This window comes from Asanoa sp. NPDC049475, from assembly GCF_040676915.1.
Lineage (GTDB): Bacteria > Actinomycetota > Actinomycetes > Mycobacteriales > Micromonosporaceae > Asanoa.
This window is the reverse complement of the sequence record NZ_JBFAPY010000005.1, coordinates 735,206-787,749: the sequence shown is the minus strand read 5'-3', so window position 1 is coordinate 787,749 and position 52,544 is coordinate 735,206. Positions and strand designations below refer to the sequence as shown.

Here is a 52,544-nt window from a genome sequence, read left to right as displayed (position 1 = left end):
CTCGACGAGCCGATGAAGGTCGTGCTGCCGGCGGCGCATCAGTTGGCCGGGAGCGGCGGACCCGTGGCGATCGGCGACCTGCGGTCGGCCGTCTGGACCGCGTCCGCCGAGGGCACCGGCCACCACGCCATGGTGGTGGGCACCTGCCGGTCCCTCGGCGGCTACGAGCCCGACCTGCGACACCGCTCCAGCGACGCCGACGTCCAGCTCGAGATCGTCCGCGCGGGGGCGGCGGTCGCCCTGATGCCGGTGCTGGCCCTCCCGGACGGCGACCCGTCGGTCGCCGTCCGGGACGTCGCCGAGGTGACGCTCCGGCGCCGGCTGTTCGCCGTCACCCGCGACACACCGCCGGCCCCCGCGCTGACGGCGCTCCTGGCGGCCGTGACCGACCAGGTGCGCAGGACGTGAACGCGTCCGTCAGGAGCGGCGGGCCAGTGCCTCCTGGCGCCGCACCTCCGCGATCTGGGCGGCCGCCTTGTCGAGGTCGGCCTGGCTGACCGCGACCTTGCCGAACGCGCGCACAGCCTGGTAGTAGGTCCAGGCCAGCCCGTCGCAGATCGGCTTCAGCGCGGCGTTGTAGCGCGCGCAGGACCGCTTGAGGTCCGCGTAGAAGGCACTGTCCAGACGCGACTTGGCCGCGCTGAACTGGCCCATGGCCTTGTAGTTGCGGTAACCGAAGTCGTGGCGGTAGCAGGAGAGCTCGAACGCGAACCCGAAGGGGTTGTCTGGGCTCGTCGAGCAGTAGTCGGTGGACCAGTCGAAGTTGTAGGCCAGCCACGGCCCGCGGTCGAGGCGGGCCGCGTTCCAGGCGTTGTAGCTGCTGGCACTGGTCTGGGTGAAGCTCGACAGGGTGGCGAGCTTCTCGGCGTTGGTGACGGCGGCGGCGGGGGATGCGATGCCGACGACCATCACGGCGGCAAGGGTGGCCGCGGAGATGAGGGTGAGCAACCGACGAGGCATACCGCCAATGGTGCGGTCGTACCCTCAGGAATGTAAATAAATGAATGTTGAAGATCGCGTCAGCGGCTGTAGAACTCGACCACGAGCTGCTCGTCGCACAGAACCGGGATCTCGGCCCGCTCAGGCAGCCGGACCAGCGTCGTGCGCAGGTCCGCGATCGCGGTCGACAGGTACGGCGCGGTGCGGGCACCGACGTGCGCGCCGGCCGCGGCGACCTGGAACGGGGTTCGATGGTCTGGAACGGCCGCACCCGGTACGACGGCCGGTCCACCTTGCGCCCGTCGACGGCGATGTGCCCGTGCGCCACGGCCTGACGCGCCTGGTAGATGGTGTGCGCGAACCCGGCCCGCAGGACCAGTGAGTCGAGCCGGCACTCCAGCGCGACGACCAGCCGTTCGCCGGTCTTGCCGGTGCCCCGGTGCGCCTCGGTGAACGCCCGGCGCAGCTGCACCTCGCTGACGTTGTACTGGTGGCGCAGCCGCTGCTTCTCCAGCAGCCGGACCTTGTAGTCGGTCTCCTTGCGGCGCGCGACGGCCCGCGGTGGACCCGGGCCGTTCCCGGTGCGACACGCACTCGACCGCGCCGGCTCACCGCTGCTCCTCGCCGCCGTCGGTGACCCCGTGGACAAGGCCCTGACCTCGTGCGACGACTACGACGTGGCCACGGTGCTGGCCATCACCGCACCCGACGGCGGTCAGCTCTGGATCTCCGGCTGGTCGACCAGGCTGCGCGAGCCGCTGCTGCGCGGCGCGGTGCTCGACTTCGCCGCGCACAACCCGCTGCCCGACCTGCTCGACGTCGGGCACGGACACACCCTGCACCGGATGGACGTCGCCGAGGTCCGCTTCGAGCACCCGGACGGCCTCATGATCGAGATCGACCCCGACGACTACGCCGCCGGCTGACCCGGAGCGATCGGCCTCGGTCGTTGCTCGTGCCGGTGCTCGGTGAGGAAGAGGACCCCGGACACGACCATCGGGCGCCGCACCGGGGACCAGCGCTCCCCCACGTATTCGATGCGCTCCTCGCTGACCACGCGCCCGCTGCACCAGTCGAGGGTCATCAGGAGCCCGCGGGTCGGCTCGAAGCCGGCCGGCCAATGCGCGGGCACGACGAACAGTGCCGGCCGCGAGCGTTGCGTCAGCTGGTGCGGTGCCTGCTGCCGTGCGGTCATCGCCGCTCCTCGGATGCATCCTCGTCGACTGGATCCTGATCCGCTTGTGTCGGGTGAAGGCCGCGACGTCACATGCCTGGCAGGGAAATTAGGTAACGGTTCGGTCGCGAAGGGACGGCCACTGTGGACCGAGCGACGACGTCTCCTCAGTTGGCGCTAATTTCTCTGCCGGGTGTGACAACTCGGAGGGGGTGGACACAACGGCGGTGACGGGCTCGACGAGCGATGACGAGAGGTTCGAAGCGATGTATCGGCTGCACTACGACGACGTCGGGCGCTACGTCCGCCGCCGTGCGGCCGACCTGGACTGTGACCACATCGTCGGCCAGGTGATGACGATCGCCTGGCAGGGCCGCGCCAACGTGCCCGCCGACAACCCCCTGCCCTGGCTCTACCGCACGGCCCGCAACGTGCTCGCCAACGAGTTCCGGCGGCGCAAGCGGGAGCGCAACGACCCGTACGACCCGGCCAGCGACCCGCTCGCCACCCTGCCGGACCACGACGACCGCACCGGCGGGCTGGTCGACCGGATGGCCCTGCGGCAGGCGCTGGCCGAGCTCGGCGACCGCGACCGGGAGATCCTGGAGCTGATCGCCTGGGAGGGGCTGACGGTCCCCGAGGTCGCTGCGGTGCTCGGCCTCGGCCGCACCGCCGTCAGCAACCGGGTCGCCCGGCTGCGCAAGCTGTGGGATCCCCAGCCCAACCGGACGCACCAGCTCGTCACGCTCCTCGGCCGGAGGTCCCGTCGATGAACGACGCCGACCGGCTACGGGAGATCTTCGGTCCCACCGACCCCGTCGCCGACGACGGTTACGTGCCCGACCTCGACCGGCGCGAGCGAACGCTGCGGGCGATCCTCGCCAGCACGCCGGCCCCCGCCCCGCCGCGCCGGGCCTTCGCGGGCCGGTCGGCCGCCGCGCAGCCGCGCCGGGTCCTCGCGGGCCGAGCGGTCGCCGCACCGCCGCGCCGGGCCTTCGCGGGCTGGGCGGTCGCCGCGGCGGCCGTCGCCGTCATCGGAGTCGTCGTGGCCGTCGCGCTCCCCCAGACCGCGTCGAGCGCGTGGGCGACACCGGCACCCCTGACCGGCACAACGGTGGCGCCCCAACCGGGCGCTCCCCGGCTGCTGGCGCTGGCCGCCACCCTCGCCGGCCAGCCTCCGGCCGCGGCGCCGATCCACGACCACCTGCTGATCCGCAGCTGGTCACTCAACAGCGACATCGCGGGCACGACGGTCACCTGCGTCGTCATCCCCACCGAGACCGAGGTCCGGCGCGCGCCGGACAACTCCGGCAGCCGCACGGTCGCCTACCTCCCGCCCGAGTCGCCCACGAAGGCGCAGCTCGACGAGTGGCACGACGAGGGATCACCCGGGGCCGACCAGACCCGCACCACCGAGGAATACGCCGCCGGTCAGTTCGTCGCCGTGTGGCCGGACCGGCCCCCGACCGACCCCGGCCGGCTCCGCGCCTGGCTGTCCGCGACCCGGCAGGGCACCGACCCGGCCACGACGGTCGTCGGCGGCATCACCGACCTGCTCCAGGAACGCACCCTGACCGCCGCCGAGCGCGCCGCGACGCTGACCCTCCTGGCCGGTCTGCCCGGGCTGCGCTACACGGGCACGCTCACCGACCGCGCCGGCCGCACGGGCGACGCGTACACGGTCGTCGTCGACGGCTCCGGCCTGCCGGTCACCCACACGTTCGTCGTCGACCCCGGTGGCGGACGCATCCTCGCGCAGGAACGCGTCCTGGCCACCGAGGTCGGACGACTCGACATCACGGCGCCGGCGGTGATCGGCTACGACACCTATCTCTAGCCCCAGACGGCGTACGCCTGGTCGTTGTAGGAGCCCATCGACAACGCGTACGAGCGGGCGCCGCAGTTGTAGACGGACGTGAGGTTGTAGAGGCTCAGGTGGCCCGCGTCGCTGGCGCCCTGGTTGTTGCGCCACGACGAGGTCGACCGGTTGAAACCCCAGTCGGCCAGGTAGTGCCAGTACTCGTCACTGAACTGCAGCCGCCGGCCGCCGCCGTTGGTGTTCTCGTAGAGGCACAGCCATCCGGACCCGCACGACGGCACCGCCGCCGCGACGACCGCGCCCTCCGCCTGGGCGGTCCGGGCGACGAGCGGGTCCGCCGCACGCTGGTAGCCCAACAGCTTGTCCGCCTCGGCGTGCGAGGCGAAGCACCGCGTGTCCGCCGCCGCGAACACCAGGCAGGTCTGTGCGCCCTGCCAGCCCTTGCCCAGGTCGATGACGCGCCCCTCGAACACCGCCGACCCGGGCGCACCAGCGGGTGCCGCGGCCACCGCCGGCACACCCGTCATCACCACCGCCGCCACCACGAGCACGGCAACCGCCCGGAAGAGTCCCTTCATGTCCGACCTCCTGCATAGCCCCCGTGCGGGCAGGGAAATACCCGCAGTGACATCGAGACTACGGAATGTTTACATCCCTCGAATCGGCCGGTCGGTGATCTGACCTTCGTCCCTACCGGGCGAACGCGTGGACGATCGCGGCGACCAACGCGGTGCGCGCGACCGTCGCGTCGACGTCAATGTGCTCGTCACCGGCGTGCGCGCCGGCTCCGACCGCGCCGAGACCGTCGAGCAGCGGCACACCGAGCGCGGCCAGGAAGTTGGCGTCGCTGCCGCCGCCAACAGCACATTCGGACAAGTCCTCGCCGAGCCCGACGGCGAGGGCGCGGGCCAGGTCGACCATCGCCGCGATCCCCGGGGTACGTGTCATCGGCGGCCGGTTCCACCCGCCGTCGACCGTGACCATCAGCCGGGGGTCGGCGGGCCGCAGCCCGCTCAGCGCGGCGTCGACCCGCCGCGCCTCGGCCGGCTCGGCGACGCGCACGTCGACGGTGGCCCAGGCGTGGCCGGCGATCACGTTGCCACGTGTACCGCCGGAGATGGTCCCGACGTTGACGCTCGTGCCCCGCCCGAGGTCCTGCACCGCGCGCAGTTCGAGCACGATCCGGGCGAGCTCGTCGATCGCGCTGATCCCCTTCTCGGGGTCGAGACCCGCGTGCGCCTCCACGCCGGTTACGTCGATCCGGAAGATGCCGATGCCCTTGCGGGCGGTCTTCAGCGCGCCGCCGACCCCGGGCTCCAGCACCAGCGCGGCGGTGACACCGTCGGCCGACGCCTCGACCGCCGGCCGCGAGGCGGGGCTGCCCAGCTCCTCGTCGCCGTTGAGCACGAAGCGCAGCGGCGGCCGGGGCAGCCCGGCGGCGTCCAGCGCGCGCACCGCCCACAGCGCCTGCATCAGGCCCGCCTTCATGTCGAAGACGCCGGGGCCACGCGCGATCCGGCCCTCGACCACGAACGGCCGGTTGGCGAGCGTGCCGGCGTCCCAGACGGTGTCGTAGTGGCACAGCACCAGCAGCCGGCGAGGCCCGACGCCCGCGAAGTCGGCGACCAGGGTGTCGCCGTGGGTCGGGGAAGGCACCCGCCGGATCGCCTCGGGCGGCCCGAGCGCCTCGGTGAGCCGGCCGGTGAGCCAGTCCAGGCCGGCGTCCAGGTGCGGCTTGCTGTCGCTGGGCGTCTCGCGCGACACGTAGTCACGGAGCTCGGCGAGGAGGTCTTCGCGATGGGCGAGCAGCCACCGCCGGACGGCCGACAGGTCGAGGGCGGGGGCGAGGGTCGGGCTGGGGATGTCCACGGTCACATCCTGCTATGCGCGCACCCAGGGGCCGATCGGGTCCCGGCCCGGGCGGAAGCCGTGCGCCGACGCGGCGTCGGCGGCCGCCCGGAACTGGCGGGCCAGCGTGTCCGGCTGGTGCGCGTCGCTGCCGAAGGTCACCGCTCGCCCACCGACCGCCCGCCACCACTCCAGCAACTCGGGGTGGAAGGTGCTGCGCGTGTTGACCTCCAGGATCCGCCCACTGCGGCGCACGGCGGTGAGGGCCGCGCGGAACTCCGGCTCGTACGCGGTGATCTCGCGCGGCCCGGCCGAGGCCGGCCAGTAGCGCAGCGGGTAGTCGAGGTGGGTGACCACCTCGAAGTCGGTGCCGGTGTCGGCCATCCGCGCCACCTCGGCCAGGTAGCCGCGGACCATGTCGTCGACCGACAGGCCCGGATACTCGTAGCCGACGGCCAGGAACAGGTCGTCGTCCGTCGCGCGGGCGTGGACGGAGCCGAGCACCCGGTCGAAGCCGCCGGCGAGCAGCGCCCGCAGCTCGTCGCCGTGCCAGTGCGGCTCGCTGAACTCCACACCGGACAGCACCCGCAGCGTCGGAAACCGTTCGCGCGCCTCGCCGATCGCCTCCCGGTAGCCGGCGACGTCGAACGGGGCGGCGAGCACCACCCGGCCGTCGGGCATGGTCCACGGGGTCAGGTCGACGTGCTCGGTGAAGGCGACCGCGGGCAGGCCGAGCTCGACCGCCCGCGCACACGTGCGCAGCATGTCCCCGCCTGGTGCGTCCCACGAGAACAGGCTGTGCACGTGCCCGTCCGCGGGAAGCGCCACGCCCTTACCCTAGCGCCGCGAGATCCGTTTGGCCCCGGGCTCGTGGGGCATGTGCCGGGCATGAACCTGACCTTGCTGTCCGGTGCGACCGCCGGCGCCGCGGCCGGTGCGGCCGGTTGCGCCGCGCTCGACGCGACCACCTATCTCGACATGGCCGTGCGGGGCCGACCGTCCAGCAACGTGCCGGCCGAAACCGCCGAAGCGTTCGTCAAGCACCTGCCTTTGGACGTACCGGGGCAGAACTCTCGCCGGCAGAACCGCTTCAACGGGCTCGGCGGCCTCTCCGGTGTCCTCACGGGCGTGTCGGTCGGTGCCGCGTTCGGCCTCCTCCACGGGTACGGCTGGCGGCCCGCGCTGCCGGTCGGCGCGGTCGCGGTCGGGCTCGGCGCGATGGCGGTGAGCGACGGCACCCTGGCCGGGCTGCGAGTCTCGGACCCGCGCACCTGGTCGGTCACCGACTGGCTCAGCGACCTGATTCCCCACCTGGTGTACGGCACGGTCACCTACGCCACACTGGTCGCGCTCGAGGACAGGTGATGAGGTCCAAGGTCGTCACCGACTCCGACGTCGTGACCTACGTGATGGTGTGCGATCCGGGCGAGGACGCGGTGGCGGCGCTGCACGAGCTGGCCGACCGGGAGCGCCTGGAAGCCGCGTCGATCACCGGCCTCGGCGGGTTCGAGCACGCCACCGTCGGCTGGTTCGACCGCGCCGTCAACGACTTTCGGCGCAACGAGGTCGACGAGCCGGCCGAGGTGCTCTCGCTGATCGGCAACGTCGCCGAAGGTCCGGACGGCCCGAGCCTGAACGTGCACGTCGTGCTCGGCCTGGCCGACGGCACCACCCGCGGTGGCCACCTCCTGGCGGCCACGGTCTTCCCCACGCTGGAGGCGGTGGTCACCGAGACACCGGCCGAACTGCGGCGGGTGATGCGGCCAGGCCAGCCGGTGCCCTTGATCGATCTCGACCAGTCGGACTAGTTCGGGCCGAGGGTCAGGTAGGCGAAGCCCATCAGGCCGCGGTGGCCGCGCAGCCAGATGTCGCGTTGGGTGTCGGCCTGCGCGCGTACGGCCGCCGCCTCCGGATGGTCGGGGTTGGCGATCAGCCACTCCTCGCGGTCGGCGGCCAGCAGCGACTCGAACTCGTCCCACTCGTCGCGCGTGGCGGTCTCGACGCGCAGCGGCCGGAAGCCCGCCGCGATCGCCTGGTCGACGAGCCCGGCCAGGTCGGTGCAGTCGTCGGCGGTCATGCCCGGCCACATCCGGGCGAGCCGTTCGGCGGGCGGCGGGTGCTCCCAGAACTCGGCCGCGAACAGCACCCGCCCACCGGGGTTGATCAGCGAGCGCAGGGCCCTCAGCGCCTCGGCGACGGTGCCGAGCGCCTGGTAGGCGCCGACGCTGACGAGCAGGTCGGCGGTGTCGCGGTGGTCGGCAGCCGGGCCGTCGACGAACGTGACGCGCCCGTCCAGGCCACGGGCCTCCGCGTTGGCCCGGCCCCGGTGAAGGTCCGGCTCGTGCGTGTCCAGACCGATGCCCGTGGCACCCGGGCAGGCGGCGACGACCCGCAGCAGCAGCTCTCCCCAGCCGCAGCCGAAGTCGACCACTGTGGACGGTGCGCGGGCGGAGAGGTCGGCCACGAGGCGGTCGGCCCGCGCCGTGGACAGCGGCGCCATGAACGTGAGGCGTGCACCGTTGCCCGCCGCCGGCGGTGAGGTCATGCCGCAAATTAGCAGCCCCCACCGACGGGCAGCCATCGATTAATTCGCGTAGGGTGGCCAGCAGGATCGAGATGTTCCGATCAATCGATGGGGGGTTCCGGAACTTCACAACGCTGTGCGAGATCCTCGCCGCTTGTCGGCGCGCTGGCCCCTTGGCACGGGCCCCGATGGTGTGCGCGCCGCCCGGCCAGTCCGGTCTCGCCCTTCGTCGGCCACATGGCACCAGCCGGCGAACGCCTGTCACCCATGACCGGCCGTGCGTCCTGCGCGCCTTCGTGTCGGCGACGAACGACACGCGACGCTGACCCGGTCCGGGTGTGCTCTGCCAACCCAGACACAGGAGGCGTCAGTTGCGCAAGAAGCTTGCCCTGGTCGTCGCGCCGCTCCTCGCGGTAGCCGGCGGCGGCATATCGCTGTCACCGGCCGCGGCCGCACCACCCGGTGGGCCACCCGCCGACAGCAACTTCCAGAAAGTGACCCTCAACGACTTCCCCGGCGAGCCCGTCAGCCTCGCCGTGCTGCCCGACAACCGGGTGCTGCACACCGCCCGCACCGGTGAGGTGCGGATCCACGACCCACGCTCGGGGCGCAACATCCTGGCCGCCGACGTGCCCGTCTACGAACACGACGAGGAAGGCCTGCAGGGCGTCGCGATCGACCCCGACTTCGCCCGCAACAAGTGGGTCTATCTCTACTACTCGCCGGTGCTCGACACGCCGACCGACGACCCGGCGACGCCGGACGTCAACGAGGGCGACGCGCCGTTCGAAGGCACGGCGGCCGACTTCGCGCCGTTCAAGGGCCACCTCCAGCTTTCCCGGTTCAAGCTGGAGGGCAACACGCTCAACCTGCGCAGCGAGCAGAAGATCATCCAGGTGAACACCGACCGCGGCATCTGCTGCCACGTCGGTGGACAGATCGATTTCGACAGCAAGGGCAACCTCTACCTGTCGACCGGTGACGACAGCAACCCGTTCTTCTCGGACGGCTACGTGCCGATCGACGAGCGGGCCAACCGCAACCCGGCCTTCGACGCGCAGCGCACGTCGGCCAACACCAACGACCTGCGCGGCAAGGTGCTGCGGATCCGGGTCAAGAACGGCGGCGGTTACACCGTTCCGTCCGGCAACCTGTTCAAGCCGGGCACGGCCAAGACCCGCCCCGAGATCTACGCGATGGGCCTGCGCAACCCGTTCCGGTTCGCCGTCGACAAGCGGACCGACGACGTGTACGTGGGCGACTACTCACCGGACGCCGGTGAGCCCGACCCGGCCCGTGGCCCCGCGGGGCAGGGCCGCTGGCTCCGGATCGACAAGCCGGCCAACTACGGCTGGCCGTACTGCGCGACCGACGAACTGCCCTATGTGGACTACGATTTCGCCACGGGCACCTCGGGAGCGCCGTTCAACTGCCGGCGGCCGGTCAACGAGTCGCCGCACAACACCGGCCTGACCCGGCTGCCCGCCGTCGAGAGGCCCGAGGTGGCCTACTCGTACGGGCCGTCGGCGGAGTTCCCGGAGCTCGGCGAGGGTGGCATCGGCCCGATGGGCGGCCCGGCATACGAGTACGACCGGCGCAGCGACTCGCGGACCAAGTGGCCGGCCTACTACGACGGCGTGCCGCTGTTCTACGAGTGGACGCGCGACTACATCAAGGAGTTCCGCCTCGACCGGCACGGCAACGTCGCCGACATCCGGCCGGTGCTCGGCTCCCTCGTGGTCGACAACCCGATGGACATGGAGTTCGGCCCCGACGGCGCGCTCTACGTCCTCGAATACGGTGACGGCTACTTCGCCGAGAACCCGGACGCGCAACTGTCCAGGTTCGACTTCGTGCGGGGCAACCGCACGCCGGTTCCGGTGATCAGCGGCCAACCACTGGCCGGTGACGCGCCGCTGACGGTCCAGTTCTCCAGTGCCGGCACCACCGACGCCGACGGCGACGCGCTGCGCTACGCGTGGGACTTCGACGCCGACGGCACGGTGGACTCGCGGGCCGCGAACCCGACGTACACGTTCGCGGAGAACGGCAGCTACCGGGTCACGCTGAAGGTCACCGACAGCACGGGTCGATCGGCGTCGGCCGAGCTTCCCTTCGTCGTCGGCCCCCGTCCGCCGACGGTCACGATCGTCGCGCCGGAGGAGGGTCAGCCGTTCGAGTTCGGTGACACGGTTCCCTTCGAGGTGACCGTGGTCGACAACGAGCCGACGGACTGCTCGCGGGTCACCGTGAACTACATCCTCGGCCACGACGAGCACGGCCACCCGATCACCTCGGCGACCGGCTGCTCGGGCAGCATCTCCACCTCCGCACCCGGTCACGGACCCGGCGACGACCTGTCCGGCGTGTTCGTGGCGACCTACACCGACGCCGACGGTCAGGTCGGCACCGACCAGGTAGTCCTTTTCCCGGGGACGACACCGTAACGGAGCATCGTGGCGGGTGGTGCGGATAGGGCAGACTGCCTCGCGTGGCAGAGTCCTTCCGCACCACCCTCGCCCAACTTCTCAAGGCGCGCTTCCCGATCATCGCGGTCGAGTCGCACGAGGAGCTGCGGGTGCTGTTCGAGGTGCGCGCGGTCGCCGGCGACGCCGGCGCCGTGCGCACCCCACGCGCGGTGTGGACCTGGTCGCTGACCGACGGGCTGCGCCGCGACGACGGCGAGGAACAGGCCCGCACGAAGGACCCCGCCGACGCCCTCGACGCGCTGCTGCGGCTGCAGCAGCCGATCGTCGCGGTCTTCCGCGACCTGCACCCGGTGCTCGGCGGGGCCGGCCAGCCGGGCGACCCGGGCGTGATCCGCCGCCTGCGCGACCTGGCTACGGCGTTCCGCGCCGGCGCGATCCCGCGCAGTCTCGTGCTCGTCTCCCCGGTCAACCGGGTGCCGGTCGAGCTCGAGAAAGACGTCACGGTCGTCGACTTCCCGCTGCCGTCCGAGACCGAGATCCGCGCCGTGCTGGAGGGGATGCTGCGGGCCAACGCGGCCTCGCCCCGGCTCCGGATCGACCTCGACGACAGCGGACGCGAACGGTTCGCCAAGGCCGCGCTCGGCCTGACCCTGCACGAGGCGGAGAACGCGTTCGCCCGCGCGATGGTCAACGACGGCGTCATCAGCGTCGCCGACCTGCCCGTGATCCTGGAGGAGAAGCGGCAGACGGTACGCAAGGCCGGGCTCCTCGAGTTCGTCGAGACCGGTAGCCGGCTGTCCGACATCGGCGGCCTGGAGAACCTGAAGCGCTGGCTCGGCCGTCGCGAGGGCGCGTGGCTCGCGGACGCCGCCGACTACGGGCTGCCGGCACCGCGCGGCGTGCTGATCACCGGCGTCCCCGGCTGCGGCAAGTCGCTGACCGCGAAGGCCGTCGCGGCCGCGTGGGGCATCCCGTTGCTCCGCCTCGACATCGGTCGGGTCTTCTCCGGTCTGGTCGGGTCGAGCGAGCACAACATGCGGGGCGCCATCCGCACCGCCGAGGCGGTCGCACCGTGCGTCCTCTGGATCGACGAGATCGAGAAGGGCTTCGCCGCCACCGGCGCCAACGACTCCGGCACCTCGTCGCGGGTGTTCGGCTCGTTCCTGACCTGGCTGCAGGAGAAGAGCCGGCCGGTGTTCGTGATCGCCACCGCCAACGAGATCGAGAGCCTGCCGCCCGAGCTCCTCCGCAAGGGCCGGTTCGACGAGGTGTTCTTCGTCGACCTGCCGACCCGCGCGGAACGCGGGTCGATCTGGCAGGTCCACCTCGCCCGCTGGTTGCGCAACCCGCGGGTGGGTGGCGCGCTCAGCCCTGACGCCGCGGTGCTCGCCGAGCTCACCGCCCTGAGCGAGGGCTACTCCGGCGCCGAGATCGAGCAGGCCCTGGTCGCGGCGGTCTACGACGCCTTCGCCGAACGGCGCCCGCTGCGCCAGGACGACGTGGTGCGGGCGCTGGTCAACATGGTTCCGCTCAGCCGCACCCAGGCCGAGCGGATCGCCGCCGTGCGCGCGTGGGCCGACGCCCGCGCGGTCGCCGCGACCGCAGCCGAGGACTGGGACCTCGACGCGCCGCTGGCAGCGCCCCGGCCGCGACCGGACGGTGGTGACCCGCAGCGTCCCCACGGCGGCCGGCCCGTTGAGTTCTAATGAGCGGTCTCGAAGAACCTTGGAGTGTGCCTTGAGCGTGTCGTTGTTGCTCATTCCGGCGGCCTTGGCCGCCGCTGCGGCTATCCAGGCCAGCGCCACAGGCCAATCCGCCGCCGGCGGTGGCCAGGTCTGCACCGTGTCGACCCGGATGCGCGACAGCGCGCTGCTGTCCGCCGCCCTGCGGGAGGCCGGCGCCGTCGTCACCTCCGGCACCGACCAGGTCGACGCGGTGTGGCAGGGCGTCACCGCCCGATTCACCCGCGACACCGAGGGCATCTGGTCCGCGCATTTCACCGGCGACGTCGACGAGACCCGCGCGGTCGAGATCGTCCGCCGCCTCGACGTGGCGTATGGCCGGCAGGTCCAGGCGGCGGTCCTCGACCGCCTGCGCACCCAGGCGCCGGCCGCGGGTCTGCGCCTGGAGTCCGAGACCGTCGGGGCCGACGCGGCCGTCCGGCTGGTCTTCGCGGTCGAGCGGGAGGTGCGGGCATGAAGATCACGGTGCTGGTGGCCCCCGACGGCACGGTCACCGCCGAGACCCAGGGCATCCACGGTCCCGCGTGCCTCGACTACATCGCGGTGCTGGAGGACCTGCTCGACGCGACCACCGTGTCGAGCGCCCACACCGCCGACTTCACCCAGGCCCGCGCCACGGCCCCGACCACGGAGACGGTGCACGATGTCGACCGCCTTTGATCCTGGCCCGGCCCGCAAGTTCTCGTGGCGCCTGCTGCAAAGCCTCTGGCTGCTGGTGCCGGTGCTCGGCTTCGGCTGTCTCGGCGCCAGCGCCCTGATCTACCTCGGCATCCGGATGAGACGCAAGTCCCTGTGGATCTCGGGCATCGCCTACCTGGTGCCCTCGATCGCGCTGTTCGTCGTGATCGGCGAGTCCGAGCAGGACACCGCCCTCAGCAACTGGGCGGTCGGTCTGTGGCTGCTGACCTGGCTGGTGGTCGTCCTGCACGCCGCGTCCGTCAACTCGTCGTGGCTGCGCTTCAAGGCCACCTACGTCCCCTGGCACGCCACCCCGCTGGCTGCGCCGCCCGGCTACCCGGCCGCACCCGGCTACCCGCCGGCACCGCCGAGCTATCCACCCGCCTATCCGGCGGCGCAGACCGCGTACCCGGCGGCGCGGCCCGCGTTTCCCGCGGCGCCGCCCGCTCAGCCTGGCCCGCCTACCTCGGCGGAGCCGATCGACGTCAACTCCGCCACCGTCGCGCAACTGGCGACCCTCCCCCACTTCGACCACGCGCGAGCCCTGCGCGCGGTCGCCGAGCGGGAGCGCCGCGGCGGCTTCACGGACGTCTACGCGTTCAGCGACGCCCTCGGGCTGCAACCGCACGAGTACGTCCGGATCCTGCCGCTGGTCCGCGCCCTCCCCGTCGCCACGCCGCCTCCGCCGCAGCCGTACCCACCAGGGCCGGGCGGCCACGCGGGGCGCATCCTCGATGTCTGAGCCGGCGGTCGCCGTCGCCCGCTACCTCGGCACCACCACCGCCGAGGGCCCGGGCGTGCGCACCGCCGTCTGGGTCCAGGGCTGCTCCATCCGCTGCGCCGGCTGCTTCAACCCGCACCTGTTCCCGGCCGAGGGCGGCGTCGACTGGTCCCCGAAGGCACTGGCTGACCGGATCCTCGCCGAGCCGTCCACCGGCCTGACCCTGCTCGGCGGCGAGCCGTTCGACCAGGCCGAAGCGCTCGCCGCGGTGGCTCGCCGCGTCCGCGCCGGCGGCCGCTCGGTGCTGGCCTTCTCCGGCTACACCCACGCGGCCCTGCGCCGGGCGGCGGCGGCCGGCCGGCCCGGGGTCGCCGACCTGCTCGCGGCCACCGACCTGCTGATCGCCGGGCCGTTCCTGCGCGACCGGATCGACCACGAGCGACCCTGGGCCGGCTCGACCAACCAGGAGTTCGTGGTCCTCGACGACCGGTTCCCCGACCTGGCCGACTGGCGCACGGGCGCGACCGACCGCGTCCAGATCGACGTCGACCCGTCCGGCACCGTCGCGGTCAACGGCTGGCTGGACACCGAGCGCCTCGACGCGCTGCTGGCCGCGTTGGATTAACTCTGGACTTATATAAGTAGCGACTGTCACAATGTGGCGGGCAAACCGCCCGCGCCCGTCACAGAGAGGACAGCCGCATGATCGACATCGCCAACCACCTCAAGGCGATCCACCGCGAGGTCGGGGTCGGCCCGGCCGAGGCCGGCGGCGAAGAGGTCTCCGTGGTGCTCCGCCGGACGTACGCGGCGCCGGTCGAGGACGTCTGGGACGCGCTGACCGATCCCGACCGCATCAAGCGCTGGTTCTACCCGCTCACCGGTGACCTGCGCGAAGGCGGCACCTTCCAGCTCGAGGGCAACGCCGGCGGCGAGATCCGGCGCTGCGAGCCACCGCACCGGCTGACCGTCACGTTCGGCGGCCCGACCAGCGTGGTCACCCTGCGCCTGTCCGCCGGCACCGGCGACGACACGGAGCTCGAGCTCACCCACACCGTGCCGATCGAGATGGCCGGCAGCGGCGCGGGCGCGCTGTTCGTCGGTCCCGGCTGGGACGGCGCGCTGCTCGGGCTCGCACTGCACCTGGCCGGCGAGGTCTTCGACGACCCGATCGCGTACGCGGGCTCGCCCGAGGTCCGGGAGTTCTCCCGTGGCTCGGTCGACGCCTGGGAGGCCGTCGTGGCGTCGTCGGGCACCGCCACGGCCGACGAGACCGCCGCGGGCCGGCAGATGGCGCTGGCCCAGTTCGCCCCCGAGGAGGCCTAGCCCGGGTCTACGGTCGAGGGATGACCGATCGACCTCCGCTCCCGCCGTTCGACCGGGCCTCGGCGCTGGTCAAGGTGCAGGCCGCCGAGGACGCCTGGAACACCCGGGACCCGGAGAAGGTCTCGATGGCGTACACGACGGACTCGGTCTGGCGGAACCGTGACACGTTCGTCGTCGGGCGTCCGGCGATCGTCGAGTTCCTGCGCGACAAGTGGTCCCGCGAGCTCGACTACGCGCTGCGCAAGAACCTGTGGGCGTTCACCGACGACCGGATCGCGGTCCGCTTCCAGTACGAGTCGCACGACGGCACGGGCCAGTGGTGGCGCAGCTACGGCAACGAGCTGTGGGAGTTCGACGAGCACGGGCTGATGCGCCGCCGCGAGGCCAGCATCAACGACGTGCGGATCGACGAGTCGGAGCGCCGGATCCTCGGCCCCCGGCCCAAGGAGTCGAACGAGCCGGACCTGCCGACGCATTGACCTCAAGTGCGCTTGAGGTCGCAGACTCCACCTCATGCGTGCCGCTGCCTTCGACTCGCCCGGTGGTCCCGACGTGCTCCGCGTGTTCGAGCTGCCCGACCCGGTGCCGGCGCCGGGTCAGGTGCTCGTCCGCGTCCGCGCGGCCGGAGTCCAGCCCTACGACTGCGCGGTCCGGGCCGGCTGGCTCCCGGTCGGCGTACCGCCCACGCTTCCGCGCATCCCCGGCAACGAGTTCGCCGGCGTGGTCGCGGCGCTCGGTCTGGGCGTCTCCGGGGTCGACGTCGGCGCCGAGGTGCTCGGCTTCGGTCAGCTCGGCGCGTACGCGGAGCTGCTGGCGGTGCCGGCCGACCAGATCGTCGCGAAGCCGGCCGCGATGCCGTGGGAGGTAGCGGGCGGCTTCTCGGCCGGCGCACAGACGGCGCACATTGCGCTCGCGGAGCTGGCGCCGGCGCCCGGCGAGACGCTGCTCGTGCACGGCGCGGCCGGGGCGGTCGGCACGGTAGCGGTGCAGCTCGCGGCGGCGGCCGGCGCCACGGTGATCGCCACCGCCCGCCCGGAGAACCACGACTACCTCCGAGGCCTGGGCGCGATCCCGGTCGCGTACGGCGACGGTCTGGCCGACCGGGTGCGCGCGGCGGCGTCGAACGGGGTCGACGCCGCGTTGGACGGGGCCGGTGGCTCCGCCCTCGAGGTCTCGCTCGACCTGGTGGCCGACCGCAAGCGGATCCTGACCCTGGTCGACCACGGCCGCGCCGCCGACCTGGGCATCCGGGTCACTCCCCCGCTGCGCTCGGCGGCACGGCTGGTCGAGCTGGTGGGGGCCGGCCTGCGCATCCACGTCCGCCGGACCTACCCGCTGGCCTCCGCCGCCGACGCGCACCGCGAGGTGGAGACCGGCCACGGGAGAGGGAAAGTCGTCATCACGGTCTAGCCTCGGTGGATGATCGGACGCTTGCACCACACGATCCTCGACTGCCCCGATCCGCACGCGGTGGCGCGGTTCTACAGTGCGCTGCTCGGCCTGCCGATCACGTACCAGGACGAGGACTTCGCGGTTGTCGCCGTCTCGGACCGGACCTCGGGCATCGCGTTCCAACGCTCGCCGGAGAACCCGCCGCCGACCTGGCCGGACCCCGCCGTGCCACAGCAGATCCACTTCGACGTGATGGTCGACGACCCGGCCGCCGCCGGCGAGGCGGTGCTCGCCCTGGGCGCCCGCAAGCTCGCCGGCGACGGCGTCTACGCCGACCCCGCCGGCCACCCGTTCTGCCTGATCCCGCTGCCGAGCTGGGCCGATCCGGTGTGTGCTGAAATCGGATGATGCAGCAGCTCGACGAGCTCCGGACCTTGCTGGCCCGGCACGCACGGCCCGACTGGACGACGGCGATCGACGGAGTGCTGATCTCGAAGGTCGAACGGTCACTCCCGCCCTCGCCGTCGATGTCCGGCACGGTCCTCGCGGTCATCGCGCAGGGTGCGAAACGGCTGTCGCTCGGCGACCGGGTGTACGAGTACCACGCCGGCCAGTACCTGGTCGCGTCGGTCGACCTGCCCGTCACCGGCCACTTCGTCGACGCCAGCCCCGGGCGGCCGGCGCTGGGGTTCGGGCTGGTGCTGCGCCCCGACGACATCGCCGAGCTGCTGCTGGGCGCCGGGCCGGGCGAGGTGCCGGCGGCGGCACCGCCCGGCATCGCGGTCAGCGACGCGCCCGGCGAGCTGCTCGACGCGGTGCTGCGGCTGGTCCGGCTCCTCGAGACGCCGCGCGACCGGCCGGTGCTCGCCCCGCTGGTGATCCGCGAGATCCTCTGGCGGCTGGTCACCGGCGAGCAGGGCGGGCTGGTTCGCCAGCTCGGCCTGCCCGACAGCGGGCTGCGGCACGTGGAGCGGGCCGTGCGCTGGATCCGCGACAACTACGCGGAGCCGTTCCGGGTCGAGGACGTGGCGCGACTGGCCGGCATGAGCGTCTCCGCCTTCCACCGCAATTTCCAGACCGTCACCGCGATGAGCCCGATCCAGTTCCAGAAGCGGATCCGGCTGCACCAGGCGCGGCTGCTGCTGGCCACCGACCCCGGCGACATCGCCGGCGTCGGCGCGCGGGTCGGCTACGACAGCCCGTCCCAGTTCAGCCGGGAGTATCGGCGCGCGTTCGGCGCACCGCCCAGCCGGGACGCCGGCCGCCTGGAGGCCGCCCTGCCGTAGAAGAGCAGGATCAGGCAAGAGCCCGCCTCGATCGGTCTACGCCGCCCGCCAGGGCGGAAGTGGAATGGGGGCATGGCACTCGACAGCTACGTCACCCTCGGCCGATCCGGCCTCCGCGTCAGCCCGTTCGCGCTCGGCGCGATGACCTTCGGCAGCGACCCCGGCGGGGCCGGCTGCGACGTCGCGGAGTCGGAGAAGATCCTCGCGACCTACCTGGAGCGCGGCGGCAACTTCGTCGACACCGCCAACTTCTACACCAACGGCCACTCGGAGAAGATCCTCGGCGACTATCTCGCCGCCAGGCCCGGGACGCGCGACCACGTCGTCCTCGCGTCGAAGTTCTTCTTCAACATGTTCCCCGGCGATCCGAACGGCGGCGGGGCCGGGCGTGGCTCGATCGTCGCCCAGCTCCACGAGTCGCTGCGCCGGCTGCAAACCGACCACCTCGACATGTACTGGATGCACAACTGGGACCGCCACACCCCGATCGACGAGACCATGCGTACGCTCGACGACCTGGTCCGCGCGGGCAAGATCCGCTACCTGGGCTTCTCGAACACGCCGGCCTGGGTCACCGCGCAGGCGCAGACGATGGCGCAGCTGCGGGGCTGGACGCCGCTGGTCGCGCTCCAGGTCGAGTACTCGCTGCTGGCCCGCACCGTCGAGGGCGAGATCGCCCCGCTGGCCCGCGACCAGGGCATGTCGCTGGTGCCGTGGAGCCCGCTGCGCAACGGTTTCCTGTCCGGCAAGTACCGGCGCGGCGGCCAGGTCACCGACTCGGCCCGGCAGGCGTACGTCGGTGGGCCGAGTGACGCCGACTACGACGTGATCGAAGCGGTCGCCGCGATCGCAGAGGAGCTCGGCACGACCGCGGCCGCGGTGTCGCTGGCGTGGCTGCGCGCCCGTGCGGGCACCGTCGTCCCGATCATCGGCGCCCGCAAGGTGAGCCACCTGGAGGACAACCTCGCGGGCCTGACGGTGCGCCTCACCGACGAGCACCTTCGCACGCTGGACACGGTGTCCACACCGGACCTGGACTACCCGGCACCCATGCACGGCACACAGCAGGCAATGCTCCAGTTCGCGGGCTCCACCGTGGACGGTCGGGAGTCCGAGGTCTACCCGCCGCTGCTGCAGAGCGACGTCCGCTACTGACGGCGGGTGACCACGCCGTGCTCGTACGCCCAGACCACCACCTGGACCCGGTCGCGCAGGCCGAGCTTGGTGAGGATCCGTCCGACATGCGTCTTCACGGTGGCCTCGGCCAGCCGGAACCGGGCCGCGATCTCGGCGTTGGAACTGCCCCGCGCCACCTCCAGCAGCACCTCCCGCTCCCGCTCGGTGAGCCGGTCCAGCCGGCCACCGGCGGGGGCGGTGGGATCGGGCAGGAGGCGCGCGTACGCGTCGATCAGCCGGCGGGTGACCGGTGGCGCGACGACGGCGTCACCGGCCGCCACCGAGCGGATCGCGGACAGCAGGTCGGCCGGCGGCGCGTCCTTGAGCAGGAAACCGCTGGCGCCGGCCCGCAGCGCGGCGTAGACGTACTCGTCGAGGTCGAACGTCGTCAGCACCAGGACCCTCGACGGCAGCCCCGCCGCGACGATCCGCCTCGTCGCCGCGATCCCGTCCTCGACCGGCATCCGCACGTCCATCACGACGACGTCGGGCCGCAGCGCCGCCGTCATCGCCACCGCCTGGGCGCCGGTGCCGGCCTCGCCCACGACCGCGAGGTCGGCCTGGCTCTCCAACACCATCCGGAAGCCGGCGCGCACCAGGGCCTGGTCGTCGGCGAGCAGCACGGTGGTGCTCACGCGGCCAGCTGCCGTCCGAAGTGGAGGGTGGCGTGGACCCGCCAGCCGGCGCCTTCCCGTGGACCGGCGTCGACCGTGCCCCGGTAGGGCGCTGTCCGCTCGGCCATCCCCGCGAGCCCGTGCCGCTCGGCCGGTGCCGGCGGCGTCGCGGTCCGGCCCGCACCGTCGTCGACGACCTCGATCTCGACTCCGTCGGCGGCGTAGCGCAGGAGCAGATCGGCCCGCGCACCCGGGCCGGCGTGCTTGATCACGTTGGTCAGCGCCTCCTGGGTGATCCGGTAGACGGCCAGCCCGGCACCCGGACCCCAGTCGCCGGGCCGGCCCTCCGACCGGAGGTCCACCACGACGCCGGCCGCCCGCACCTGGCCCACCAGCTCGTCGAGGTCGGCCAGGCCGGGCTGCGGCGACCGCTCCCCCGGGCCGCCGTTGCGGAGCAGGCCGACCAGCCGGCGCATCTCGTCGAGGGCCTGGCGGCCGGTCGCCGACACCTGCCGCATCGCCGTGCCCACGCGCTCCGACTCGGCGGCGTAGCTCGCCCCGTCGGCCAGCGCGACCATGACGGCCAGGTTGTGCGCCACGATGTCGTGCATCTCGCGGGCGATCCGGACCCGCTCGTCGGCCACCGCCAACCTGGCCTCGCGGTCCCGCTCCCGCTCCAGCCGCGCGGCCCGCTCCTCGACGGCGGCCAGATAGGCCTGGCGGGTGCGGGCGTTGGCGCCGAGCAGGACGGTCGCGGCGACCACCGCCGCCGCACCGATGGTGGCCGGCCACGGCACGGTGCCGCTGACACCCCACGCGACGAGCCCACCCGCCGCCAGCGCCAGCGGCGCCGCGAGGTGCCAGGTCGGGCTCAGCCGCGCGACCGTGTAGAGGCCCAGCAACGGCGTGATCACGTCGGCGGGCGAGTTGGCACCGGCCGCCTCGGCTGCCAGCGCGAGGGCGATCACCGCCCACAGCGTGCCGGCCGGCCAGCGACGCCGGAGCAGCAACGGGAGCGGGACGACCGCGAGGGCGACCCACTGCTCCGGCGCGGCCGGTCCGGTGACGGTCGCCCGGCCGGCCAGCACGACCGCGGACAGCACGACCGCCGCGACGACGAGCGCGACGTCACCGAGCGTCCGCTTCATGCCAACGAGGGTACGGTTCACGCGTCCCGCCGGCGCAACACGAAGGCGGCCGCGGCCAGGAGCACGACCACCCAACCCGCCAGCACCAGCGCGGCCTGGCCCGGGGCCAGCAGCTCGAAGGGGCCGCCGTCGGCGCTGACCGCGTACATCGCCTGGCTGGCGGCGACGGGGACGAACCGCAGCACGTCATGGGCGACGTCGTCCGGCAGCGCGGCCGGCAGGATCGCCGGCAGCACGAGAAGGGTCGTCACGAACAGCGCGATGGCCAGCGCCGTGTGCCGCAGCAGCGTGCCGACGGCCAAGCCGACCAGCCCCATGGCCAGGGGTGCGGCGGCGGCGCCGGCCGTCGCCCGCAGCACGCCGGGGTCGGCCAGGGTGATCGGGTCGCCGTCCGCGAACGCCTGGTTGACCAGCAAAGCCGCGACGCAGGTGACGGCCAGCACCGGCAGGGTCGCCACGGTCAGGGCGGCCGCCTTGGCCCACAGCACCGGCAGCCGGCGGGGCACCGCGGCGAACGTGGACCGGACCAGCCCGGAGCTGAACTCGCCGGTCATCAGCAGAACGCCGAAGACCCCGAGCACCAGTGAGAACAGGTCGATCGGGAGGAACGCGCCGGCCACGGTCGGCGCGTCGCCGGCCCGGGCCTGGTTCCAGCCGATGAGGCCGCCGAACGCGACCGTCAGCACCGCCGTCGTGCCCAGCACCACCCAGGTGGAGCGCAGGGACAGCAGCTTCGTCCACTCGGCACGGACCACGCCGCGCGCCGTCAACCCGGTCATGCCCGCTCCCTCGACGTGAGCTCCATGTAGGCCTGCTCCAGCGAGGCCCGGTGTGGGGTCAGCTCGTGCAGCACCAGTCCCTGTCCGGCCGCGGCCGCGCCGATCGCGTCGACGCCCAGCCCGGTGACCAGCAGACCGCCGCGGTCGTCCTCGACCGTGGCACCGCGACCGGTCAGCAGGGTGCGCAGCGCGTCGGGGCGCGGTCCGCGGACGAACACCCGCTCGCGGTCGAGCAGCGTGTCCAGCGAGGTGTCGGCCAGCAGCCGTCCCTGGTCGATGACCACCAGGTGATCGGCGGTGACCGCCATCTCGCTCATCAGGTGGCTCGACACCAGGACCGTGCGGCCCTCGGAGGCCAGTTGCCTGAGCAGCGTCCTGATCCACAGCACGCCGTCGGGGTCGAGCCCGTTGACCGGCTCGTCCAGCACCACCACCGCCGGGTCGCCGAGCAGCGCGGCCGCGATGCCGAGCCGCTGCGACATGCCCAGGGAGAAGCCGCCGACCCGGCGCCGTGCGACGTCCGCCAATCCCACCTCCGCCAGCAGCCGGTCGGCCCGGGCCGGCCGGATGCCGTGGGTCTGCCCGAGGGCGACCAGATGGTCGCGGGCCGTCCGGCCCGGGTGCGCCGCGCGGGCGTCGAGCAGAGCGCCGACGGCGTGCAACGGTGCGCGGTGCTCACGGTAGGGACGGCCGGCGACCGTCGCCCGGCCCGCGGTCGGCCGGTCGAGGGCCAGGATCATCCGCATCGTCGTCGACTTCCCGGCGCCGTTGGGCCCGAGGAAGCCGGTGACCTGGCCGGGCCGCACCGTGAACGAGAGGTCGTCGACGGCGCGGGTCCGACCGTACACCTTGGTCAGTCCAGTCACTTCGATCACGGTTCTGACGCTAGGGACAGGCGCGGCTGGCCGCGACGGCCTCGGGTAGCACCGGTCGCAGCCCGGCATGCGACCTGAGGATGACCTACAGCAAGGCGGCCGCGAGGGCCTCGATGTTCGCGGTCACCTCCGGCCGCGTTCCCGCCGCCTCCACCATGAGGAGCTGATGGTGTACGCCGGTGGCGGCGGCCGAGGCCGCGAGCCGGTCCCGGACCTCCGCCGCGGCCCCCACGGCACCGACCTGGACGAGATGCTCGGTGTACGCGGCGAGGTCGCGGTGCGCGGGCGGCGAGCCGTCCAGCCGCACGTAGTCGCGGGTGCCGGCCAGCAGCGCGGGCAGCCGGGTGCGCACCAGCGCGGCGGCGTCCGGGCCGGCCTGGGCGAGGTGCGCACTGGCGTGCGGCGCGAGGGCCGGGTCGTGCCCGTGCGCGGCCGCCACCCGGCGGTAGTGGACCAGCAGGTCGGCGTGCTCCGCGTCGGTGGCGTGCATGCCGAGCAGGAGCGGGAGCCCGCGCGCGGCGGCCAGCTCCACCGTGGATGGTGACGTCGCCGCCACCCACACCGGCAGCGGCCGGCGGGGCCGGGGCACGACGGCGACCGGGCGGAACCGGAAGAGCGCGCCGTCGGCGCCGACCCGCGCAGCGCCGGAGAGCCACGCCAGCAACAGGTCGAGCGACTCCGGGAAGCCTTCGGTGAAGCGCTCCAGGCCCGTGCCGAAGACCTCGAGGTCGACCCAGGGGCCGCCGCGGGCGACGCCGAGCGCGAACCGGCCGCCGGACACCTCGTCGAGCAGCACCGCCTCCTCCGCGAGCGCGACCGGATGCCGGTTCGAGAGCACGCAGGCGGCCGTGCCCACGCTGATCCGGGAGGTCGCGCCCAGCAGGTTGGCGGCCAACGCGACCGCGGACGGGCACGTCCCGTACGAGATGAAGTGGTGCTCGGCCAGCCAGACGCCGGCGAACCCGAGCCGCTCGGCGGCCAGCCCGTAGCTGACCGCCGAGGCCAGGGTCTCCGCGTGGCTGGTGCCGGGCACCCGCCCCGCGAGCAGGAAGAGGTGGGTCCGCGGCTCAGCAGTCACGCAGCTCGGGCGACTGGTTGAGGAGCTGGCCGCGAGCCGAGGTGAACCGTCGGTAGGCCTCGCCGCCGACCGCCGACGGGCGGAACGCGGCGACCCGGTGGCAGTTCTGGAACGCCAGCTTGACGCCGAAGTGCTGCTCCAGGCCGCTGCGGATGGCGTCGCTGGCCAGCGCGCGCAGCAGTTGCCCACGTTCCTGTTCGGACGGTGGCGGGACGACGTTGTCGGCGAAGTCGGCGTCGCTGCGTGCCAGGTCGCCGACCATCCGACTGACCAGCTCCCAGGCATAAGGCAGGGAAGAGCGGACGCACGCGACGAAGTCGGCGGCCGCCACCTCACCGCGTTCGGCTTCGGCGAGCAGGGTGGGCGAGACGGTGAGCGACACAACGATCTCCCTTCGGACGGTATCCGCCCGAATACTATTAGTGATCGTCGTCGATTTCTAGAGACCCGTCGCCACGGCCGCGCCGATGCACAGCAGGGCGCAGCCGGTCACGATCTGGAGGCGGTGGTGCACCACCGGGCGGGCGACCAGGGTGCGGCCGCGCTGGACGGCCCAGGTGAAGACGACGTACCAGGCGCCGGTGACCAGCGCCCACAGAACGCCGAGGCCGATGCTGGAGAGCAGCACCGGGCCGTCGTCGGTGAGGAACTGCGGCAGCAGCGAGATGGCGAAGACGCCGGCCTTCGGGTTGCCGAGGTTGGTCGCGAGGCCCGCCGCGTACGCCCGGCCGTAGCCATCGCGAGTCGGCTCCGTTGTCGTGGCCGGCTTCCGCAGCCCCAGCAATGTGCTCACGCCGAGACCCGCCAGCAGGACGCCGCCGACGATCCGGAGGGCGGCGTACGCGTGCGGGTTGGCCAACAGCACCGCCGAGAGTCCGGCCGCGGCGGCGGTCGTCCAGATCAGCAGGCCGGTGCAGGTGCCGCCGATGCTGGCCCACGCGCGCCGGGGACCGCCCTCGAGCGTCTGCCGCAGCATCAGGGCCTGCCCGGCGCCGGGCAGCATCGCGAGAAGCCAGGTCGTGACGACGAAGACGGGCACGTGGGTCGGCATGTGCCCAGGATCGCCGACCCCCGAAGCCCCAGAGAAGTAAACCTTCAACGGCTCGGTTGTAAGTTGCGTTAATGCTGTTGGAGCCCGGCCAGCTACGTCTGCTCGCCCTCATCGACCGGCACGGCTCGCTGTCGGCGGCCGCCGCCGCGCTCGGCCTCACCGCCGCCGCCGTGACCCAGCAGGTCGCCCGGGTCGAGCGGACCTGCGGGGCGCCACTGGTGCGGCGCGGCCCCCGGGGTGCGTCGCTGACCTCGGCCGGCGCGCTGCTGGCCGCCCACGGACGGGTGGTCGACGAGCAGACCCGGCAGGCCGGCGCCGGCCTGGCCGCGCTCCTCGGCGAGCTCTCCCAGCGGCTGCGGATCGGCACGTTCCAGGCCGCCGCGCTGCGCCTGCTGCCGCCGGCGTTGACCGCGTTGCGGCACCGGCACGCCGAGGCCGACCTGTCGGTCGTCGACATCGCCTCGGAGCAGGGCGCGCCGGCCGTGGCGGCCGGCGACCTCGACCTGGCGGTGATCGCCGCCTGGGACGAGCCGCCCACCGCCCCCGAGCACGTCCGGCTGCACCCGCTGCTGACCGACCCGATGGTCGTCGTGCTGCCCGACGACCACCCGCTGGCCGCCGGCACCGGCCCGCTGCATCTCGAGCGGCTGCGCGACGAGGCCTGGGTCACGATCATCGCCGGGCACGCGGCCCGGGCACAGTTCGACCGCGTCACGGCGGCCGCCGGCTTCACACCGAGGGTACGGTTCCAGACGGCCTCGTACGACGTCGCCCAGGCTCTGGTCGGCACCGGCATCGGCGTCGCGCTGGTGTCTCGGCTGGCCCTGGGTGCCGCGCCGGGCACCGTGCACCGCGAGCTGGCGCAGCGCGGCCTGCACCGGCGGCTCTACGCCGCGACGCTGGCCGACACCTCACTCACGCCGTTGGTCGACGCCTTCCTGCACCTCCTGCACGACGTGGCGCGGGACCTTCAGGTCGCCGCCTACGATCCGACGAACTGCTGACCGCCGTCGATGTCATAGGTGGCGCCGGTCAGCGCCGTGTTGGCCATGAGGTGCACGGCGAGCGCGGCGACGTCCTCCGGGCCGACCACGCGGCCGATCGGCAGGGTCGCCCGCAGCTCGGCCCGGCGCGCGTCGATCTGGTCGCCGAGCAGCGTGGCCGACAGCGGGGTGTCGACGAACCCGGCCGCGACGAGGTTGGCCCGGACGGGCGCGATCTCCAACGCGAGCGCGGCGACGAACGGCGGCAACGCCGCGGTGGCGGCGGACGCGATGCCGAGCTCACGGCTGATCCGCCGCCCACCGGTGCCGCCCATGAACGTCAACGAGCCACCCGGCCGCATCCGGGGCACGGCGTTGCGCGCGACCTCGAGAGCGACGAGCACGTGGTCGCTGAGCGCCCGGCTGATGTCGGCGGGCGCCATGTCCAGCATCGGGCCGTAGCGCGGACCACCGGCCGTGACCAGCACGTGGTCGATCGGGTCAGGCAGCTCGTCGAAGAACGCGGCGACGGCCGCCGGGTCGGTGGCGTCGAAGGCCGCGGTGCGGTGAACGCCGAGCTCGCCGGCGGCCTGCTCCAGCCGGCCGGGGTCACGGCCGGCGATGACCACCTCGGCACCCTCGGCGAGCGCCCGCCGAGCGGTCTCCAGCCCGATCCCCGCACTCCCCCCGATCACGACAACGGTCTGACCGTCGAGTTCCGCCATACCGTAATTCTTGCGTCATAGCGCCTCCACGACCTCGGACTCGCGCGGAATGCCTTCCGTGACCTCGACCGGTCTCGCGCCGCGCCGGCGCCATGCCCGGTAGGAGCGGAAGGCGATGGGCAGGCCGCGGGCGACGTACGCGTCGGGACCGTCCATCACCTGGATGTGCACGTGCGGCTGGGTGGAGTTGCCCGAGTTGCCACAGGCGCCGAGCTCGTCGCCGACCGCGACCACGTCGTCGACCCGGACCCGCAGCGAGCCCTTGCGCAGGTGGGCCAGCAGCACGTGGAAGCCGTCGGCCTCGAGCACCACGTGATTGCCGGCGATCCCGCCCGCGCCGGCCCGCGCCCGCCGCGCCTGGGTCAGCAGGTAGGGCACCTTCGCGACCAGCGACCGCCGCGCGACCTCGTCGGAGCGGCCGTCGAAGACCGCGACCACCCGGCCGGCCGCCGGTGCCAGGACGGGCTGGTCGAACGCGAAGAACCGCTCCACCGGCTCGGTGCCGACCAGCGCACGCCAGTCGCGAACGTGAGCCGTGCGGCGGTTACGGACGGCGATGAAGTCCATCGCGTACGTCGTGGCGAACAGGTCGCTGCCGTGGCTCGGCACGCGCCGTGCCGGGCTGTTGCGGGCCAGCCAGGTGCCTCGGAAGGGCAACGTGAGCACGGCCATGATCCGTCATCCTACCGGCCCACGGCCGGTAACATCTGGCGTGAATCGGACCCTGTTGGAGGAAGCATGTCGCTCCGCGAGCGCGCCGCCTGGAAGGCTCTCGCCGCACACCACGCCGAGATCGGCGGGAAGCATCTGCGAGAGCTCTTCGCGGAGGACCCGTCGCGCGGGGAACGCCTGCACGCCGAGGCGGCCGGCCTCTACCTCGACTACTCCAAGAACCGCGTGACCGACGAGACGCTGCGGCTTCTGATCCAGCTCGCGCGCGAGTGCGAGCTCGAGGAGCAGCGCGACAGGATGTTCGCCGGCGCGCCGATCAACACCTCCGAGCACCGGTCGGTGCTCCACGTGGCGCTGCGCATGCCGAAGAGCGCCTCGCTCGTGGTCGACGGCGTCGACGTCGTCGCACAGGTGCACGAGGTGCTCGACCGGATGGCCGCGTTCGCCGACCGCATCCGCTCGGGCGAGTGGCGCGGGCACACAGGCAAGCCGATCCGCAACATCGTCAACGTGGGCATCGGCGGATCCGACCTCGGGCCGGTCATGGCGTACGAGGCGCTGCGCCACTACACCCGGCGTGACCTGACCTTCCGATTCGTGTCCAACGTGGACTCGACCGACTTCGTGGAGGCGACGCACGACCTCGACGCCGAGGAGACGCTGTTCATCATCTCCTCCAAGACCTTCGGCACGCTGGAGACGCTGACCAACGCCCACTCCGCGCGCGACTGGGTGGTCGGCCAGCTCGGCGACGACGCCGCGGTCGCCAAGCACTTCGTCGCGGTGTCCACCAACGCCGACCGGGTCGCCGAGTTCGGCATCGACACCGCCAACATGTTCGGCTTCTGGGACTGGGTCGGCGGCCGCTACTCCATGGACTCCGCGATCGGTCTGTCCACGATGGTCGCCGTCGGTCCCGAGGTCTTCGCCGACATGCTGGCCGGGTTCCACGAGATGGACGAGCACTTCCGCACGGCACCGCTGGGTGAGAACCTGCCGGCGCTGATGGGTCTGCTGACCGTCTGGTACGTCAACTTCTTCGGCGTACAGAGCGTCGGCGTCATGCCCTACGAGCAGTATCTGAAGCGCTTTCCGGCGTACCTTCAGCAGCTCACCATGGAGTCCAACGGCAAGCACGTCACGCGCGACGGCCGGCCGATCGACTACGACACCGGCCCGGTCTACTGGGGCGAGCCGGGCACCAACGGCCAGCACAGCTTCTACCAGCTCCTCCACCAGGGCACCCGGCTCATCCCGGTCGACCTGATCGGGTTCGGCCAGACCCTCAACCCGCTGCGCGACCACCACGACCTGCTCTCCTCCAACGTCTTCGCGCAGGCGCAGGCGCTGGCCTTCGGCAAGACCGAGGAGGAGGTACGGGCCGACGGCACCGCCGCCGACGTGGTGCCCCACCGCGTGATGGAGGGCAACCGGCCCAGCAACGTGCTGCTGGCGGAGAAGCTCACGCCGCGGCTGCTCGGCGCGCTGGTGGCGCTCTACGAGCACAGCGTCTTCACCCAGGGCACGATCTGGGGCATCGACTCCTTCGACCAGTGGGGCGTCGAGCTGGGCAAGGTGCTGGCCGCCAAGATCATTCCGGAGCTGACCGGCGAGTCCGCCCCGAGCGCCGAGCACGACTCGTCCACGCGGGAGCTGATCCGCCGTTACCTCGCGATGAAGGGCTGATCGGCCCAATCGGCGCCGCGGCGCCCCCCGCACGCGAGAGAATGACCGTGACTCGGTCGTCGGGGGGCGGGGAGGCGCGCGGGTGGGCACAGCGGCAGACGCTCTGGTCTTCTTCGGCGCCACCGGCGACCTCGCGTACAAACAGATCTTCCCCGCCCTCGCGGGTCTGGTCGCCCAGGGCCGGCTGGCCATGCCGGTGATCGGGGTCGCGAAGGCCGGCTGGGACCGCGAGCAGCTGGCCCAGCGCGCTCGCGCGAGCCTGGCCGACGCGGGCGTCACCGACGCGGACACGGTGGGGAAGCTGGTCGAGAGGCTCCGCTACGTCGACGGCGACTACCGCGACCCCGCCACCTTCCAGGCACTGAAGACCGAGCTCGGGTCCGCCAAGGCGCCGCTGTTCTATCTGGCCATCCCGCCCGCGATGTTCGGCACGGTGGCGACGGCTCTGCACGACTCCGGTTGCGCGACAGGCGGCCGGGTGGTCGTGGAGAAGCCGTTCGGCCGCAACCTGGCCGAGGCGCGCGAACTGAACGCGCTCCTGCACGGCATCTTCCCCGAGGACGCGATCTACCGGATCGACCACTTCCTCGGCAAGGACGCCGTGCTGGGCCTGCTCTACTTCCGCTTCGCCAACTCGCTGCTCGAGCCGTTCTGGAACCGCTTCTACGTCGACTCCGTGCAGATCACGATGGCGGAGACGTTCGGCGTCAGCGACCGCGGCGCCTTCTACGACAAGACCGGCGTGGTCCGTGACGTGGTGCAGAACCACCTGCTCCAGGTGCTGAGCCTGGTGGCGATGGAGCCACCCGGCGGGTACGGCCACCAGGACATCCGCGTCGAGAAGACCAAGGTGTTGCGGGCGATGCCGCCGCTCCGCCACAACGACGTGGTCCGCGGCCAGTTCACGGGCTATCTCGCGGTGGACGGGGTCGCACCCAACTCCACCGTGGAGACGTTCGTGGCACTGCGCGCCCACGTCGACACGTGGCGGTGGGCCGGCGTGCCGTTCTTCATCCGGGCGGGCAAGGAGCTTCCGGTGACGGCCACCGAGGTCGTCGTGCGGCTGCGGCGGCCGCCGGCGGCGCTCGCCGCGGCCGACCGCGACCACCCACCCAACTACGTCAGGTTCCGGCTGGGTCCGGACGGCGCGATCTGCCTCGGCGTCACGGTCAAGGCGCCCGGCGAGCCGATGCACGGCCACGACGTCGAGCTCGCGGCCATGGACCGGCCGGCGACGCCGGACCTGCCGCCGTACGAGCGGCTGCTCGGCGACGCCCTGTCGGGAGACGCGTCGCTGTTCACCACGGAGCAGGGCGTGGAGGCCGCCTGGGCGGTCGTCGAACCGGTGCTCGACGACTCGTCGGCGCCCCTGCCCTACGAGCCGGGCACGTGGGGACCGGACCAGGCGCGCGTCCTCACCGCCAGCCACGGCGGCTGGCACGACCCCACGAACTAGCCTCTCGATATATACCGTGAGCCGATATATGCTCCCGGGCATGTCCATGACGGAACCCACGTTCCTGATCCTCACCGCGCTGGCCGCGACGCCACAGCACGGCTACGGCGTGGTCGAGGACGTGCTGCGCATCTCCGACGGCCGCGTGCGGTTGCGCGCCGGCACGCTCTACGGCGTCCTCGACCGGTTGCGCACCGAGGGGCTGATCGAGGTCGACCACGAGGAGGTCGTCCAGTCCCGGCTGCGCCGCTACTACCGGCTGACCGGCGTGGGCGCGCAGGCGCTGGCCGAGGAGACCGCCCGGCTGCGGCGCAACGCCACCGCGGCCGCCACCCGGCTGCGCCGCAGCGGCCTGCTGCCCAAGGAGGGCCTCGCGTGAGCCTGGAACGGCGCTACCGGCGGCTGCTGAGGTGGTACCCGTGGTCGCACCGCCGGGTATACGAGGACGAGATGCTCGCGGTCCTCGTCGCCGGCGCGCGCGAGGGCCAGCGCCGGCCGACGCTCGGTGAGACCGTCAACATCGTGGCGTCGGGCCTGGCCTACCGCGGCGGGGCCGTCCGCACGGCGTTGACCGCGCCGGCCTGGCAGGACGCCGCCGCCGTCTTCGGCCTGCTCGCCGCGATCGTGCTCCTGTCGCAACGACTCGCCCGGCTGCTCGACCCGGTCGGCATGGCCGGGCCGCAGCTGGCGATCCGCACCGCGGCCTGGGCCGCCGTCGTGCTGGCGATCGTGGCCGGCCGGCGACGCACGGCCGCCGGGTTGGCCTGGGCGACGGTCCTCGGCGAGGCCGTGCTGATCGCCGGCTCCTACGACACGGATCCGGTCAGCACCGTCAACCTGTTCGGGCCGTTGGCGCTCGGCGCCGTCGCCGCCGGCGCCCTCACCCTGCCGGCGCCGCGCCGTCGGGCGCTCGCGGTGCTGCGGTGGCAGCGCTTCGCGGCCTTCGTCGGCGGGCTGTCCGTGGTGCAGGCGATCCCGGTCTACAACCATTGGCGGCAACGGGGCACGTGGTACGACCTCGAGTCGAACACCATCTACGTCGCCTACGGCATGGAACACCCGTCCGACCTGACGCTGACGGTGATGCTGGCCACGATCGCCGTGGCCGCTCTGATCGCCGGCGTGGCCGTGCTGACGCTGCCGGCGACCGTCCGCTGGCGACTGGTCGTCCTGACCGCCCCGGTCGTCACGCTGGTGGCCACGGTCAAACTGACCCTGAGCGGCTGGGCGTATTCCAACAGCTGGATCGGCCACCCGATCTACCTGGTCCCGATCCAATGGACCCTGCTCATCGTGGTGCCGCTGGCCACGCTGGCACTCGGTGCCGTCCTGACCCAGTGGCGCGACCAGTCCGTCCGGCTGATGGAGCTGGGGCGGGCCGCGGACCGCGCGGGCTGACCCGACGAAGGCGCCGCGCGACCACGGGGGTCGCGCGGCGCCTTCGCTACGAACCGTCAGGCGACGTCGTACCGGTCCAGGTTCATGACCTTGACCCAGGCGGCGACGAAGTCCGACACGAACTTCTCCTCCGCGTCGTCGCTCGCGTAGACCTCGGCCAGCGCGCGCAGCACCGAGTTCGAGCCGAAGATCAGGTCGGCGCGGGTGGCGGTCCACTTGGGCTCGCCGGTGACCGAGTCGCGACCCTCGAAGGTCTCCTCGTCCTCGGACGGCGTCCACGTCGTGCCGCCGAAGTCGACCAGGTTGACGAAGAAGTCGTTCGTCAGCGCGCCCGGCCGGTCGGTGAGCACGCCGTGCGTCGACTGGCCCGCGTTGGCGCCCAGCACCCGCAGGCCGCCGACCAGCACGGTCAGCTCCGGCGCGGTCAACGAGAGCAGCTGCGCCCGGTCGACCAGCAGTTGCTCGGTCGGCCGCTGCTGGCCCTTGCCGAGGTAGTTGCGGAAGCCGTCGGCGGTCGGCTCCAGGACCGCGAACGACTCGATGTCGGTCTGCTCCTGCGTGGCGTCGGTGCGGCCCGGCGTGAACGGCACCACGACCTCCCGGCCGGCGGCGCGGGCGGCCCGCTCGATTCCGGCCCCACCCGCGAGCACGACCAGGTCGGCGATCGAGATGCGCTTGCCGCCGGTCTGCGCGGCGTTGAACTCAGCGGCGATGCCCTCAAGGGTGCCGAGCACCCGGGCCAGCCGCGCGGGGTCGTTGACCTCCCACTCGCGCTGCGGCGCGAGCCGGATGCGGCCGCCGTTGGCACCGCCGCGCTTGTCGGTGGCGCGGAACGTCGACGCCGACGCCCAGGCGGTGCCGACGAGCTCGGCGACGGTCAGGTCGGAGGCCAGCACGGCCTCCTTGAGCGCCGCGACGTCGGCGTCGGAGACGAGCTCGTGGTCGAGGGCCGGCACGCGGTCCTGCCAGAGCTGCGGCTCGGCCGGCACCTCGCTGCCGAGGTAGAGCTGGATCGGGCCCAGGTCGCGGTGGGTCAGCTTGAACCACGCCTTGGCGAACGCGTCCGCGAACTCCTGCGGGTTCTCGTAGAACCGGCGCGAGATCTCCTCGTAGATCGGGTCGACTCGCAGCGCGAGGTCGGTCGTCAGCATCATCGGCGCGTGGCGCTTGGAGGGGTCGTACGCGTCCGGCACGAGGTCGCCGGCGGCCGGGTCGGTCGGCTCCCACTGCTTGGCGCCGGCCGGGCTCTCGGTGAGCTGCCACTCGAAGCTGAACAGCGTCTCGAAGAAGGTGTTGTCCCAGGTGGTCGGCGTGGCCGTCCAGGCGCCTTCCAGGCCGCTGGTGATGGCGTCGGCGCCCTTGCCGGTGCCGTGCGCGTTCTTCCACCCGAGGCCCTGCTCGTGGATGGCCGCGCCCTCGGGCTCGGCGCCGACCTTGTGCGCCGGGCCGGCGCCGTGCGCCTTGCCGAACGTGTGCCCGCCGGCGATCAGGGCGACGGTCTCCTCGTCGTTCATCGCCATGCGGCCGAAGGTCTCGCGGATGTCGCGGGCCGCGGCGAGCGCGTCCGGGTTGCCGTTGGGGCCTTCGGGGTTGACGTAGATCAGACCCATCTGGACCGCGGCGAGCGGGTTGGAGAGCTGGCGGTCGCCGCTGTAGCGCGCGTCGCCGAGCCAGGTGTCCTCCGTACCCCAGTTGATCTGCTCCGGCTCCCAGACGTCCTCGCGACCGCCGGCGAAGCCGAGGGTCTTGAAGCCCATCGACTCGAGGGCGACGTTGCCGGCCAGCACCATGAGATCGGCCCAGGAGACCTTCTTGCCGTACTTCTTCTTGACCGGCCACAGCAGGCGCCGCGCCTTGTCGAGGTTGCCGTTGTCGGGCCAGCTGTTCAGCGGCGCGAAACGCTGCTCGCCGGAGCCGGCGCCGCCGCGGCCGTCGCTGACCCGGTAGGTGCCGGCGCTGTGCCAGGCCATCCGGATGAAGAGCGGGCCGTAGTGGCCGTAGTCCGCCGGCCACCAGTCCTGCGACGTCGTCATGACCTCGTTGATGTCGGCCTTGAGGGCCGCGAGGTCGACGGTCTGGAACTCCGCGGCGTAGTCGAAGCCGGCACCCATCGGGTTACCCGCCGGCGGGTTCTGGTGGAGGACGGTCAGGTCCAACAGGTTCGGCCACCAGTCGCGGTTCGACCTCGCCTGGACCTGGTTATCACGTGCCACGTTCGCTCTCCTCGAGATCAAAAAGATGCCGGGGAAAGTCTGGACACTTTTCTGGATTGAGTCAAGAAAGGCGCGGTGTGGTTCTGCCCGCGACCGGTGGCCCGCGTCACGAACGGGCGACGGCCTCGGCTTCGCGAGGGGCCTCGACCCGCTCGGGTACGACCAGCGCGCGCTCGATGACCAGCAACAGCCAGCCGATCAGGAGGCCGCTCACGACGCCGGTCAGCGCGTACAGCGTGTCGGAGTCGGCGGCATTGACGGGGACGTTGCCGCCGAGCGCGGTGAACCACGCGGGCACGCGCACGAGGTACGCGGTGACCAGCACCGTGAACAGCACCAGCGCGGGATAGAGCACGAGCGGGACCAGCAGCTTCGGCAGCTGCTTCAGCCACGCCATCGCTCCCCGCGGCAACGCGCCCGTCAGCAGTCCGACCGCGGTCAGCTGCACGGTGCCGAGCAGCATCATCGACCCGAGCTGGCTGCCGGGCTCCAGCACCCGGGCCAGGGCCAGGCCGCCGGCGGCCGCGACCAGGACCGCGCCGGTCGTGATCCGGTGCATCGCCGTCAGCTCAGGGGCTGCGGCCAGGGCGAGGCCCAGCGTCAGCACCGTGAGCAGGGCGCCGAGCGTCACCGCGGCCGGTGTGAGCGCCGCCTCCGTGTCGGTCGGCGACTCGATGCCGGCGACGAGCGGGGCGAGGGCGGCGCTGACCGCCGCACCCAGCGCCAACGGCCGGCGCTCCCCCTCGTCGCCACGGGTCTTGCGACGCACGACGAGGGCCGCGGCCAGTGCCGCGGCCGCCCCGGCCACCGACAGCACCACGGCGGCCACGTCGCCGTGCACGTCGGCCCGGTTGAGCAGCAGGTCGGCCCCGATCCAGGTCGCGCCGACCCCGAGGGCGGCCCACCGGGACAGCCGCGCGCCCCGACCGGCGAGCAGAATCGCCAGCCCGATCGCGACGACCGCGCTGAACCTGAGGTCGCGAGCCCAGTAGGTGTTGTTCTCGGCGTACGAGAAGAGGACCAGCTCGCCGGACCGCTCGGTCAACGGCTGCCAGAACGCGAGGTCAATTCCCCAGAAAACCGCCGCACCGACCGCACACCCGACAGCGACCACATCCCGCCAGCCCACCCGCATGACGAAACGGTAAACCATTTCCGATCTTCGCAAGGCCACGCCACAGTGAGGGAATGGAGCGGGCCGGGCTCGGCAGCCTCCGGCCGGTCGCCGATGCGACGGCGGCCCACTGGGTCGTGCGCGGCGTGCGACCGTTCGCCGACCACGTCGTGACGTCGCTGGTGCCCGTCGGGTTCGACGCCTACGCGGTCCTCGTGCACGCCGCCGACAGTGCAGACAGCGAGCCCAGGCAGGGTTCGCTGCCGGCCGCCCAGGCGGATCGACTGGTCCGGGTCCTGCGCCGGTTCACGTCCACGACGGACTGTTACTTCGCGGTATGGGACGGCTTCGCGCGCTCGGCGGTGCCGCCGACGGCGACGGTCGCGATGCCGGAGCGGACGATGCCGTTGCTGCGCGGCCCGCTGGTGGAGGCGGCGACGGTGTCGATGGCCGTCGCGCCGGGCGACCAGAGTCCGAGCCTGTGGTGGCCGGCGGACCGGGCCTGGTGCGTGGCCACCGACGTCGACCTGACCACCACCTACGTCGGCGGCAGTCAGGCCTGTGTCGACGCGGTCGTCACCGCGTCGGGGCTTGCGGCCTGGCCGGTCGACGGCGGGCATGGCATCGCCTGGGTCTAGGCGAGGCGCTCCGCGAGGACGACCGTGACGGTGGCGCCGGCCTCCTTGCCGATGGCCTTGCGGACCTCGGCTTTGACCGGGAGCTTGTGCCGGCCGTCGCCCATCGCCATGAACGAGCTCTGGAACGGGTGTCCGTCGATGGTGCCGCGCACCTTCACTAGGCCGCGCGTGCCGAAGAAGCCCACCGACTCCGGCCAGACCACATAGGTGTGTCCGCCCTTGGCCGGGCTCTTCACCAACATCGCGGAGAACTGCTTGTCGAGCGCTCCACCCTGCTCACCTCGGGTACCAGCCACAACTGCAGTATCCACCGCGATCACCCGCTGTCACAGCCCATCCACCGTCCGGGTAACCCCTCGTTACGATGGAGGTTCCGAACGGGGGGTGGTCCGGATGAAGATCGACGTCATCGGCGGGACCGGGATGATCGGTTCCAAGGTCGTGACCCTGCTGCGGGACCGAGGCCACGACGTGGTCGCCGCGGCGCCGAACACCGGGGTCAACACACTGACCGGCGAGGGTCTGGCCGAGGCGCTGGACGGCGCATCGGTCGTCGTGGACGTGTCCAACTCACGGTCGTTCGACGGCGACGCGGCGCTGGAATTCTTCGAGACCTCGATGGGCAACCTGCGCAGTGCCGAGACAGCGGCGGGGGTACGCCATCACGTGGCGCTGTCGGTCGTCGGCGCCGACCGGATGCTCGACAGTGGATACATGCGGGCGAAGGTCGCGCAGGAGCGGATGGTCGCCGAGTCGGACGTGCCGTACTCCGTGGTGCGGGCCACCCAGTTCTTCGAGTTCCTCAAGGCGATGACCGACGCGGCGACCGACGGCGACACCGTCCACCTGGCGCCGGTCGCGTTCCGGCCGATCGCGGCCGACGACGTCGCCGGCACGGTGGCCGACGTGGCGCTGGGCACGCCGGTCAACGGCGTCGTCGAGGTGGCCGGGCCCGAGCAGTCCCGGTTCGACCAGGTGATCCGGTCGAACCTCCCCGCCAACGACCCGCGCGAGGTGGTGGCCGATCCGACGGCCGACTACTTCGGCGCGGTGCTGGCCCAGAACTCGCTCGTTCCCGGGCCGGGCGCACGGATCGCCACCACCACGCTGTCCGACTGGCGCGCCGCGCGGGGCTAGCCGCGTTTGGCGTAGTCGCCGATCTCGCCGAAGTCGACCATCACGCAGGCCTCGTCGCCGAGCACCTCGGCGTCGTGGCCCGGCTCGACGGCCAGCAGGTCGCCCGGGCCGAACTCCAGCGTCTGACCGGCGTCCGTCATGATCCGCATCCGGCCGGACAGGACATAGCCCAGGTGTGAGGTCTGGCAACTCGGCGTGCCGGCGATCGGCCCCAGGTTCGTCGTCCAGCGCCAGCCGGGCTCGAAGGTGCCTTTGCTGACCGGCCGTCCGGCGATCGTGACGAGCTCCGCGAATCCCTTGCCCTCGAACATGCGCTTCTCGTCGGGCGTGTCGAAGGTTTTGCGCTCCATGGCAACCACCCCCCTCCCGACGTTACCCGCGCAGGGCGTCCGCACCCGGCCCGGTGAGCCCCCGCAGCCCCACCCGTCGCCCGGTCATCAGCAGCAGGATGTCGATGGCGGGACCCCGCACCAACGGCCCGGACCCGGCGCGGAACGCCGTGTCGGTGGCCGCGAACCCGTACCCCCGCAGGCTCTTCATGGCCTTGAACAACCACGGGCGGGACCAGATCCGGGCGGCCGCCGCCGCGGCCGCGTGCGCCGGCACGTCGTGGCGGCGGCCCAACGGGATCATGATGTCCTGACCGTGCACCACGACGTCGATCAGGGCCTCGTTCTCGGTCACGACCGGCACGTGGCGGCGCGATCCGATGTGGCCCCGGATCTCCGCGATCAGCGCGGCCGTCGGCTCCGCCGCCTTGGCGTCGATGGCCAGCCGGTTCGCCCGGGCGGCGTTGCCGCGGGCGCGGGCCACGCCCACCAGCAGGGTGCCGAGCGTGACGTGCTGTTGGGTGAGGTGCGCGGTGACGTCACGGACCGTCCACTCCGCACAGAGCGACTGCCGTCGCCATTCCTCGTCGGACAGCTCCTCGAGCTGGTCGGCCAGGGTGCGGCGCTGGTCGTCCACGACGCGCCACAGTTCGTCACGGTCCATCGGTGCCTCCCAGCAGCGCTTCGACGAGCGGGGTCAGCCGCCCGCGAGGGTCGAAGTTCGGGTCGGGGCTCGCCAGTTCGTGCAGGATCAGGCCGCTGTACGCGTTCATCAGGATCGGAGCGTCCCGCTCAGCGTCGGTCGACCCGGCCACCCGCAGCCACGTGGTGAACCAGTCGTCGACTCGTCTGCCGGCCGCCAGCAACGGCGCACGCAACGCCGGATGGTGCGCGGCCTCGACCAGGATCACGTAGCGGGCCAGCGTGAGCGTCCGGTGTGGACCGACGGCGGCGCGGGCGACGGCCGCCATCACCGCGGCGAGCTCGGCCGGTGACCCCGGTGTGTCCCGCGCGGCGAGGTCGTCCCAGGCGGCCTTCTCCCGCTCGGCGAACCGCTCGACCACCGCGCCGAGCAGGGCGTCGCGGGTGCGGAAGAGGTTGGAGGTGGCGCCGGCGGGCAGACCCGCCTCGACGTCGACGGCACGGTGGGTCACGGCGCGGACCCCACCGGTGCCGAGCAGGGCGATCGCGGCGTCGAGGACGTCGGTGCGGCGACTCACCTCCGCAGACTACGTCTGTAGTGTGATCAACTACAAGCGTAGTGACGCTGGTACGCTCGACGGCGCGAGACACGAGAGGCCGGAATGACCCCGAGACGCAGACGTGGCGACGAGCTCGTGCGGGCCATCCACGAGGCGGTTCTCGCCGAGGTCGCCGAGCACGGTTACGCCGGCACCACCTATGACGGGGTGGCGGCCCGCGCGGGAACCAGCAAACCCGTCCTCTACCGGCGCTGGCCCACCAAGGCGGCCATGGTGCTGGACGCCTCCCTCGAGGCGCGGCCCGGCCTGACCCTGCCGCCCGACACCGGCAGCCTCTCCGGGGACCTCAAGGCGTTCCTGCGCGTCGCCGCGTCCATGATGGAGCGCGCGGGCCGGCAGACGCTGCTGAGCCTGCTGGCCGAACTCGACCGCTCCGCCGGCGAGGCGCTGCGCGACCTGCTGTTCGCCCGAGGTGCGGACATCATCGAGCCCCTGCTGGACCGGGCGCGGGCGCGCGGCGAGCTCGGCGACTCCCCCCTGCCTCCCCGGGTGGTCACGCTCGCCCTCAATCTCGTCCGGCACGAGGTGGTCATCGTGGGCGCCATGACGGAGGAGACGCTCGACACGATCGTCGACGAGATCGCGGTGCCGTTACTCACTTCGCGCAGCTTGCGACGAAACTCCGGGTCAGCTTAGATACGGTTCGTATCTAAGTCACGGAGGTAGTCGGAGCATGCCCAGCACGGTTCGAAAGATGGCGGCGACCGTAGGTGGCCTGCTGATAGTCATGGTCATCCTGCTCACGGCCTTCGCGTTACCGGGCGCCAACACCGCGGTCAAGGACGTGCCGGTCGCGGCCACGGGCACCGGGCCGGCCCAGATCTGGCTCAAGGCGACGCTGGACCAGGCGGCCCCCGGCGCGTTCGACGTCAGCATGGTCGGCTCCACGGCTGCGTCCGAGCGCAAGATCCTCGACCGCGACGCGTACGGCGCCTTCGTCGTCGACGACGACGGCCTGACGCTGGACATCGCCTCGGCGGCGAGCTCGGCCGTCGCCGCCTCTCTCACGCAGGTGGCGCAACAGGTCGGCGCCGCCATGAAGCTGCCGGTCACCGTGCACGACCTCAGGCCGCTGACCACCGGCGACCCGAAGGGGCTGGGACTCGCGGCCGGAGCCCTGCCCATCGCCCTCGGTGGCTGGTTGGCCGCGATGGGGATCATCTCCCTGGTAGTCGGCGCCTGGCACCGCCTGATCGTGGCCGCGGCGTTCGGCGTCGCCGGCGGGTTCGCGCTCAGCGGGACGCTCTTCGCGATCGGCACGTTCGACACCAACTACTGGGCCACCTCCGGCGCCGCGGCGCTGGGGCTCGCCGCCACGTGCTACTTCGTGCTGGGCTTCGAGCGACTGCTGCGTGGCGGCGGCATCGCGATCGCGGCACTGACCCTGATCCTGTTGGGCAACCCGCTCTCCGGCCAGGCCAGCGCGCCGGAGATGCTGCCACACCCGTGGGGTGCGCTCGGACAGCTCCTGCCGCCCGGCGCGACCGGGACTCTCCTCCGCAACGTCTCGTTCTTCGACGGCGCCGCCATCACCCGGCCCATCGTCGTACTCGTGGCGTGGGCTCTGCTGGGTCTCGCTGCCTACTGCCTGGCCGGGCGCCGGCACAACAGGCGGACGCCGTTCGACGTCCACCTGGACGACGCCGACCCGCCCGTCCGCGGCGGCCGTCACCATCGCCGCGCCGTCGCCCGTTCGGGGGCCGGACGGACGGCCGAGGTGTGACACGATCGAGGACCACCACCGTTGGAGGACTCGATGGCTGACGCGCTCTGGCCCGCCGTCCACGCGGAGCGTGGCGCACTCGCCGAAGACCTCGCCGGCCTCGACGACAAGCAGTGGGCCCACCCGACCCTCTGTGGTCAGTGGGTGGTCGAAGAGGTCGTCGCCCACCTGACCGCCGCCGCGAGCATCACCATGGCGCGCTGGCTGGTCAGCATCGTGGGGGCCAGGTTCAACGCCGACGTGCACAACCAGCGCCGGATGGCCGAGCACCGCGGCGCGACGCCCGAGGAGACCCTCGCGCGGTTCCGGCGGATCGTCACCAGCACGACGGCGCCGACCCGGGACACCGCCGCCTGGCTGGGTGAGGTCGTCGTCCACGGCGAGGACATCCGCCGGCCGCTCGGGTTGTCGTACTCGCCGCCGGTGGCGACCGTCACCGAGGTCGCGCGGTTCTACGCCGGCCGCGACTTCACCGTCGCCGGCCGCACCATGTCCAAGGGACTGCGCCTGGAAGCGACCGACGGGCCGTTCGCGACCGGCACCGGCCCGGTGGTGAGCGGGACGACCCTCGCCCTCACGATGGTGATGGCCGGCCGGCCGGTCTACGGCCAGGAGCTGACCGGCCCCGGCGCGCCGACGATGCGGGAGCGCTGCTCAGGAGGGCGCTAGCTCGCCGAACGCGGCGCCCAGGCCGCTGAGGTCGACGGCCCGCCTGGGCTCCTGCGGTGAGCGGTCCACAAAGGAGCGCATGACCTCCAGCGCGGCCAGGATCTCCCGGCCGACCTGGTCGGCGGGGCGCATGGCGTCGACGGTGACGAGGATGCCCCGCTCGCCGTACCAGGCCACGATGGGGTGGGTCAGCTCGTGGTAGACCCGCAGCCGGCGGCGGATGGTCTCCACCGTGTCGTCGGACCGGCCTTCCAGGGCGGCGCGCGCCAGCAGCCGGCGCTCGAGCTCCTGGTCGTCGGCCTTGAGGTGCAGCGCGACGTCCGCGGTCATGCCGAGCTCCAGGCCGATCTGGTACGTGGCCCGCGCCTGCGCCATCGTGCGGGGAACGCCGTCGAGCACGAACCCGCCACCGGCCGCGGCGGCCTCTGCCAGCGCCTCGCGAACCATGTCCAGCACGATCTCGTCGGGCACCAGCTCGCCCTGGTCGAGGTGGGTCTGGACGGCCCGGCCGAGCGCTGTGCGGCGCGCCACGTGGTCCCGCAGGAGATCGCCGGTCGCGATGTGCGGGATGCCGAAATGGGTCGCGATGACCGCGCCCTGCGTCCCCTTGCCCGCACCTGGCGGCGCGACCATCAGCACCCGCATCATCGGCCCCTTCGTCATGCTCTGTGCCCGCACCAGTATCCCTCGCGCCCGCACCCTGACAGGGTGTGATTACCGCCACTAAACAGAATGGCTGCTCTGTTTGTGCGTGCCTCGCTAGGCTCGAAAGCGACACGTCCAGGAGTCTGCTGTGATCGACACTGACGAACTGCTCAGACGGAACGCCGCGTTCGCCGCGGGCGACGCGTTCGAGGACGTCCCACTCCGCTCGACCGGCGGCCTGCGCGTCATCGGCTGCGTAGACCCGCGGGTCGATCCCGCCCACGTCCTCGGCCTCCGCAACGGCGACGCCGTGGTCATGCGCAACGTCGGCGGCCGCGTCACCCCTGGCGCCCTGCGCTCGTGTGCGATGCTGGCGAAGGTCGCCCAGGCGCGCGCCGCCGGGCAGCCCCGGGGCGGCGGGCAGCTGGTCGTCCTCCACCACACCGACTGCGGGATCACGGATCTGGACGCCTTCCCGGATCTGCTTGCCGACTACTTCGAGATCCCGGCCGCCGACCTGCCCACGAAGGCCGTCCTCGACCCGTACGCGTCGGTCAGGCTCGACGTGGACCTCCTGAGGCGGGCGATGCCGCCCGGCATCCCGGTGTCCGGGCTGGTGTACGACGTCCACACAGGACTTGTCGAGGTCGTCGTCCCCACCGTCCAGCCCGAGGAGTGATCCGCATGGCACAGCTGCGCATCTCGAAGGAGTCGCCGTCGTTCTGGCGCGCCGCGTTCGACAACCCACCCGTCAACGTCTTCGGCGCACAACTGGTCATCGAGATGCGCGCCCTGCTCGACGCCGCGCAGAACGACCCGGACCTGGCGGTGATCGTCTTCGAGAGTGCGATCCCGGACTACTTCATCGCGCACTGGGACCTCGCCGACGACCTTTCGCTCCTGGCGGACCAACCGCCACCGCCGACCGGGCAGCAGCCGTTCGTCGACATCTGCGTGCGCGTGAGCAAGCTGCCCGTCCTGACCATCAGCAAGATCCGCGGCCGGGCGCGCGGCGCGGGCAGCGAGTTCCTGCTGGCGACCGACATCCGCTTCGCCAGCCGGGAGCGCACCCTGATCGGCCAGTTCGAGATGGGTGCCGGCAGCGTCCCGCCGGGCGGAGGTGCGCCGGCGCGCCTGCCGCGCCTCGTGGGTCGCGGCCGCGCCCTGGAGATCCTGGCCGGCGCCGACGACTTCGACGGCGACCTCGCCGAGCGCTACGGCTACGTCAACCGAGCCGTACCCGACGCCGACCTGGACGCCTTCGTCACCGCGTTCGCCCGCCGCGTCGCGACGTTCGACCGCCGGACGCTGGCAGAGCTCAAGGGCTGGGTCGACGCCATCACCCTGCCCGACGACGACGAGTTCCCGCCCCAGTCCGCCGCCTTCGCGGACCGGCTCGGTGGCCCGCGCTACCAGGCCTGGGCCGAGCACGCCTTCGCCGCCGGCCTGCAACAGCCGGGCGACCTCGAGGCACGCCTGGGCGCCCGTTCCGTCGAGTACTGACGCCCGACCCCGAAGATCGGTCAATCAGAACTAATCACGTCACGGGTACGAGGAGCGTTCTCAGACATCGATACTCTTCCACTCATGAATTCACGCTCGATGAGTGGTTGGGGGCCGTCTTGGCAGTGAGTTCCACGTCCGTCACGCGCGCTGTGCGCAGCGCGCTGGTCACCACGACCGTGGCGATCGTGACGCTGGTCAGCGTCACCGGGCCGGCTTCGGCCGCGTCCAAGCCCGGGCCGGGTGGTGGCGCCGTCGACGAGCTCCAGGTTCGTCAACGGCCGTTGGTCGATGCCGCCACGAGACTTCGTGCGGTCGTCGACGAGGACCGGTCCAACTTCGCCGGGATCGAGCTCGTCGGCTCGACCGAGCTCCGCCTCTACTGGAAGGGCACGCCGCCGACCGCGGTCGGCACGGTCGTCAAGCAGCTCCGGCAGAGCGTCCCGGTCAAGGTCCTGCCCGCGGCGTACGCGTTGCGTGAGCTCAAGGCCGAGGCCACGCGACTCGTCTCCACAGGCACCACGTCCGGCGTCGTCCTGGCGGCGCCGCTCGCCGACGGCAGCGGCCTGCGGGTCCGGGTCACGTCGACCGCCAGGCTGGCGGCGGCGCGCTCGATGACCGCCGTCCCGGCGTCGCTGGAGGTCGGCGGCGCGCCCGTCTCGACCGGCCGGTGGGCCGACACCGTGCCGTTCTGGGGCGGCTCGACCATCGAGCGGCCCGTCGGCACCAACACCGTCGCCCGCTGCACCACCGCGTTCGCGGGTCGGCGCAACAACCAGAACGTGCTGCTCACCGCCGGGCACTGCGGCTCGACCGGCAACGCGTTCACCACGCCGAGCGGCACCTACTTCCCGAAGATCGCGGTCGGCACCGCCAACTACAAGAAGGCCGACCTGGAGGCACTGTTCATCCCCGTGTCGGACCACCGGGGCCGGATCTACGACGGCGGGGTCGACCCGACCGGACAGGGCATCGGCGAGTTCTCCAAGGGCGTCGCCGGCTGGTCGCCGCCCGAGGTCGGTCAGTACATCTGCCAGTCCGGCAGCTACTCCGGCGTCCGCTGCAGCATCCGCATCACGCTGAAGTGGGTCACGTACGCCCTCGACGCCGGCACCATCGTCACCAACGGTGTCGAGGCACAGCGCGACGACCAGGCCAACGCGGTCGGCAAGGGCGACAGCGGTGGACCCGTCTTCCGGCTGCACAGTGACCCGAACCGGGTCATCGCCCTAGGCGTGCAGTCGGCCGCGGACCCGTCCAAGACGACCACCTGCACCGGCATCGCGACCACGTGCTTCTGGCGACTGTACTTCGCCGACATGACCCAGATCGTGGGTCACACCGGGTTCACCATCACGGTCGGCTGACAGCCTCTCTCCACATAGGACCGGTCCGGCGGAGCGGTGCGCGCTCCGCCGGACTAGTCGATCCGCACCGAACCGGAGATCGACGCGACCAGGCCGGGGTCGGCCGAGACCACCTCGACCACGATGTCGCGATCCGGAACCACCGCCAGCCACCGGGCGCGGCCGTCCGGCAGGGTGTCCGCTCCGGTGCGCACGGACACTCCCCCGATCTCGGCCGGCGTCGCGGCCGCCGCGTTCGCGGGATCCGCGGACAGGTCCGACTCGCGCAGCGCCACGAAGCTGACCTTCGGCTCCGGGCTGAGCGCACAGGTCGGCACGTTGCCGGGATCGAGCACGTAGGTGTCGGCCACCGGGGTGCCGCATTCCAGCCGGTTCTTCGGCCAGGCCGCGGGCACCACGACGCTGACGCCGTCCTTGCTGATCTCCCGGCCGGCGTCCGTGAGCCGCTCACCCGAGCCCGAACCCGAACCGGCGCGAATCCACCAGACCACGCCGACGACGAACGCCACGGCGACCGCCGCAGCGGCCGACACCACGAGAGCGCGCCTCTTCATCCCACCCGACCCGGCATAGACCGTCTCTGATTTCCGCGACCTCCGCACCGTACCGGTTGGACGCGCCCGAGGCTCCTCAGGCCGGCACGAGCTCCGGGGTCCACGGGTCGCGGCCCGTCAGCAGGGGCGACGAGATCACGAAGTCGGCCGTCGCGCGGTTGCACGCGACCGGGATGTTGGACAGGACCGCGAGCCGCAGGAGGGCGCGCACGTCGGGTTCGTGGGGTTGAGCGGCCAACGGGTCCCAGAAGAAGATCAGCAGGTCCACGTCGCCTTCGGCGATCCGTGAGCCGATCTGTTGGTCACCGCCGTGCGGGCCGCTGCGCAGCCGGGTGACGGAGAGCCCGACTTCCGCCACGAGCAGGCCGCCGGTCGTACCCGTGGCGAAGAGCCGGTGCTCGGACAGCGTCCTGCGGTTGAACCGTGCCCAGTCGACCATGTCCTGCTTACAACTGTCGTGCGCGACGAGCGCGATACCGCTGCGCGACTGCATGGCGTCCCCTTCCCTCGTCCACCAGCGTCACGCCGTGACGTTTCGGGGTCGTATCGGTGGCATAAATTCCTGGATAGGTGATTTGACCCACAACGTCCGCGCGGCGGGCGCGGCAGGAGAAAAGCCGGGCGGGTTGGTTAGCGTTGCCTTTCCTGAATTAGCCGAGCCTTACCTATTGATTGGCGCATCAGCCGCCCCAGACGCCATTTCCCGCCCAATCATCCGCATTCAAATAAAACGGCTTTGACCTGCGGATATGCTCGCGGATTCGAGGCGGCACGGTGCGTTGCGAGGGTGTGCCCAGCCATTTGTTGATACCGTTGATCGCACCCCGAATCATGGGCGCGAACAATGGAGAAAAACGGAGGACGTCACATGAGAACCCTCTTGCAGATGCCAGCCGTTCGCGAATGCGCCGCCACCGCTTGCAGCTTCAACGACGGGGGCTGCCACGCGCCGGCCGTGACCGTCGCCTCCGCCGGCGACTCCGCCTCGTGCGCGACCTTCGTCGAGTCCTCGGTGCGCGGCGGCATCGCCGACGTCACGGGCACGGTCGGAGCCTGCGCGCGCACGCAGTGTGTGCACAACACCAACCTGGCGTGCACGGCGAAGTCGGTGAAGATCGGTCCTGGGGCCACGGCGAGCGACTGCCTGACCTACCAACCGGCCTGACCAGGGACGGCCTCCTTCCCATCGGGAGTTAGGCAAGGCTAAGCTTGCAGCCAGCCTGACCCCGACGAAGGAGGCCGCATGGCGCCCGACGCCAGCCGCATGTCGGACGGCGTCCCCGCCGACGACGCGGTCGCCGCACGGTCCGTCCTCGCGCTGTCCAGCTCGCTGCTGCTGCACACGGGCGACACGGTCACCGAGCTCATGGCCGCCCACGCCGTGCTCCCCGACGGCTCGGTGGCGCTCGCGGTCGACGCCATGACCCCGCTCGGGGGCGGTCTCGTCGCGGCCCGCGGCCGACGCGACGGCGTGCGACTCCAGCTGACCTCGGTGGTGCCGGTTCGCGTGCGGTGCCGGGTACGTGCCCGCCTGACCGTCACGGGCACCGTGCGAGCGCTGGACCCGGCGTCCCTGGACGACTGTGACGCCGAGACCGTCGCGTCGCTGCTCGACCTGCCGCCGGTCGCGCTCTGGGCGGTCGAGCCGGTCGGCGTGCACCTCGAGCGCCATTCGACCGCCGGGGACGTTCCCCTGCCGGCCTATCGCGCCGCACGGCCCGATCCCGTCGCCGCCGTCGAGTCCAGGTTCCTGCACGAGCTCGTCGGGCCGGACGGCCTGGGCGTCGAGCACCTGAGCCTGCCGGCCGGCTGGCGCCCGGCGCACGCCCGGCTCGCACCGGTGGCGATCGACGCCGACGGGCTGACCGTCCGGGCCGAGAGACGGCAGGACCACCAGGACGTGCGCCTGCCGTTCACGTCCCGGGTCGCCACGGAGGACGAGCTGTCTCGCGAGCTGGCCGCCCTGGCCTCCACCGACGCGGCTCAGGCCTAGACGAGTAGGTCCTACCTACCGCCGGGCTGTGCGTGAATTGACTGGCTCGGACCGCCGAGGCGGGTTGGTCGGTCGGGCTATGGCGGGGGTGCGTCGTGACCGGGGTGGTTGTTGGCGGCGCGGGCCATGATCGGGTGTGGTTGGTCTGGTCTCGGACGAGGCTGGGCCTTGATCGGGTGTGGCTGGTCTGGTCCTGGGACGGCGTGTCGACCAGATCTGGCGCACACGATCAACGTTTCGGCCCTGGATCTTCCAGATAGCTCACGCACGATCACGGCCCACCGCTGACGGCCCACTGCTACGGGCCCTGGCAGGCCTGCAACGTAGGGTCGTTAGGACGTGCTCGTCCAGGTCTGGCCTAGCGGCCGAAGCGGCGGCGGAGCACGTCCGTGGCCGTGCCCCACAGGCCGCGGCGGAAGACCAGCACGACCACCACGAACAGCCCGCCCGTGACCAGGCCGACCGCTTCGAAGCCCGAGAACGAGAGCCAGTCCTCCAGCCGCACCAGCAGGCCCGCGCCCAGCACCCCGCCCCACAGCGTGCCGATGCCGCCCAGGACGACCATCACCACGGCCTTGCCCGAGGTGGTCCAGTGGAGCGTGTCGAGGGTGACGAAACGGTGTGCCATCGCGAACAGGCCTCCCCCCAGGCCCGCGATGAAGGCCGACAGCACGAACGCCAGCAGCTTGTAGCGATGCACCGGGTAACCCAGCGCCCGAGCCCGCGCCGGGTTGTCGCGGATGCCCACCAGCACCCGGCCGAACGGCGAGTTGACGATCCGCCACGCCGCCCACAGGCCGAGCAGCACCACCGGCAGCGCCGCGTAGTAGAAGTAGTACGCGTCGGTCAGGTCCAGGCCCAGCAACTCCCGGGGCACGCTCTGCAGGCCGTTCTCGCCGCCGGTCAGGCCGCGCCGGTTGTTGGCGATGTAGTAGATCATCTGGGCGAAGGCCAGCGTCACCATCGCGAAGTAGATGCCGGTGCGCTTGACCGCCAGGTAGCCGATCGGCACGGCCAGCACCGCCGCGATCAGCGCGCCCGACAGCACCGCGACCGGGAACGGCGCGCCTAGGTGGATGGCGACGAGGCCCGTTGCGTACGCGGACGTGCCCCAGAACGCCGCATGGCCGAACGAGAGCAGGCCGGTGTAGCCCAGCAGCAGGTCGACCGCCACCGCGAACAGCGCCCAGCAGAGCATGTCGACCGCGACGGCCGGATACAGCCCGTTGGGCAGCCAGAGCGCGACCGCCAGACCGCCGGTCAGCAAGGCCCAGCGCAGCCACCTGGGCGCCCCGGCGACCGCGCGCACCACCGACGGCGCGGGACGGGTCACGATGCTCATGCCGGTGCCTCCTCGCGCCCGAACAGGCCGGCCGGGCGCCAGAGCAGCACCACCGCCATGATGACGAAGACCGACGTCTGCGCCACGATCGGCCATCGGTCCAGATAGGACTCTCCCCAGGCCTGGACGAGGCCGATGCCGAAGCCCGCCGCCACCGAGCCGAAGATCGAGCCCAGGCCGCCGATCACCACGACCGCGAAGACCACGATGACCAGGTCGGCACCCATCAGGGGATTGACCGCGCGCATCGGGGCCGCCAGCACACCCGCGACGCCGGCCAGCGCGATGCCGAATCCGAACACCGGTGTCACCCACCGCCCGACGTCGATGCCGAGCGCCCGGCTCAGCTCCGGGCGCTCGGTCGCGGCCCGCACCACCATGCCGACCCGGGTGTGCCCGAGCAGCCACCAGACCGCGACACAGGCCACGACGGCGAAGGCCAGGACGAAGACGCGGTACGCCGGGAAGTCGAAGAGTCCGAAGTCGACGGTGCCGGCCAGGGCGGACGGGGTGGCGTACGGGCTGGACTGTGTCCCGTATCGCAGCTTGACCAGGTCCTGCAGCACCAGCGTGAGGCCGAAGGTGAGCAGGAAGTTGTAGAGCGGGTCCAGCCGCGCCAGCGGATGCACCAGCGCCCGCTCGACCGCCATCCCCGCAGCGCCCAGGACCAGGGGCACGACGAGCAGCGCCCACCAGAACGGGATGCCGAACTCGGTGAGCAGCAGGTAGGTGCCGACCGCGCCGAGCATGTAGAACGCCCCGTGGGCGAAGTTCACCACCCGCAGCATCCCGAAGATGACCGCGAGGCCGAGGGCGAGCAGGGCGAGAAACGCCCCGCTCACCAACCCGTCGAACGTGTGCTGCAGGAAAGCACTCATTGCGACCACTCGCTTCGCTCGCGGGCGCATGAGCGCGGCACACTGAGCTGACCGCGCTCGCTTCGCTCGCTCATAGCTTGCAGTCGGCCGAGGGAGTCCGGAACGCCTCCGCGGCCGGGATCGTCTTGAGGATCTTCACGTAGTCCCAGTCCTCGGTGACCTCGGCGGCCGGCTTCACCTGGGCCAGGTACGCGTCGTGGATGACCCGGTGATCCTCCGCCCGGATCTTTCCGTTGCGCAGGAACACGTCGTCGACGCTCTTTCCCTCGAGCTGCTTGACCACCGCGTCCGCGTCGTCGGTGCCGGCCGCCTGCACGGCTTCCAGGTATTGCAGTGCGGCCGAGTAGTTGGCCGCGTGCGCGAACGTCGGCCGCGACCCGGTCTCCTTCAGGAACCGGTCGGCGAACGCGCGGTTCTCGGCGTCGAAGTTCCAGTACCAGGCGTCCGTGTACGTGGTGCCGGCGAGCGCCGCCGGGGTCAGCGAGTGGATGTCGGTGAGGAACATCAGGCCGACCGACAGGCCGACGCCCTTCTCCCGCAGCTTGAACTCGTTGTACTGCTTGACCAGGTTGACCAGGTCGCCGCCGGCCTGCATGGTGCCGAGCACGTCCGGCTTCGGGTTCAGCGTCGGCGCCTTGAGCAGGAAGGTGGAGAAGTTGTCGTTCGGGAACGGCGTCGCGTCCTTGCCGACGATCGTGCCGCCCGCGCCGGTGACCGCGGTCGAGAAGCTCTTCTCCATGTCCTGCCCGAACGCGTAGTTCGGGTAGACGATGTACCAGTTCTTCGCACCCTGCTCGGTCACCGTCCTACCGGTGCCGTTGGCCAGCATGTACGTGTCGTACGCGTAATGGAACGTGTACCTGTTGCAGGACTTGCCCGTCAGGTCCGTGGTCGCGCCGCTGATGTTGAAGTAGAGCTTCTTCTTCTCCCTGGCCACGTCGGCCACCTTCAGCGCCGCCGACGACGTGGGCACGTCGAGGATCGTGTCGACGCCGAGCCGGTCGTACATCTCGGCGGCCTTGGTGTTGGCCACGTCCGGCTTGTTCTGGTGGTCGGCGGTCTCCACCGTGATGTCCTCGGTGATGGCGTCGCCGCCGTGCTTGGCCTTGAAGTCGGCGATCGCCATCTCCACGGCCTTCACCGAGTTGGTCCCGGACAGCGCCAGGTAGACACCCGACTGGTCGTTGAGCACCCCGAGCACGATCCGGTCACCGGAGAGCTTGCTGTCGCCCGAGCTCCGCGGTCCCCCTCCGCCGCAACCGGAGAGCAGGAGCGCGAGGGCACCGACCACCGCCGCACCAGCGCGTCTATCCATTGTGTCGCCTCCCAAAGGTCGAATCAGATGCCGAGGTACGCGAGCAGCTCGCCTTCGCGCTCGCGTACCTCCTCGTTGCGCAGGGTCTCAACCACCCGGCCCTCGGCGAGCAGGTGGTGGCGGTCGGCGACCCCGGTCGCGAAGCGCAGGTTCTGCTCGACCAGCAGCACCGCGGTGCCCTGGTCGCGGACCTGCCGGATGATGTCGCCGACGCGCGCGACCAGCAGCGGCGAGAGCCCCTCGGTCGGCTCGTCGCAGAGCAGCAGGCGCGCGCCCATCCGGAGCACCCGGGCCAGGGCCAGCATCTGCTGCTCGCCGCCGGAGAGCTGGGTCGCCGCGGAGTCCCGGCGCTCGTGCAGCACCGGGAAGTGCTCGTAGACCCGCGCCAGCGGCCACGGATCGGGTCCGACCGCGGGTGGCAGGGTGAGGTTCTCGGTGACGGTCAGCGAGGCGTACGCGCCGCGGTCGTCGGGCACCCAGCCCAGCCCGAGGCGGGCCCTCCGGTGCGGCGGCAGTGGCCCGAGGTCGCGCCCGTCGAGCGTGACCGTGCCGCGCTGGCCGGGGTGCAGGCCCATCAGGCAGCGCAGCAGCGTGGACTTGCCGGCACCGTTCCGCCCCACCAGCGTCACCACCTCGCCGGGTGCGACCGTGAGCGCCACGTCGCGCAGCACCGTGGCCTCGCCGTACCAGGCGCGAAGTCCCTCAACCCTCAGCATCAGCGGCCCCCAGGTACGCGGTGACCACGCGTTCGTCGGCCCGCATCTCGGCGTAGCCACCCTCGGCGAGGACCCGGCCGGCCTGGAGCACGGTGACCTGGTCGGCGAGCCGCCCGACGACGCTCATGTTGTGCTCGACCAGCACGACCGTGCGGCCGGCGCGGACCCGGTCGACGAGCTCGACGGTGCGGTCGACGTCCTCCAGGCCCATCCCGGCGGTCGGCTCGTCGAGCAGCAGCACGACCGGGTCGAGGGCCAGGGCGAGGGCCAGTTCGAGGGCGCGCTTGCGGCCGTACGGGAGGGCGGCCGCGGGCACGTCAGCCTCGTCCTCCAGGCCGACCATGGCGAGCAGCCCGTCGGCCCGCTCCCGGAAGCGGCCGAGCAGCTTCGCCGAGCGCCAGAACTGCCAGCCGAGCCGGCCCCGGCCCTGGAGGGCGAGCTCCACGTGCTCGCGGGCGGACAGCATCGGGAACAGGCTGGTGATCTGGAACGAGCGGGCCACGCCGAGGCCGGCGATCCGTTCCGGGGGCAGCCCGGTGATGTCGCGGCCACCCACCTCGATGCGCCCGGAGGTGGGCCGGAGAAATCCGGTCAAGAGGTTGAACAAGGTAGTCTTGCCCGCGCCGTTCGGGCCGACCAGCGCGTGCACGGTGCCGGCCGCGACGGCCAGGTCGACACCGTCGACCGCCCGGAACCCGCGAAAGTCGCGGGTCAGGGCGTGGGTGGCGAGCACCGTCTCGACCATCGCGCCTCCTGTCTGTGTCGCGTGCCACACCGCGGCGAGGTGCAAAACCTACGAGCGGATGGGTGTGGGTCGATATGTCGATGGCCCACACAAAACGACCCGAATCGATGGGACGAAGGTGGGGTTTCCCCTACCGACAGCGGCGCCACGGCGCGGGAGAATGGGCGGACGATGGAGTGGGAAGACCGGGTCGCGGCAGCACGCGAGGCGGGCCTGCGGGGTATCGAGCTCGCGGCACGCTCGCTCGGCGGCCTGCTCCTCTTCGTCGCCGCCGTGATCTCGATCGCCCTGTTGCCGCTCGGCGTCGGCCTGCTGCTGGCACCCCGCGCGCTCGCCGCCGTCCGGCGGTCCGCGGACGCCCAGCGCGAGCGCAGCCGGGCCTGGTCCGGGGTGCGGATCGACCGGCCGTATCGCGGCCCGGGTCACGGCCTGCGCCAGCTCACCGACCCGGCGGTGTGGCGTGACCTGCTCTGGCTCCTGCTGAACGTGCCCGTCGGCACCGCGATGGGCCTGGTGCCGGTCGTGCTGACCGCGTGGGCCGGCCTCGGGCTCGTGATCGCCCCGGTGGTGCTGACGGTCGGCTCGGAGCACCAGTTCTGGCCGGTTGCGGTGGGCATCGGCGTCCTCGCGGTGGCGGTCCTGATCGCCGGCGCGCCCGCCTTCCTCGACCTGCACGCGAAGTTCAGCGCCGCGCTGCTCAGCCCGCCCCGCTATGCCCTGGAGGCGCGGGTCGACCGCCTGGAGGTGACCCGGGCCGACGCGCTCGACTCGGGTGCCGCCGAGCTCCGTCGCATCGAGAAGGACCTGCACGACGGCGCCCAGGCGCGGATCGCGGCGCTCGGCATGACCATCGGCCTGGCCGAGCAGCTCGTCCGCACCGAC

General features: G+C 72.2%; 63 protein-coding genes and 1 pseudogene (2 of these 64 running past the window's edge). 34 read left to right on the top strand and 30 right to left on the bottom strand.

The window, feature by feature from the left end; all coding sequences use genetic code 11:
* Nucleotides 1–408, top strand: the 3' end of a protein-coding gene (locus AB0J88_RS23740; RefSeq protein WP_364361371.1) for a LysR family transcriptional regulator. The gene continues 504 nt to the left of window position 1, outside the view; only the last 408 of its 912 coding nucleotides appear in the window; its start codon lies beyond the left edge, outside the window; it ends in the stop codon at nucleotides 406–408.
* Between the two features lie 9 nt (nucleotides 409–417).
* On the opposite strand, the gene AB0J88_RS23735 is transcribed toward AB0J88_RS23740, so the two are convergent.
* Together AB0J88_RS23735 and rpsD are read right to left on the bottom strand one after the other, a co-directional pair.
* The gene (locus tag AB0J88_RS23735) at nucleotides 418–960 is read right to left on the bottom strand and encodes a phospholipase (protein WP_364361369.1); all 543 of its coding nucleotides are present in this window, start codon (nucleotides 958–960) and stop codon (nucleotides 418–420) included.
* Nucleotides 961–1,019: 59 nt separating this feature from the next.
* Nucleotides 1,020–1,489, bottom strand: a pseudogene (rpsD, locus tag AB0J88_RS23730) (30S ribosomal protein S4); the annotation flags it as partial.
* 31 nt (nucleotides 1,490–1,520) lie between these two features.
* Between rpsD and AB0J88_RS23725 the strand changes: the two are divergent.
* Nucleotides 1,521–1,865 (top strand): hypothetical protein, encoded by a 345-nt coding sequence (locus AB0J88_RS23725; RefSeq protein WP_364737986.1) that lies wholly within the window; start codon nucleotides 1,521–1,523, stop codon nucleotides 1,863–1,865.
* On the opposite strand, the gene AB0J88_RS23720 is transcribed toward AB0J88_RS23725, so the two are convergent.
* The gene (locus AB0J88_RS23720) at nucleotides 1,850–2,134 is read right to left on the bottom strand and encodes a hypothetical protein (protein WP_364361368.1); all 285 of its coding nucleotides are present in this window, start codon (nucleotides 2,132–2,134) and stop codon (nucleotides 1,850–1,852) included. The genes AB0J88_RS23725 and AB0J88_RS23720 overlap by 16 nt on opposite strands.
* A gap of 245 nt (nucleotides 2,135–2,379) precedes the next feature.
* Between AB0J88_RS23720 and AB0J88_RS23715 the strand changes: the two genes are divergently transcribed.
* Together AB0J88_RS23715 and AB0J88_RS23710 are read left to right on the top strand one after the other, a co-directional pair.
* Nucleotides 2,380–2,886: a sigma-70 family RNA polymerase sigma factor gene (locus AB0J88_RS23715; RefSeq protein ID WP_364361366.1), complete on the top strand. Its 507-nt coding sequence runs from the start codon at nucleotides 2,380–2,382 to the stop codon at nucleotides 2,884–2,886.
* Nucleotides 2,883–3,950: a CU044_5270 family protein gene (locus AB0J88_RS23710; protein WP_364361364.1), complete on the top strand. Its 1,068-nt coding sequence runs from the start codon at nucleotides 2,883–2,885 to the stop codon at nucleotides 3,948–3,950. The genes AB0J88_RS23715 and AB0J88_RS23710 overlap by 4 nt, the downstream gene beginning before the upstream one ends.
* On the opposite strand, the gene AB0J88_RS23705 is transcribed toward AB0J88_RS23710, so the two are convergent.
* From AB0J88_RS23705 to AB0J88_RS23695, 3 genes are all read right to left on the bottom strand, one after another.
* Complete coding sequence (locus tag AB0J88_RS23705) at nucleotides 3,947–4,510, bottom strand: peptidase inhibitor family I36 protein (RefSeq protein WP_364361362.1); 564 nt, start codon at nucleotides 4,508–4,510, stop codon at nucleotides 3,947–3,949. The genes AB0J88_RS23710 and AB0J88_RS23705 overlap by 4 nt on opposite strands.
* A gap of 112 nt (nucleotides 4,511–4,622) precedes the next feature.
* Nucleotides 4,623–5,801 (bottom strand): M20 family metallopeptidase, encoded by a 1,179-nt coding sequence (locus AB0J88_RS23700; protein WP_364361360.1) that lies wholly within the window; start codon nucleotides 5,799–5,801, stop codon nucleotides 4,623–4,625.
* 12 nt (nucleotides 5,802–5,813) lie between these two features.
* Nucleotides 5,814–6,608, bottom strand: a complete 795-nt coding sequence (locus AB0J88_RS23695) for a PHP domain-containing protein (RefSeq protein WP_364361358.1) — start codon at nucleotides 6,606–6,608, stop codon at nucleotides 5,814–5,816.
* 72 nt (nucleotides 6,609–6,680) lie between these two features.
* Between AB0J88_RS23695 and AB0J88_RS23690 the strand changes: the two genes are divergently transcribed.
* Nucleotides 6,681–7,145, top strand: a complete 465-nt coding sequence (locus tag AB0J88_RS23690; RefSeq protein WP_364361477.1) for a hypothetical protein — start codon at nucleotides 6,681–6,683, stop codon at nucleotides 7,143–7,145.
* Nucleotides 7,145–7,588: a PPC domain-containing DNA-binding protein gene (locus AB0J88_RS23685; RefSeq protein WP_364361356.1), complete on the top strand. Its 444-nt coding sequence runs from the start codon at nucleotides 7,145–7,147 to the stop codon at nucleotides 7,586–7,588. Before AB0J88_RS23690 ends, AB0J88_RS23685 begins: the two co-directional genes overlap by 1 nt.
* On the opposite strand, the gene AB0J88_RS23680 is transcribed toward AB0J88_RS23685, so the two are convergent.
* Entirely contained in the window at nucleotides 7,585–8,325 is a 741-nt protein-coding gene (locus tag AB0J88_RS23680) for a methyltransferase (protein WP_364361354.1), read from the bottom strand. The two genes, AB0J88_RS23685 and AB0J88_RS23680, sit on opposite strands and share 4 nt — an antisense overlap.
* A gap of 350 nt (nucleotides 8,326–8,675) precedes the next feature.
* Here AB0J88_RS23680 and AB0J88_RS23675 point away from each other — a divergent pair, with 350 nt between their 5' ends.
* From AB0J88_RS23675 to AB0J88_RS23620, 12 genes are all read left to right on the top strand, one after another.
* A complete protein-coding gene (locus AB0J88_RS23675) occupies nucleotides 8,676–10,751 on the top strand; it encodes a PQQ-dependent sugar dehydrogenase (RefSeq protein ID WP_364361352.1) in 2,076 nt (691 codons plus the stop codon).
* Nucleotides 10,752–10,795: 44 nt separating this feature from the next.
* Nucleotides 10,796–12,439, top strand: coding sequence for an AAA family ATPase (locus tag AB0J88_RS23670; protein ID WP_364361350.1), 1,644 nt, complete (start codon nucleotides 10,796–10,798; stop codon nucleotides 12,437–12,439).
* A 37-nt stretch (nucleotides 12,440–12,476) separates the two neighbouring features.
* Nucleotides 12,477–12,932, top strand: a complete 456-nt coding sequence (locus tag AB0J88_RS23665) for a hypothetical protein (protein WP_364361475.1) — start codon at nucleotides 12,477–12,479, stop codon at nucleotides 12,930–12,932.
* Nucleotides 12,929–13,135, top strand: a complete 207-nt coding sequence (locus AB0J88_RS23660; protein ID WP_364361348.1) for a DUF2997 domain-containing protein — start codon at nucleotides 12,929–12,931, stop codon at nucleotides 13,133–13,135. The genes AB0J88_RS23665 and AB0J88_RS23660 overlap by 4 nt, the downstream gene beginning before the upstream one ends.
* Complete coding sequence (locus AB0J88_RS23655; protein ID WP_364361346.1) at nucleotides 13,119–13,895, top strand: helix-hairpin-helix domain-containing protein; 777 nt, start codon at nucleotides 13,119–13,121, stop codon at nucleotides 13,893–13,895. Before AB0J88_RS23660 ends, AB0J88_RS23655 begins: the two co-directional genes overlap by 17 nt.
* Entirely contained in the window at nucleotides 13,888–14,499 is a 612-nt protein-coding gene (locus tag AB0J88_RS23650; RefSeq protein ID WP_364361344.1) for a 4Fe-4S single cluster domain-containing protein, read from the top strand. Before AB0J88_RS23655 ends, AB0J88_RS23650 begins: the two co-directional genes overlap by 8 nt.
* Nucleotides 14,500–14,576: 77 nt before the next feature.
* Nucleotides 14,577–15,200, top strand: coding sequence for an SRPBCC family protein (locus tag AB0J88_RS23645; protein WP_364361342.1), 624 nt, complete (start codon nucleotides 14,577–14,579; stop codon nucleotides 15,198–15,200).
* 20 nt (nucleotides 15,201–15,220) lie between these two features.
* A complete protein-coding gene (locus AB0J88_RS23640) occupies nucleotides 15,221–15,679 on the top strand; it encodes a nuclear transport factor 2 family protein (RefSeq protein ID WP_364361340.1) in 459 nt (152 codons plus the stop codon).
* 34 nt (nucleotides 15,680–15,713) lie between these two features.
* Nucleotides 15,714–16,610, top strand: a complete 897-nt coding sequence (locus AB0J88_RS23635; protein ID WP_364361338.1) for an NADP-dependent oxidoreductase — start codon at nucleotides 15,714–15,716, stop codon at nucleotides 16,608–16,610.
* Between the two features lie 9 nt (nucleotides 16,611–16,619).
* Entirely contained in the window at nucleotides 16,620–17,000 is a 381-nt protein-coding gene (locus tag AB0J88_RS23630; protein ID WP_364361336.1) for a VOC family protein, read from the top strand.
* Nucleotides 16,997–17,878, top strand: a complete 882-nt coding sequence (locus AB0J88_RS23625) for an AraC family transcriptional regulator (RefSeq protein ID WP_364361334.1) — start codon at nucleotides 16,997–16,999, stop codon at nucleotides 17,876–17,878. Before AB0J88_RS23630 ends, AB0J88_RS23625 begins: the two co-directional genes overlap by 4 nt.
* A gap of 72 nt (nucleotides 17,879–17,950) precedes the next feature.
* On the top strand, nucleotides 17,951–19,033 hold the full coding sequence (locus AB0J88_RS23620) for an aldo/keto reductase (RefSeq protein ID WP_364361332.1): 1,083 nt from the start codon (nucleotides 17,951–17,953) through the stop codon (nucleotides 19,031–19,033).
* Here the strand turns inward: AB0J88_RS23620 and AB0J88_RS23615 are convergent.
* The 7 genes from AB0J88_RS23615 to AB0J88_RS23585 form a co-directional block, all read right to left on the bottom strand.
* Nucleotides 19,027–19,689 carry a response regulator transcription factor gene (locus AB0J88_RS23615; protein ID WP_364361330.1) on the bottom strand — a complete coding sequence of 221 codons (663 nt, stop codon included), beginning with the start codon at nucleotides 19,687–19,689 and terminating at the stop codon, nucleotides 19,027–19,029. The two genes, AB0J88_RS23620 and AB0J88_RS23615, sit on opposite strands and share 7 nt — an antisense overlap.
* Nucleotides 19,686–20,816 (bottom strand): histidine kinase, encoded by a 1,131-nt coding sequence (locus AB0J88_RS23610; protein WP_364361328.1) that lies wholly within the window; start codon nucleotides 20,814–20,816, stop codon nucleotides 19,686–19,688. The genes AB0J88_RS23615 and AB0J88_RS23610 overlap by 4 nt, the downstream gene beginning before the upstream one ends.
* A 17-nt stretch (nucleotides 20,817–20,833) precedes the next feature.
* The gene (locus tag AB0J88_RS23605) at nucleotides 20,834–21,595 is read right to left on the bottom strand and encodes an ABC transporter permease (protein WP_364361326.1); all 762 of its coding nucleotides are present in this window, start codon (nucleotides 21,593–21,595) and stop codon (nucleotides 20,834–20,836) included.
* Nucleotides 21,592–22,470 carry an ATP-binding cassette domain-containing protein gene (locus tag AB0J88_RS23600; protein WP_364361324.1) on the bottom strand — a complete coding sequence of 293 codons (879 nt, stop codon included), beginning with the start codon at nucleotides 22,468–22,470 and terminating at the stop codon, nucleotides 21,592–21,594. Before AB0J88_RS23600 ends, AB0J88_RS23605 begins: the two co-directional genes overlap by 4 nt.
* A gap of 85 nt (nucleotides 22,471–22,555) precedes the next feature.
* Nucleotides 22,556–23,548 carry an LLM class flavin-dependent oxidoreductase gene (locus AB0J88_RS23595; protein WP_364361322.1) on the bottom strand — a complete coding sequence of 331 codons (993 nt, stop codon included), beginning with the start codon at nucleotides 23,546–23,548 and terminating at the stop codon, nucleotides 22,556–22,558.
* Complete coding sequence (locus AB0J88_RS23590) at nucleotides 23,538–23,930, bottom strand: SCO5389 family protein (protein ID WP_364361320.1); 393 nt, start codon at nucleotides 23,928–23,930, stop codon at nucleotides 23,538–23,540. The genes AB0J88_RS23595 and AB0J88_RS23590 overlap by 11 nt, the downstream gene beginning before the upstream one ends.
* 57 nt (nucleotides 23,931–23,987) lie before the next feature.
* Nucleotides 23,988–24,599: a LysE family translocator gene (locus AB0J88_RS23585; protein ID WP_364361318.1), complete on the bottom strand. Its 612-nt coding sequence runs from the start codon at nucleotides 24,597–24,599 to the stop codon at nucleotides 23,988–23,990.
* A 71-nt stretch (nucleotides 24,600–24,670) separates the two neighbouring features.
* Here AB0J88_RS23585 and AB0J88_RS23580 point away from each other — a divergent pair, with 71 nt between their 5' ends.
* On the top strand, nucleotides 24,671–25,603 hold the full coding sequence (locus AB0J88_RS23580; protein WP_364361316.1) for a LysR substrate-binding domain-containing protein: 933 nt from the start codon (nucleotides 24,671–24,673) through the stop codon (nucleotides 25,601–25,603).
* Here the strand turns inward: AB0J88_RS23580 and AB0J88_RS23575 are convergent.
* On the bottom strand, nucleotides 25,582–26,307 hold the full coding sequence (locus AB0J88_RS23575) for an SDR family oxidoreductase (protein ID WP_364361314.1): 726 nt from the start codon (nucleotides 26,305–26,307) through the stop codon (nucleotides 25,582–25,584). The two genes, AB0J88_RS23580 and AB0J88_RS23575, sit on opposite strands and share 22 nt — an antisense overlap.
* A 15-nt stretch (nucleotides 26,308–26,322) precedes the next feature.
* Complete coding sequence (locus AB0J88_RS23570; RefSeq protein ID WP_364361312.1) at nucleotides 26,323–26,979, bottom strand: M23 family metallopeptidase; 657 nt, start codon at nucleotides 26,977–26,979, stop codon at nucleotides 26,323–26,325.
* Between the two features lie 66 nt (nucleotides 26,980–27,045).
* Between AB0J88_RS23570 and pgi the strand changes: the two genes are divergently transcribed.
* The 4 genes from pgi to AB0J88_RS23550 all read left to right on the top strand — a co-directional run bounded on the left by pgi (nucleotide 27,046) and on the right by AB0J88_RS23550 (nucleotide 31,519).
* Nucleotides 27,046–28,665 (top strand): glucose-6-phosphate isomerase, encoded by a 1,620-nt coding sequence (gene pgi / locus AB0J88_RS23565; RefSeq protein WP_364361310.1) that lies wholly within the window; start codon nucleotides 27,046–27,048, stop codon nucleotides 28,663–28,665.
* 82 nt (nucleotides 28,666–28,747) lie between these two features.
* On the top strand, nucleotides 28,748–30,121 hold the full coding sequence (zwf, locus tag AB0J88_RS23560; RefSeq protein WP_364361308.1) for a glucose-6-phosphate dehydrogenase: 1,374 nt from the start codon (nucleotides 28,748–28,750) through the stop codon (nucleotides 30,119–30,121).
* 46 nt (nucleotides 30,122–30,167) lie between these two features.
* The gene (locus AB0J88_RS23555) at nucleotides 30,168–30,500 is read left to right on the top strand and encodes a helix-turn-helix transcriptional regulator (protein WP_364361473.1); all 333 of its coding nucleotides are present in this window, start codon (nucleotides 30,168–30,170) and stop codon (nucleotides 30,498–30,500) included.
* Nucleotides 30,497–31,519 carry a hypothetical protein gene (locus AB0J88_RS23550; protein WP_364361306.1) on the top strand — a complete coding sequence of 341 codons (1,023 nt, stop codon included), beginning with the start codon at nucleotides 30,497–30,499 and terminating at the stop codon, nucleotides 31,517–31,519. Before AB0J88_RS23555 ends, AB0J88_RS23550 begins: the two co-directional genes overlap by 4 nt.
* Before the next feature lie 56 nt (nucleotides 31,520–31,575).
* On the opposite strand, the gene katG is transcribed toward AB0J88_RS23550, so the two are convergent.
* Nucleotides 31,576–33,732, bottom strand: a complete 2,157-nt coding sequence (katG, locus tag AB0J88_RS23545) for a catalase/peroxidase HPI (protein WP_364358914.1) — start codon at nucleotides 33,730–33,732, stop codon at nucleotides 31,576–31,578.
* 106 nt (nucleotides 33,733–33,838) lie between these two features.
* Nucleotides 33,839–34,867: a hypothetical protein gene (locus AB0J88_RS23540; protein WP_364358916.1), complete on the bottom strand. Its 1,029-nt coding sequence runs from the start codon at nucleotides 34,865–34,867 to the stop codon at nucleotides 33,839–33,841.
* A gap of 53 nt (nucleotides 34,868–34,920) precedes the next feature.
* On the opposite strand from AB0J88_RS23540, the gene AB0J88_RS23535 reads away from it, so the two are divergent.
* The gene (locus AB0J88_RS23535; RefSeq protein WP_364358919.1) at nucleotides 34,921–35,484 is read left to right on the top strand and encodes a hypothetical protein; all 564 of its coding nucleotides are present in this window, start codon (nucleotides 34,921–34,923) and stop codon (nucleotides 35,482–35,484) included.
* Here the strand turns inward: AB0J88_RS23535 and AB0J88_RS23530 are convergent.
* Nucleotides 35,481–35,780, bottom strand: coding sequence for a DUF1905 domain-containing protein (locus AB0J88_RS23530; RefSeq protein WP_364358922.1), 300 nt, complete (start codon nucleotides 35,778–35,780; stop codon nucleotides 35,481–35,483). The two genes, AB0J88_RS23535 and AB0J88_RS23530, sit on opposite strands and share 4 nt — an antisense overlap.
* 97 nt (nucleotides 35,781–35,877) lie before the next feature.
* Between AB0J88_RS23530 and AB0J88_RS23525 the strand changes: the two genes are divergently transcribed.
* Nucleotides 35,878–36,621: an SDR family oxidoreductase gene (locus AB0J88_RS23525; RefSeq protein WP_364358925.1), complete on the top strand. Its 744-nt coding sequence runs from the start codon at nucleotides 35,878–35,880 to the stop codon at nucleotides 36,619–36,621.
* Here AB0J88_RS23525 and AB0J88_RS23520 read toward each other — a convergent pair.
* The 3 genes from AB0J88_RS23520 to AB0J88_RS23510 are packed head-to-tail and all read right to left on the bottom strand — an operon-like array spanning nucleotide 36,618 to nucleotide 38,170.
* Complete coding sequence (locus tag AB0J88_RS23520) at nucleotides 36,618–36,971, bottom strand: cupin domain-containing protein (protein WP_364358928.1); 354 nt, start codon at nucleotides 36,969–36,971, stop codon at nucleotides 36,618–36,620. The two genes, AB0J88_RS23525 and AB0J88_RS23520, sit on opposite strands and share 4 nt — an antisense overlap.
* A gap of 22 nt (nucleotides 36,972–36,993) precedes the next feature.
* Nucleotides 36,994–37,614 (bottom strand): maleylpyruvate isomerase family mycothiol-dependent enzyme, encoded by a 621-nt coding sequence (locus AB0J88_RS23515; protein ID WP_364358931.1) that lies wholly within the window; start codon nucleotides 37,612–37,614, stop codon nucleotides 36,994–36,996.
* Nucleotides 37,604–38,170, bottom strand: coding sequence for a TetR/AcrR family transcriptional regulator (locus AB0J88_RS23510; RefSeq protein ID WP_364358934.1), 567 nt, complete (start codon nucleotides 38,168–38,170; stop codon nucleotides 37,604–37,606). The genes AB0J88_RS23515 and AB0J88_RS23510 overlap by 11 nt, the downstream gene beginning before the upstream one ends.
* Before the next feature lie 84 nt (nucleotides 38,171–38,254).
* Between AB0J88_RS23510 and AB0J88_RS23505 the strand changes: the two genes are divergently transcribed.
* Genes AB0J88_RS23505 through AB0J88_RS23495 form a run of 3 tightly spaced genes read left to right on the top strand, consistent with a single transcriptional unit; the run spans nucleotide 38,255 to nucleotide 40,604 of the window.
* Entirely contained in the window at nucleotides 38,255–38,848 is a 594-nt protein-coding gene (locus tag AB0J88_RS23505; protein ID WP_364358937.1) for a TetR/AcrR family transcriptional regulator, read from the top strand.
* A 58-nt stretch (nucleotides 38,849–38,906) separates the two neighbouring features.
* Nucleotides 38,907–39,935: a hypothetical protein gene (locus AB0J88_RS23500; protein ID WP_364358940.1), complete on the top strand. Its 1,029-nt coding sequence runs from the start codon at nucleotides 38,907–38,909 to the stop codon at nucleotides 39,933–39,935.
* Between the two features lie 33 nt (nucleotides 39,936–39,968).
* Nucleotides 39,969–40,604 (top strand): maleylpyruvate isomerase family mycothiol-dependent enzyme, encoded by a 636-nt coding sequence (locus tag AB0J88_RS23495; RefSeq protein WP_364358943.1) that lies wholly within the window; start codon nucleotides 39,969–39,971, stop codon nucleotides 40,602–40,604.
* Here AB0J88_RS23495 and AB0J88_RS23490 read toward each other — a convergent pair.
* On the bottom strand, nucleotides 40,590–41,267 hold the full coding sequence (locus AB0J88_RS23490; RefSeq protein WP_364358946.1) for an adenylate kinase: 678 nt from the start codon (nucleotides 41,265–41,267) through the stop codon (nucleotides 40,590–40,592). The genes AB0J88_RS23495 and AB0J88_RS23490 overlap by 15 nt on opposite strands.
* 130 nt (nucleotides 41,268–41,397) lie before the next feature.
* Here AB0J88_RS23490 and AB0J88_RS23485 point away from each other — a divergent pair, with 130 nt between their 5' ends.
* From AB0J88_RS23485 to AB0J88_RS23475, 3 genes are all read left to right on the top strand, one after another.
* Nucleotides 41,398–41,928: a carbonic anhydrase gene (locus AB0J88_RS23485; RefSeq protein ID WP_364358949.1), complete on the top strand. Its 531-nt coding sequence runs from the start codon at nucleotides 41,398–41,400 to the stop codon at nucleotides 41,926–41,928.
* A gap of 5 nt (nucleotides 41,929–41,933) precedes the next feature.
* Nucleotides 41,934–42,752 (top strand): enoyl-CoA hydratase/isomerase family protein, encoded by an 819-nt coding sequence (locus AB0J88_RS23480; protein ID WP_364358952.1) that lies wholly within the window; start codon nucleotides 41,934–41,936, stop codon nucleotides 42,750–42,752.
* A 125-nt stretch (nucleotides 42,753–42,877) separates the two neighbouring features.
* A complete protein-coding gene (locus tag AB0J88_RS23475; protein ID WP_364358955.1) occupies nucleotides 42,878–44,119 on the top strand; it encodes a trypsin-like serine protease in 1,242 nt (413 codons plus the stop codon).
* Nucleotides 44,120–44,172: 53 nt separating this feature from the next.
* Here AB0J88_RS23475 and AB0J88_RS23470 read toward each other — a convergent pair whose 3' ends face one another.
* On the bottom strand, nucleotides 44,173–44,673 hold the full coding sequence (locus AB0J88_RS23470; RefSeq protein WP_364358958.1) for a hypothetical protein: 501 nt from the start codon (nucleotides 44,671–44,673) through the stop codon (nucleotides 44,173–44,175).
* A gap of 76 nt (nucleotides 44,674–44,749) precedes the next feature.
* Complete coding sequence (locus AB0J88_RS23465) at nucleotides 44,750–45,166, bottom strand: methylglyoxal synthase (protein WP_364358961.1); 417 nt, start codon at nucleotides 45,164–45,166, stop codon at nucleotides 44,750–44,752.
* 375 nt (nucleotides 45,167–45,541) lie between these two features.
* Here AB0J88_RS23465 and AB0J88_RS23460 point away from each other — a divergent pair, with 375 nt between their 5' ends.
* Together AB0J88_RS23460 and AB0J88_RS23455 are read left to right on the top strand one after the other, a co-directional pair.
* Nucleotides 45,542–45,838 carry a DUF1540 domain-containing protein gene (locus AB0J88_RS23460; protein WP_364358964.1) on the top strand — a complete coding sequence of 99 codons (297 nt, stop codon included), beginning with the start codon at nucleotides 45,542–45,544 and terminating at the stop codon, nucleotides 45,836–45,838.
* A gap of 78 nt (nucleotides 45,839–45,916) precedes the next feature.
* Entirely contained in the window at nucleotides 45,917–46,666 is a 750-nt protein-coding gene (locus AB0J88_RS23455; protein ID WP_364358967.1) for a DUF2470 domain-containing protein, read from the top strand.
* Nucleotides 46,667–47,024: 358 nt separating this feature from the next.
* Here AB0J88_RS23455 and AB0J88_RS23450 read toward each other — a convergent pair whose 3' ends face one another.
* The 5 genes from AB0J88_RS23450 to AB0J88_RS23430 form a co-directional block, all read right to left on the bottom strand.
* Nucleotides 47,025–48,008: a branched-chain amino acid ABC transporter permease gene (locus tag AB0J88_RS23450; RefSeq protein WP_364358970.1), complete on the bottom strand. Its 984-nt coding sequence runs from the start codon at nucleotides 48,006–48,008 to the stop codon at nucleotides 47,025–47,027.
* Nucleotides 48,005–48,886, bottom strand: coding sequence for a branched-chain amino acid ABC transporter permease (locus AB0J88_RS23445; RefSeq protein ID WP_364358973.1), 882 nt, complete (start codon nucleotides 48,884–48,886; stop codon nucleotides 48,005–48,007). The genes AB0J88_RS23450 and AB0J88_RS23445 overlap by 4 nt, the downstream gene beginning before the upstream one ends.
* Nucleotides 48,887–48,956: 70 nt before the next feature.
* Nucleotides 48,957–50,201 (bottom strand): ABC transporter substrate-binding protein, encoded by a 1,245-nt coding sequence (locus AB0J88_RS23440; protein ID WP_364358976.1) that lies wholly within the window; start codon nucleotides 50,199–50,201, stop codon nucleotides 48,957–48,959.
* A 23-nt stretch (nucleotides 50,202–50,224) separates the two neighbouring features.
* Nucleotides 50,225–50,917 carry an ABC transporter ATP-binding protein gene (locus tag AB0J88_RS23435; protein ID WP_364358978.1) on the bottom strand — a complete coding sequence of 231 codons (693 nt, stop codon included), beginning with the start codon at nucleotides 50,915–50,917 and terminating at the stop codon, nucleotides 50,225–50,227.
* A complete protein-coding gene (locus AB0J88_RS23430) occupies nucleotides 50,904–51,662 on the bottom strand; it encodes an ABC transporter ATP-binding protein (protein WP_364358981.1) in 759 nt (252 codons plus the stop codon). Before AB0J88_RS23430 ends, AB0J88_RS23435 begins: the two co-directional genes overlap by 14 nt.
* Nucleotides 51,663–51,833: 171 nt before the next feature.
* Here AB0J88_RS23430 and AB0J88_RS23425 point away from each other — a divergent pair, with 171 nt between their 5' ends.
* A protein-coding gene (locus tag AB0J88_RS23425) for a sensor domain-containing protein (RefSeq protein WP_364358984.1) crosses the window boundary here: on the top strand, nucleotides 51,834–52,544 show its 5' portion. Its footprint extends 474 nt past the window's final position; the window shows 711 of its 1,185 coding nt (coding positions 1–711); the start codon lies at nucleotides 51,834–51,836; its stop codon lies off the right edge, out of view.

Excerpts from the sequence above, each read along its gene's own strand:
- AB0J88_RS23735 (WP_364361369.1), bottom strand. The coding sequence starts at position 960 with ATGCCTCGTCGGTTGCTCACCCTCATCTCCGCGGCCACCCTTGCCGCC.
- AB0J88_RS23720 (WP_364361368.1), bottom strand. The coding sequence starts at position 2,134 with ATGACCGCACGGCAGCAGGCACCGCACCAGCTGACGCAACGCTCGCGG.
- AB0J88_RS23715 (WP_364361366.1), top strand. The coding sequence starts at position 2,380 with ATGTATCGGCTGCACTACGACGACGTCGGGCGCTACGTCCGCCGCCGT.
- AB0J88_RS23710 (WP_364361364.1), top strand. The coding sequence starts at position 2,883 with ATGAACGACGCCGACCGGCTACGGGAGATCTTCGGTCCCACCGACCCC.
- AB0J88_RS23705 (WP_364361362.1), bottom strand. The coding sequence starts at position 4,510 with ATGAAGGGACTCTTCCGGGCGGTTGCCGTGCTCGTGGTGGCGGCGGTG.
- AB0J88_RS23685 (WP_364361356.1), top strand. The coding sequence starts at position 7,145 with ATGAGGTCCAAGGTCGTCACCGACTCCGACGTCGTGACCTACGTGATG.
- AB0J88_RS23680 (WP_364361354.1), bottom strand. The coding sequence starts at position 8,325 with ATGACCTCACCGCCGGCGGCGGGCAACGGTGCACGCCTCACGTTCATG.
- AB0J88_RS23660 (WP_364361348.1), top strand. The coding sequence starts at position 12,929 with ATGAAGATCACGGTGCTGGTGGCCCCCGACGGCACGGTCACCGCCGAG.
- AB0J88_RS23655 (WP_364361346.1), top strand. The coding sequence starts at position 13,119 with ATGTCGACCGCCTTTGATCCTGGCCCGGCCCGCAAGTTCTCGTGGCGC.
- AB0J88_RS23650 (WP_364361344.1), top strand. The coding sequence starts at position 13,888 with ATGTCTGAGCCGGCGGTCGCCGTCGCCCGCTACCTCGGCACCACCACC.
- AB0J88_RS23645 (WP_364361342.1), top strand. The coding sequence starts at position 14,577 with ATGATCGACATCGCCAACCACCTCAAGGCGATCCACCGCGAGGTCGGG.
- AB0J88_RS23640 (WP_364361340.1), top strand. The coding sequence starts at position 15,221 with ATGACCGATCGACCTCCGCTCCCGCCGTTCGACCGGGCCTCGGCGCTG.
- AB0J88_RS23635 (WP_364361338.1), top strand. The coding sequence starts at position 15,714 with ATGCGTGCCGCTGCCTTCGACTCGCCCGGTGGTCCCGACGTGCTCCGC.
- AB0J88_RS23630 (WP_364361336.1), top strand. The coding sequence starts at position 16,620 with ATGATCGGACGCTTGCACCACACGATCCTCGACTGCCCCGATCCGCAC.
- AB0J88_RS23625 (WP_364361334.1), top strand. The coding sequence starts at position 16,997 with ATGATGCAGCAGCTCGACGAGCTCCGGACCTTGCTGGCCCGGCACGCA.
- AB0J88_RS23620 (WP_364361332.1), top strand. The coding sequence starts at position 17,951 with ATGGCACTCGACAGCTACGTCACCCTCGGCCGATCCGGCCTCCGCGTC.
- AB0J88_RS23610 (WP_364361328.1), bottom strand. The coding sequence starts at position 20,816 with ATGAAGCGGACGCTCGGTGACGTCGCGCTCGTCGTCGCGGCGGTCGTG.
- AB0J88_RS23605 (WP_364361326.1), bottom strand. The coding sequence starts at position 21,595 with ATGACCGGGTTGACGGCGCGCGGCGTGGTCCGTGCCGAGTGGACGAAG.
- AB0J88_RS23585 (WP_364361318.1), bottom strand. The coding sequence starts at position 24,599 with ATGCCGACCCACGTGCCCGTCTTCGTCGTCACGACCTGGCTTCTCGCG.
- AB0J88_RS23580 (WP_364361316.1), top strand. The coding sequence starts at position 24,671 with ATGCTGTTGGAGCCCGGCCAGCTACGTCTGCTCGCCCTCATCGACCGG.
- AB0J88_RS23575 (WP_364361314.1), bottom strand. The coding sequence starts at position 26,307 with ATGGCGGAACTCGACGGTCAGACCGTTGTCGTGATCGGGGGGAGTGCG.
- AB0J88_RS23570 (WP_364361312.1), bottom strand. The coding sequence starts at position 26,979 with ATGGCCGTGCTCACGTTGCCCTTCCGAGGCACCTGGCTGGCCCGCAAC.
- pgi (WP_364361310.1), top strand. The coding sequence starts at position 27,046 with ATGTCGCTCCGCGAGCGCGCCGCCTGGAAGGCTCTCGCCGCACACCAC.
- AB0J88_RS23555 (WP_364361473.1), top strand. The coding sequence starts at position 30,168 with ATGACGGAACCCACGTTCCTGATCCTCACCGCGCTGGCCGCGACGCCA.
- AB0J88_RS23540 (WP_364358916.1), bottom strand. The coding sequence starts at position 34,867 with ATGCGGGTGGGCTGGCGGGATGTGGTCGCTGTCGGGTGTGCGGTCGGT.
- AB0J88_RS23535 (WP_364358919.1), top strand. The coding sequence starts at position 34,921 with ATGGAGCGGGCCGGGCTCGGCAGCCTCCGGCCGGTCGCCGATGCGACG.
- AB0J88_RS23525 (WP_364358925.1), top strand. The coding sequence starts at position 35,878 with ATGAAGATCGACGTCATCGGCGGGACCGGGATGATCGGTTCCAAGGTC.
- AB0J88_RS23520 (WP_364358928.1), bottom strand. The coding sequence starts at position 36,971 with ATGGAGCGCAAAACCTTCGACACGCCCGACGAGAAGCGCATGTTCGAG.
- AB0J88_RS23515 (WP_364358931.1), bottom strand. The coding sequence starts at position 37,614 with ATGGACCGTGACGAACTGTGGCGCGTCGTGGACGACCAGCGCCGCACC.
- AB0J88_RS23505 (WP_364358937.1), top strand. The coding sequence starts at position 38,255 with ATGACCCCGAGACGCAGACGTGGCGACGAGCTCGTGCGGGCCATCCAC.
- AB0J88_RS23500 (WP_364358940.1), top strand. The coding sequence starts at position 38,907 with ATGGCGGCGACCGTAGGTGGCCTGCTGATAGTCATGGTCATCCTGCTC.
- AB0J88_RS23495 (WP_364358943.1), top strand. The coding sequence starts at position 39,969 with ATGGCTGACGCGCTCTGGCCCGCCGTCCACGCGGAGCGTGGCGCACTC.
- AB0J88_RS23490 (WP_364358946.1), bottom strand. The coding sequence starts at position 41,267 with ATGACGAAGGGGCCGATGATGCGGGTGCTGATGGTCGCGCCGCCAGGT.
- AB0J88_RS23480 (WP_364358952.1), top strand. The coding sequence starts at position 41,934 with ATGGCACAGCTGCGCATCTCGAAGGAGTCGCCGTCGTTCTGGCGCGCC.
- AB0J88_RS23470 (WP_364358958.1), bottom strand. The coding sequence starts at position 44,673 with ATGAAGAGGCGCGCTCTCGTGGTGTCGGCCGCTGCGGCGGTCGCCGTG.
- AB0J88_RS23465 (WP_364358961.1), bottom strand. The coding sequence starts at position 45,166 with ATGCAGTCGCGCAGCGGTATCGCGCTCGTCGCGCACGACAGTTGTAAG.
- AB0J88_RS23460 (WP_364358964.1), top strand. The coding sequence starts at position 45,542 with ATGAGAACCCTCTTGCAGATGCCAGCCGTTCGCGAATGCGCCGCCACC.
- AB0J88_RS23455 (WP_364358967.1), top strand. The coding sequence starts at position 45,917 with ATGGCGCCCGACGCCAGCCGCATGTCGGACGGCGTCCCCGCCGACGAC.
- AB0J88_RS23450 (WP_364358970.1), bottom strand. The coding sequence starts at position 48,008 with ATGAGCATCGTGACCCGTCCCGCGCCGTCGGTGGTGCGCGCGGTCGCC.
- AB0J88_RS23445 (WP_364358973.1), bottom strand. The coding sequence starts at position 48,886 with ATGAGTGCTTTCCTGCAGCACACGTTCGACGGGTTGGTGAGCGGGGCG.
- AB0J88_RS23440 (WP_364358976.1), bottom strand. The coding sequence starts at position 50,201 with ATGGATAGACGCGCTGGTGCGGCGGTGGTCGGTGCCCTCGCGCTCCTG.
- AB0J88_RS23435 (WP_364358978.1), bottom strand. The coding sequence starts at position 50,917 with ATGCTGAGGGTTGAGGGACTTCGCGCCTGGTACGGCGAGGCCACGGTG.
- AB0J88_RS23430 (WP_364358981.1), bottom strand. The coding sequence starts at position 51,662 with ATGGTCGAGACGGTGCTCGCCACCCACGCCCTGACCCGCGACTTTCGC.